The sequence below is a fragment of the Priestia sp. FSL W8-0524 genome, assembly GCF_038005965.1.
GTDB classification, from domain to species: domain Bacteria; phylum Bacillota; class Bacilli; order Bacillales; family Bacillaceae_H; genus Priestia; species Priestia zanthoxyli.
The window spans coordinates 3,786,895-3,844,565 of record NZ_JBBOUG010000001.1; the positions used below are offsets into that span (position 1 = coordinate 3,786,895).

Sequence of the window (57,671 nt, forward strand, 5' to 3'; positions counted from 1 at the left end):
TTCAATATACACACAAAGGCTTTTAAACGCTAAAATGTTTTAAAAAGGGAAAATATACATCTTAATTGTAAATCTGTGCATTTTTATTGTCAAGCCTGCCTCTACAGTATATATTGAAATTTCGTATGTTACTTTTCTAGCATTAACAATTTTTACAAAAAAAAGACCCCTTCTTTGAAATAGAGGAGTCTTTTTTTATCTCGCAGCAAATTAAATATTTAAATCGCCTTGATCGTCATCCTCAGGAGCTGGCTCTCCATCTTGGTCTAAACCATGATGTTCACGCACTTGTCCCGCAATTTCCTGACGAATATCAGTATTTTCTTTTAAGAATTGCTTTGCATTTTCACGGCCTTGACCTAGACGCTCGTCATTATATGAATACCAAGATCCACTTTTTTGGACAATATCTAGTTCAGAAGCGATATCCAAAATTTCACCCTCTTTTGAAATACCTTCTCCGTACATAATATCTACTTCGGCAGCACGGAAAGGCGGAGCTACTTTATTTTTCACAACTTTAATTCTTGTTTTGTTACCTACGATATCATTTCCTTGCTTTAACTGCTCTGCACGACGCACTTCTAGACGCACTGAAGAGTAGAATTTAAGCGCACGTCCACCAGGAGTTGTTTCAGGGTTACCAAACATTACGCCGACTTTTTCACGAATTTGGTTAATAAAGATAGCGATTGTTTTAGACTTGTTAATAGCTCCAGATAGTTTACGCAATGCTTGAGACATTAAACGAGCTTGTAGACCCACGTGAGAGTCTCCCATTTCTCCTTCAATTTCCGCTTTTGGCACTAACGCTGCTACTGAGTCAACAACAATAATATCTACTGCGCCGCTTCGAACTAAAGCTTCTGCGATTTCTAAAGCTTGTTCTCCTGTATCAGGCTGAGATAATAACAGCTCATCAATATTAACACCTAATTTTTGAGCATATACAGGATCTAACGCGTGCTCCGCATCGATAAATGCAGCCTGTCCGCCCTGCTGTTGAACTTCTGCAATCGCGTGAAGAGCAACTGTTGTTTTACCTGAGCTTTCTGGGCCATATACTTCCACCACACGTCCACGTGGATATCCACCTACGCCTAAAGCTATATCTAATGCTAATGAACCACTTGGAATTGTAGAAATTCTTTTTTCCGTTTGTTCACCTAATTTCATAATTGAACCTTTACCAAATTGCTTTTCAATTTGCTTTAAAGCCATATCAAGGGCTGCTTGACGATCGTTCACTCAATTTCCTCCTCTATCTCTTTGAAATCATCTATAAACTGCAAACTTACTACGATGTAGTAGCAATGTCGAATTAACAACTTTCTATAACTTACTATACTAGTTTTTGGGTCGTTTGACAAGCAAAAAGCGAATAAATGTTCGTTTTTTATAAAATTAAAAAAAGGCTGCTTTGGTAAAACTAAGCAGCCTTTTTTCTTTATTTTTTTATCGTCTTCAATACGTAATGACAGCCGTAATTAACCGTTCGTGAACGAATTCCTTGGCGGCTTCCAGATAGCTGCAAGCTGTAAACTTGAGGAGTTTGATCCTTATAAGCGACCCCTATATGCACTGTTCCTACAGGGTGTCCTTCTTGTTTAGAGGGTCCAGCTACACCCGTAAAACCGATACCAATATCCGTTTTGTATAACTGTTGAATACGCTGAGCCATTTCAGCCGCGCACTGCTCGCTAACGGCTCCGTACTGATTCAGCGTGTGTTCGCTCACTCCGAGAATATTTTGCTTGATTTCATAATGATAGGCTACCAGGCTGCCTTTAACAACTTCTCCAGCACCTGAAACAGTTGTTAAACGTTCGCTGAATAACCCGCCGGTTAAACTTTCGGCTGAAGCAATCGTCAAGCCTTGTGCCGTTAATTCTTTTACCAATTCATTATGTAAAGAAGTTGCTTCGTATCCATATAAATACTCGCCTACGCGCTCTGAAATGGTTTTTTCCACTTCGTCTAACATGCGCTGTGCTTCAGCAGCATCAGCGTGCTTAGCAGTTAAGCGAAGCGTCACTTCTCCATCTCCTGCAAGCGGTGCAATCGTCGGGTTTGTTTGCGCATCAAGCAAATCTTCAATTTCCGTCTCAAGCTGTGATTCTCCTATTCCGAAAAAACGAAGAACGCGTGATTCAATACTTTCTTTTAATTCAAGCTTTTGAGCTAAAAATTCTTGACCATATGCTTCATACATTGGATAGAGCTCTTTTGGCGGCCCTGGGAATAGCATATAGTGTTTTCCCTCTACTGTAAGCCCCATACCTGGAGCCATTCCGTAATCATTAGGCAGCACTGTCGAACCTTCAAGTACAATTGCCTGTTTTTTATTGTTAGGTGTCATGATACGATTTGACTGTTTGAAATAGGCTTCAATGCTTTCAAGTGCTTCCGCATTTGTTGTCAACTCTACTCCTAGCACACTCGCAATTGTTTCTTTTGTTAAATCATCTTTTGTAGGACCAAGCCCGCCTGTGAAAATAATTAACTCTGCACGTGTTTGAGCTGTAGCAATCACTTCTTTCAAGCGCTGTGCATTATCTCCTACTACTGTATGATAGTAAACATTAATTCCAAGTTCGGCTAATTTTTTCGATAAATACTGAGCGTTTGTATTGGCAATTTGCCCAAGCAGCAGCTCAGAGCCGACTCCAATAATTTCAGCGTTCATCATATCATCTCCATCTTACTTATTTTGAATTAACAAAAGCCTGTTTGTTTTTAGCAAAGTAGTCCCAGCCTGAAATAACCGTAAAAATCACTGAGATCCAAAGCATTACGCTAGCAAACGGAATGGAAATCCATTCAAAAGGCAAGTTGTACAACAGAATAGCTGAAATAGCTAAAATTTGAGTCCATGTTTTAATTTTACCTAACATATTGGCTGCTACAACTTCTCCTTCCCCTGCTAGTACAAGTCTTAAACCTGTGATAGCAAATTCACGGCTAATAATGATGATAGCAGCCCATCCTGCACCTGCAATTAAATCTAAGTCAACAATAGCTACAAGCGCAGCTGAAACCAACAGCTTGTCTGCTAGTGGATCTAAAAACTTGCCCAAGTTCGTGACTAAATCGTACTTTCTTGCATAGTATCCGTCGATCCAGTCTGTTGTAGATGCAATAATAAATAATGCCGCCCCTAATAGATGAGCGATCGGAATCTCTTTTCCTGCTGCCTCTACTGTGCCAAATGGTAGCGGCACCATCATAAAAATGAGGAATACGGGAATTAGAAAAATTCGCGAAATGGTAATCTTGTTTGGTAAATTCACTTCTTCTGCCTCCAATTACTGTTACAAACTGAAAGCGTGCAAACGAAGTTGTTTGCACGGCTTTGGTTTTATTATAGCGTGAATGAGTGTTTAATTCACATATTATCTTTATTTACACCCTGACCACTTTTTAAAACAGGCTGTTTACTGTGCTTCTGCCGGCTGATATTGAATCGTTACAACTTGTCGAACTTGCTTGGATGAATCAAACGGCAAGTCAACCGCTTTTCCATTTACTTTTAACTCTACTCCAGGTGAATAACCGATGTTGACACGAGCTTCCGTTTCTTTCGTCAAATCAAATTCTTTTGTTTCACCTTTTTTTAGAATGGAGCTAAAGAAAGCATTTCCTTTTCCATTTTTCACATCTAACCAAGTATCTGCTTGAGTGGATGTTACTTCTAGGTTAAATGCATCTGTACCGGAAAGAGCATACGTAGCACTTCTGCCTGTTTTTTGAACTTCCTTGTATTCTTGTTTACCGCTGTCTTTCTTTTCTTTTTCAGCTTTTTCTTTCTCAGCTTTTTCTTTTGCGGCTTTTTCTTTTTCAGCTTTTTCTTTTTCTTGTTCTTTCTTATCAGCAGCACTTTGTTCATCTTCTGACTTGCTATTGTCATTTTTTGCAGTAGTTTCATTCGTTTCTTCCTGCGTGTTAGACTGCTGAACTTCGCTGTTTGGAGCTTCTTGGTTAGCCTGCTCCTTGTTTTTATCCGAGACGATATTTTGAGCGATTACCCAAATAATAATCCCAACAACTACAACTCCCGCCACCACTAGAACAGTTGGAAGGTAGTCATATGCTTTTGAAACTCCTTTTGTATGCTGAGGAATTTCTTTGCGGCTGCGAACGCGCGAAAGCTGCTGCGGCATGTCTTCTGTTTGAGTTGAAGGAATGTCTGATTTGTATTCTTCAAAAATAGCATCTGTGTCCAACCCAATTGCTTCGCAGTATTGCTTAATAAACGCTCGTACGTAAAATTTCCCTGGCATAACCTCATAATTGCCTTCTTCAATGCCAAGTAAATAGCGTTTTTGAATTTTCGTTAGTTTTTGTAAATCCTCTAACGACAATCCTTTGCTTTCTCGTTCTTGTCTTAACCTTTGTCCTAACTCTGTCAATGCTAACACCTACCAATTATGCTAAAAATCAAACATCGATAATCCACCGTCTTGAAACATTTGAGGACCTTCCATTATTTCATATGTAATCTTCTCATTGGGGTCATTTCTTATTTCAATAATGTAGGCAAAATCATCTAACGAATACTCGGTATTTTGTACAAATACATCCGGATGCTCCACGATTTTTGTCGCGGGTACATTCATTACTTCTCGAACAAGCTGCCAGTGCTTTTCATTCGCTCGTTTTGTCGATACAATCCCGTCAATGATAAAAATATTATCAGCGTTGTATTCGTCAGCAATAAGCTGACTGCGAATCGTTTGTTTTAAGAGTGTAGAAGACACAAAAAGCCACCTTTTGTTCGCACATACGCTAGCTGCTACAATCGATTCGGTTTTGCCTACTCGCGGCATACCTCGAATACCGATAAGCTTATGACCGTCTTGTTTAAACAGTTCCGCCATAAAATCTACGAGCAAACCTAATTCATCTCTTACGAAACGGAATGTCTTTTTATCATCTGCGTCACGCTGAATATAGCGACCGTGACGCACTGCTAACTTATCACGCAATTTAGGCGGTCTCATTTTTGTCACAATGATATTATCCATTGTTTTCAAAATAGATTCAAGCCTGTCTATTTGCTCATGTGAATCACAGCGCAGCAATAATCCACGGCGAATATCATCCACTCCATTAATTGTGACAATATTAATTGACAACATTCCAAGAAGCGATGAAATATCACCTAAAAGACCCGGACGATTTTTTTGTATTTGATATTCTAAATACCACTCAATTTTCTCCATCAAACCCCTCCCATTTCTTGGCTGGCCTTCGAGAGGTGCCCCCTTTTTTTCACCTAGTTTAACTATAAATGATTTCCATTATATTATAAACCCTAAAGGCAAGTAGTTCTACATTTGTTATGTATGTAAGCGCTTATTTATTTGTACTATTTAATTCTAAGAAAAAAGGAGCTTTCACACGCGGTGAATTAGCTCCTTTTTAGAAACGATAACTTATTTTACTGATCCGTTATTTTGAACTAATTTCACCATGCTGCTCGCAATCGCATGCTGCTCTTCTTTAGAAGCAACGCTCCAAAGGTCTGCTAAAATTCGCTCTTGATCATTTTTTGCATCAACTTGGTTTGCTAAATATCCACCAATTTGATAAGCAAGATCATGAATAACTTCTTCTTGCATTCCTTCGTTTTGTGCATGATGTAAACGGTCGCCTAAAAAATCTTTCCAGCTATCCCAGTTTTCTAATACTGACATGAGTAGCCCTCCTTAAGGTTTATTCATATCATAGTTTGTACCTTGTTTTTAATTTTATGCACACTTTATATGTACCAACCGCCATTAACCGATAATATTTGTCCAGTTATATACGAAGCACGTGAAGATATTAAATATGAAACCGCATCTGCCACTTCTTTTGGATATCCTATTCTTCCTAAAGGGATCTCTTCAGCCAGCTCTTTAACCTCTTCTTTTGAATAGCTGGCCATCATATCCGTTTCAATCGCTCCGGGCGCAACTCCATTGACGCGAATTCCACTTAATGCAACCTCTTTTGCCAAAGCTTTTACAAACGTATTTTGGGCGCCTTTTACCATTGAATAAAGAACTTCAAACGAAGCTCCTGTAAGTCCCCAAATGGAAGAAATCATGATAATTTGTCCGCTTTTAGCACTGATCATTTTAGGCAGCAAAGCTTTTGTAATAACAAAGGGAGCCGTGATGTGAAGATAGATCATTTCTTCGGTTTCATTTGCCGAAGCATCTGTCATTAACCCGCTAACGCTTCGTCCGCTGTTATGAATAATAACTTCTACCGGAACAATAATCTCCTTTAAAAACTTCTCCACTCCCTCTTTACATGATAAATCCGCTTGTACTGTAAACACGGTTTTCACCTTTTCAGCTAGCTCATGTGCAAGCGCCTCTATTTTGTCTTTTCGTTGATGATAGTGCAAAATAAGCGAGTATCCATCTTCAGCCAATTGCTTAGCAATCGCTGTGCCAATTCCTCCGCTTGCACCTGTCACAAGGGCAAATTTCTCCATAGCCTTCTCTCCTTTACATGCAAAAAAGCTGATGAACATCAGCTTTTTTGGCAACAATCATCTTTATTTAGGTACTACTTCACAAACCGTAAAGTTCTTTTCATCAATAATCTCGTTTAGCACATCTTTTATTTCGTTTACCTTCAGTTTTTCTAGCGTTTCAACAATATCAAATAAATTCATATCATTAAACGCATAGCGTGTAAACTGATTAGCGATAAACTCAGGTGAGTTTAATGAACGTAAAAATCCGCCGATTTTCTTTTTACGAATACGTTCAAGTTCCTCTTCTGTTAGTGATTTTGTTTTCATTTCAAGTAAAATTTGTTTAACTCGATCATACAGCTGTTCCGGTTGATCCGTATCTCCTCCGATAAGAGCAAAACCAAATCCTCTTTCCTCCGTATAATCATACGCAAACGTTTCATCAATGAGTCCGTCTGCATACAACTCCTCATAGTACGAAGAGCTTTTTCCAAATGCATAATCTAAAATGATATTCATTGCTAACTCGTATTTAAGCATTTCTCCGCCTGAACGCTGCGGATTTTTCGCTTTTAGACCCACCATACATTTCGAAGACTGCACCGGCATTTTTAATACTTGTTTTTCTTGATCCACCGTTTCAGGCTCTTCGTCAAAATGACGCTGTATGTCAGAGATTTCTTTATAATCTTTTTTCTGCTGATTGTCTCGAACTTGCTTCATTACTTTTTCCGCATCAACAGGACCTACAATGAACAACAGCATGTTGCTCGGATGATAAAACGTTTCATAGCATGTGTACAGTAAATCTTTATTAATATGTGAAATTGATTCGATCGTGCCAGCAATATCAATTTTAACAGGATGGTTTTTGTACATATTTTGAATGGTACCAAAATACAAGCGCCAGTCCGGATTGTCGTCATACATTGTAATTTCTTGACCGATAATGCCCTTTTCTTTTTCTACCGTTTTTTCTGAGAAGTACGGCTCTTGTACAAAGTCCACTAATGTTTCAAGATTTTCTTCAAAGTTAGATGTACAGCTGAATAAGTAAGCTGTGCGGGTAAAAGAAGTAAATGCATTGGCCGAAGCACCTTGTTTACTAAACTGCTGAAAGACATCTCCGTCTTCTTTTTCAAATAATTTATGCTCTAAAAAGTGGGCAATTCCATCCGGAACTTTTGTCATTTCATTTTCATTTAGCGGTACAAATTGATTGTCAATCGATCCGTAGTTTGTTGTAAAAGTGGCAAACGTTTTGTTAAACTCCGGTTTTGGCAAAATGTATACCTGCAGCCCGTTATCCATTTTTTCATGATACAGCTGTTCTTGAAGCTGCGAAAATTCAATTTTCTCCATTTTCTTCACCGCCCGTTCCTGTTAAGAAATAAATTGTATCCATTTCAATTTTCTCAGCCACTTTAATAATTTCCTGCTTAGATACCGCATCAATATGCTTTAAGTATTCATCAATTGAAATATCTTTACCCGTTAATTCATTATGATACATAACCTCTACTAGTCCTCGTGGAGTATCCACCGTTTCAAGCAGTTGGTTGTGAATAACGGCTTTCGTTTGAGCGATTTCGCCGTCTGTAAACGATCCTTGTTTCATCTCCTGCATTTGTTCTTTAATAATCGTAACAGCTTGGTCGTAATTTTTAGCATCAATACCCGACATGACCATTAGTAATCCTTTATGACTCTCTACTCTCGAAGCAGCATAGTAAGCTAAGCTCGCTTTTTCACGCACGTTAATAAATAGCTTGGAATGTGAGAACCCTCCGAATATCCCATTGAATACTTGAAGAGCAAAATACTGTCTATCTCCGTATACAACGTTTGTACGATAGCCAATATTTAATTTCCCTTGTTTGACTTCTTGTTTTTCCACCACTTCATTTACGTTTGAGATCTCTTTAGACGTGATAGAATCTTCAATGTCTTTTTGCTCGCGCTTTGGTAAAGTAAATGTTTCTTTTACTGTTTGTAAAACCTCTTCGACTTGCAAATCTCCAATAGCATAAAGGTGAATGGCATCTTCTTTTAACACCTGCTGATAATAAGCGTACAAACTTTCACCTGTAATTTCTTCCACATCGTCAATTTGACCGTTTACATGTAAAGAGTAAGGTTCTTCCTTACACATTTCTTCAACTAGTCTTAAATTAGCATAGCGCATTTTATCATCAAATACGGCTTGAATTCGCTGACGAAGCGAACGCTTTTCTTTTGTCATAATATCCGTTAAAAAAGAGTCCCCTTCAACTGCTGGCTTTAATAAAATATCGCCAAGAAGCGCTAACGCTTTTTGTAAAAGCGGAGTTGAATCTTTCAAATATTTTTCATTCGCTATATCAATGCGAATCGTAATATCGTGGTTATCACCTTTTTTTGTTAAGTCTACTTGTAAAGTAGCACCATAAAGCTCATCTAAATATGTACGAAGCTTTGTCGTAGACGGCAGCGACTCGGTAGCGCTTTGAAGCACATAAGGTAAAAGGGCACGCATTGTCACCGTTTTCTTATCTAAAGGGGCATTTAGTTTTAAAATGAACGTGTTTGTTTTGTACTTAGCTGTTTGAATGGTATGAACAGTCAATCCTTCTAGTTCATGTTTTTGTTCAGTCAATAATTTCATATATAAACCTCCTTTTAAATTTTGATGTATTAACTAGACAATACTTCTATTTTGAATCTTTAACGCTAATTTTAGTCTTATAACCACTATATCGAATTCAAGGAAACATTTTCAAGTAACTTGCCGCGCGCTTCCTCATTTCTTTTCATATTCTTTCTCTCAATGAAAAAAAGGCGGAGAAAAGAATATGATTTCTTTTTCTCCACCTTCTATATTTATCCAACTTTAGTCATTGTTAGACCTCGTATAGAGGATTTATTAGCGGCGGCCTTTTTCATAAGGAACGCCCAGCGCTTTAGGAGCCTCAGCACGTCCTACAAAACCAGTAAGCGCTAAGATTGTTAATACGTACGGTGCAATGGTTAAAAGGACGGATGGGATATCTTGAATAACCGGAATCTGAGCTCCAGTGATACTCAAAGACTGTGCTAATCCGAAAAACATGGCTGCACCTAAAGCACCAATAGGATGCCACTTCCCGAAAATCATGGCCGCAATAGCAAGGAACCCTTGTCCAGCAATCGTACCCGCTGCAAAGTTTGTAGCGATAGACGTGGCATACACCGCTCCGCCGATTCCAGCGAACATGCCGGAAATCATAACGCCAACGTAACGCATTCTCACAACTTTGATCCCCATCGTGTCTGCTGCCATTGGGTGTTCACCAACTGAACGAAGACGGAGACCAAACGGCGTTTTATAAATGATGTACCATACAGCAAAAGCTAGCGCAATCGCAATATAAGACGTAATAGGAACGTTCGAAAACAGAATTTTACCGATTACTGGAATGTCTGATAAACCTGGAATACTTACTTTATCGATACGGAATTGAATAAAATCTGTTTGTCCTTTCCCAAAAATCTTTTTGATTAAAAAGATTGAAAGACCCGCAGCTAGAAAATTCAGGGCTACACCACTTACAGTTTGATCTGCTTTTAATGTAATGCTTGCAACAGCATGAATCAGTGAGAACACAGCGCAAACAACAGCCGCAATTACTATTGCTACCCACGGGGCCCAAGCACCTAATGAATCCTGAAGTAAAAGGGTTGAAACAATACCTGTGAACGCGCCAAACATCATCAGCCCTTCTAATCCAATGTTCACGACCCCGGAACGTTCACTAAATATCCCTCCGAGCGCGGTAAAGATAAGCGGTGCAGCTGAATAAAGCGCCGCTGGAATAATAATGGCTAACACCTCTAAGAAGTTCATTTTGCTCCCCCCTTGCCTGCACGGCCAAGCACCCAGCGAATTAAATAACTAGATGCAACAAAAAAGATAATAAGCGCAATGACAATTTGAATTAATTCAGACGGTACGCCTGTCATAAAGTTCATTTGAGGAGCCGCAGTTTGCAGTCCTCCGAAAAAGAATGAAGCTAATAAAATTCCAATTGCGCTGTTAGCTCCTAAAAGGGCTACGGCGATACCGTCAAATCCCGTACCCGTAAACGCAGTGAATGTGCCCATATATTGAAATGTTCCAAGCCCTTCCATAGCTCCGGCAAGCCCGGCAAAAGCGCCTGAAATAGCCATGGATAACACAATGTTTCGGCCTACATTCATTCCTGCATACTGTGAAGCATGCTGATTAAAACCAACGGCTCTTAGCTCGAATCCCTTAGCTGTTTTATTCAAAATAAACCACATTACGACGGCTGCAGCGATGGTAATAAGAATGCCGTAATGAAGGCGGGAGTTATTGGTTAACTGTGCTAAAAAGCTTGATGCTAAAGATGCCGATTCTTTAATATCATACGATTTTTCATTACCCGCGTATAAATACGTACGGATTAAACTGCTCGTGGTGTAAAGAGCAATATAGTTCATCATGATGGAAACAATTACTTCATGAACATGAAATTTTGCTTTTAAAAATCCTGGAATAAACGCCCAAACTGCTCCAGCTGCAGCTGCTGCTAATACAGCTAAAGGAATATGAATGACTGCTGGTAAATCAAACGCATACCCAACCCATACTGAAGCCAACCAGCCAACTAAAAGCTGTCCTTCTACTCCAATGTTAAAGAGACCGGTTTTATAAGCAAACGCAACCGCAATACCGGCCAGAGCAAGAGGAGTCATGGCACGAATCGTTTCTCCAATGGCTTTTGGCGTTCCAAACATCCCGTCAAAAAGAGATTGATAGCCAAGCATTGGATCATAGCCGCCTAGTAACATAATAACCGCTCCGGCAATGAGTCCTAATATGGCCGATACAACAGGGATCAAAATCATCATTACACGTTCATTTTTCACAAGTTTATTCATGCTGTTCCACCCGCTTTCTCACGCGTACCGCCTGCCATTAATAGACCTAACTCTTGTTCATTCGTTTCTTTTGGATCTACAATGTCAACTATTTTCCCTTCATAAATAACCGCAATGCGATCGCTTAGATTCATTACTTCATCTAGTTCTAGCGAAACGAGCAGCACTGCCCGTCCTTTATCTCGTTCTTCAATCAGCTTTTTATGAATAAATTCAATGGCTCCTACATCCAGCCCCCTCGTTGGCTGAGCTGCAATTAATAGTTCCGGACTGCGGTCTACTTCACGGGCAATAATGGCTTTTTGCTGATTTCCGCCCGATAGCGATCGCGCTTGCGTATATTCACTAGGGGTTCGCACATCATATTCTGCAATTAACTCTTTTGCTTTTTTATACAGCTCTTTATAATTCAAAATACCTGATTTAGACATCGGCTTTTGATAATACGTTTGAAGACCGATATTTTCACCAATTGTATAATCTAATACAAGCCCGTGCTTATGGCGATCCTGCGGAATATGTCCTACTCCTGACTCCGTAATTTTACGCGTGGATAACGTAGACAACTCTTGATTTTTTAACGTGACCGAGCCCGACTTTATTTTTCTTAGACCCGTAATTGCCTCAATCAGCTCTGTTTGGCCATTTCCATCCACACCCGCGATGCCTACAATTTCGCCTGCTCGAACGCTTAGATCAAGTGAACTTACAGCCTCTACTCCTCGGCTGTCTTCTACTACTAATTCTTTTATTGTTAACACAGCTTCTTTTGGAGTCGCTGTTTTCTTTTCAGTTTTAAAATGTACTTCTCTTCCTACCATTAAAGCAGCAAGTTCATCAGGGTTGGTCTCTTGCACATTTACCGTACCAACCCCAACACCTTTTCGAATAATTGTACAGCGGTCACACACTGACATAATTTCTTTTAATTTATGCGTAATTAAAATAATCGACTTTCCTTCTTGAATTAATTTTTTCATAATTTGAATTAATTCCGTAATTTCCTGAGGTGTTAAGGCGGCAGTAGGTTCATCAAAAATAAGAATGTCGGCTCCTCTGTAAAGCGTCTTTAAAATTTCCACTCGCTGCTGCATGCCAACTGAGATATCTTGAATCTTCGCATATGGATCTACCGATAATCCATATTGATTTGAAAGCTCTTGAATATCTTGAGCTGCTTTTTTAATATTGATTTTCCCCGTTCGCGTCGGTTCGTTCCCAAGAATAATATTTTCTGTGACTGTAAAGTTTTGAACAAGCATAAAATGCTGATGAACCATTCCAATTCCTAAGTCATTCGCTACGTTAGGGTCCGTGATTTTGACTTCTTGGCCGTTTACACGAATCTGCCCTTTTTCAGGCTGATAAAGCCCAAATAAAACGTTCATCAGCGTTGACTTACCTGCACCATTTTCTCCTAACAAAGCATGAATTTCTCCCTTTTTCACTTGGAGTGTAATATTGTCATTAGCGACAATACCGGGAAACTCTTTGTGAATATCTAGCATTTCAATAACATATTCCACTACTTTCACTCCCTATTCCTGCCTGCTACAGGATTCTGTCTTCCGTTTTTTGGCTATGAAAAAGGCTAGTTTTCACTAGCCTTTTATACTTATATAATCATTGCTTAACAGATATCAGCTTATTTTTTAAGCGTTTTTTCAAACTCTTTAAATTCTTTATCCGTTTGAGGCACTGTAATGTCACCGTCTAGAATTTTTTGCTTATACTCATCAACTGCTTTTAACGCATCTTTGCTTACATTATCTTGTGATGGAGCAATTCCCACTCCGTCTTCTTTTAAGCCAAACACAACCTCTTTACCGCCTGGGAATTTGTCGTCCATTGCTTGTTTTGCAACATCTTCTACAGCCAGGTCAACGCGTTTTACCATCGAAGTTAACGTTACGTTTTCAGGCATACCTTCTTCATGCTGATCGCGATCAACTCCAATTACCCAAACCTTTTTGTCTTTACCGCCTTTTGAACGGTTTTTAGCTTCTGTAAATACGCCGTTTCCAGTACCGCCAGCCGCTTGATAAATAATATCAGCGCCTTTGCTGTAAATGGTAGAAGCGATAGCTGAGCCTTTTTCTGGAGAGTTAAAACTTTCCGCGTATTGAGAAATAACTTCAGCGTCTGGGTTTACAGATTTAACACCTGCTTTAAATCCGTTTTCAAACTTCTTGATTAATGGAGATTCAACGCCTCCGATAAAGCCGATTTTGTTCGTTTTCGTTTGTTTCGCTGCCACTACACCTACTAAGAAAGAGCCCTGCTCTTCTTTAAATAGAATGCTCGCCACGTTATCTAAGTTTTCTGATTTTAACGTATCGTCTACTAATGCAAAGTTAGCATCTGGATACTGCTTTGCTGCTTTTTTAATGTCTTCTTTTAACAAAAAGCCAATTCCATACGTCAAGTTGTAGCCACTCTCAGCAAATTTAGAAAGGTTGCTCTCGTATTCAGATGCTTTTGTAGACTGCAAATATTTGTATCCAGTCCCTTCATCAAGTCCGTTGTCTTTCCCAAACTTTGTTAGACCTTCCCAAGCAGATTGGTTAAACGATTTATCATCTACCCCGCCCGTATCTGTTACCATTCCCACTTTAAAATCCGCTGCTTTTTTATCTCCGCTGCTCTTATCTGCGTCGTTTGAGCCACACGCGCTTAAAAGTGTTCCTGCCGCTAATACTAGTGATAATGCAAGTCCCGTTTTACGTTTTAACATGTTTTAACCCCCTGAATAGTTTTAAAAGTATAAAGCCAATTTTCTATTTCGTCCCTGTGACCTACATTTGACACCTCCTTAAAAGGACAATGTTAAATAGTTGTAAATTTTCTGACATTTAACCATAAAAAAACTAGACGCGTTTACGCAGTACTTGGAAACTAAATTGATCTGCTTTAAAATAATTGATGGAATATAAAATGGGTTCATCATACTGGTCATAATGCATTTGTTTCAGCACAAGCAAAGCGGTTTCTGGCTCGCATTGTAAAATAGGAGAAACTTTTTCATGATAGCCTAGAGGCTCAATATTTGCCACGGCGTATGAAATGTGCTTTCCTGCTTGTTTTTCAAGAATTTCTAGCAAAGATTCCTGTTTATATTCGAAATTTTCAGGCAATATTTTTTGAGGAACCTTGTCCATGCAATATACAACAGGCTCTCCGTTTGCCGTTCTCACCCGTTCAACAAATAAAATCTGTTCGTCTTCCCCGCAAGCAAAACGTGTTAAATCATTTTCAGACAACTCTTGTATTTGAGAAGATAAGAAGATTGTTCCGGCCTTCATACCAGCTTGTTCAATCATATGTGTTATACTATTTAATTGCTCAATCCCTGACAAAAAAGTAGGCTTCGTGTTGACAAATGTTCCCACGCCGTGTCTGCGAACAATAATATTCTCTTCTTCTAATATGCGAAGTGCCTCACGTAGCGTTGCGCGGCTAACCCCTAGCTGCTTTGATAAATCAAACTCTGAAGGGAGTCTTTCCTTTTCTTTAAAAATTCCTTTTTCTATATTTTGTTTAATTTTATCAATCACTTGTAAATACAAGTGCCGATTATCCGCACGTATAGACATCACTCTTCCTCCATATTAAAAAGTCATCAGACCTCTGATGTTCGACTACTTAATCGAAAATAATATATCATTTTTCGACAGATAAATAAATAGGTTATATTAATTTTTTGTTAAAATTTTTAATATTTTTTTAAAAAAATGAATTTTTGTTATTTTTTAATGTCAGCATACCTAACAACCTACTTTTCTTCTAATATTAGATAAAACCCAAACATTTTAGTCATTAAATTTTTTAATATTCGTTTTTATTTTATTTATTTAGCATGACATATTTTTGTATAATACTATTCTTACCGTCCCTTCTTCCATAAAAAAATGAGGTTGAGACATAACGAAATGAATCCAATCTAAAGACAAACAAATAAGATACATGAGCTGAAACGCTTGCGACACCGCAGTTGATTTCCGTGCAAGACTTCGGTTTCCACGGGCGGGCAATGGGCCTCCTCGTCGCTTACGCTTTTCCCGCAGGAGTCTTCACCTTGTCTTTCAGTCAACTGCTAGAAGGAACGAAACGGATGAAACCTATATTCACCCTAACAAAAAAAACGAACCGCTAATCAGACATGTTGATTAGTGATTCGTTTTTCACTTAGGCTAAAATACTTTTGTCCCAGCTCCATCTTTTCTAATAACCTTATTAAGATCCAACATCTTCATTTTGCTGAGAAATCAGCACCGAACGCGGCTTACTTCCTTCGTAAGGCCCAACCACTCCACGATCTTCCATCGCATCGATTAAACGTGCAGCCCGGTTATAGCCAATTCGAAAGCGTCGCTGCAGCATAGAAACAGAAGCTGTTTGCATTTCTGCCACAAGCTGAACCGCTTCGTCATATAGCTCATCTGCAAAATCATCGACTTGTTCAGGGGCATCTGTTGGAATCATTTCTTCTTGATACTGTGCTTTTTGCTGTGCAATTACAAAATCAACAATCTCTTCTACTTCTTCATCTGATAAAAAGGCACCTTGCACACGCACAGGTTTTGAAGCTCCAACAGGCATAAACAGCATATCTCCTCTTCCTAGAAGCTTCTCAGCTCCTCCCATATCTAGGATCGTACGAGAGTCAGTTTGTGAAGATACACTAAAAGCGATTCGGGAAGGAATGTTTGCTTTAATAACTCCAGTAATAACATCTACTGATGGTCGCTGTGTAGCAATAATCAAATGAATGCCGGCAGCACGAGCCATTTGAGCAAGACGTGTGATCGAATCTTCGACGTCAGATGAAGCAACCATCATCAAGTCAGCCAACTCATCAACAATCACCACAATATAAGGAAGAGTCGGCTGTTTTGCATCGGCGTCTCCATCATCATTCATACGTTTTACTAAATCGTTATATCCTTCAATGTTTCTCGTTCCGCTGTGTGAGAACAACTCATAACGTCGCTCCATCTCACTTACAACTTTCTTTAATGCTTGAGAAGCTTTTTTCGGATCTGTTACGACAGGAGCCAATAAATGCGGAATACCATTGTACATATTCAACTCAACCATTTTAGGGTCAATCATCATTAATTTTACTTCATGAGGCTTTGTTCTCATTAAAATACTAATAATAATACCGTTGATACACACACTTTTTCCGCTTCCTGTTGCCCCTGCTACAAGCATATGAGGCATTTTATTAAGCTCTGCTAGCACAGCTTCGCCTGAAATATCTCTTCCTAAACCAACTAATAGCTTTTTATCAGGTCGGTTATTTTCAGTCGCTTCAAGTACTTCTCTAAGTGAAACCATCGCTACTTCTTCGTTCGGCACTTCAATTCCTACCGCTGATTTCCCGGGAATTGGAGCTTCAATCCGAATATCTTTGGCAGCTAATGCAAGTGCTAAATCATCACTTAAATTGACAATCTTACTTACTTTTACTCCTACATCAGGATATACTTCATATTTTGTAACAGCTGGTCCAAGGTGAACTTTTGCCACTTTTGCTTTTACGCCGAAACTTTGAAACGTTTTTTCAAGCTTTTCGGCATTTTTATAAATGTTTTTATGCTCTTTTGCCTGGTTACTTTTCTTTGGCATCGTCAATAGCTTGATAGGAGGAAGCTCATACTCTTTATTTTCCGTTTCAGTAAAGGTAATCATAGGAGCTTTTTCTTCTTCCTGTTCCTTTTGCGGCCTTGGCTGTTGCGGTGCAGCAGCTACAGGCTTCGATTCCATAACCGGAGGCGCCGGAGCTATAGGAGCAGCAGGAGATTGACTAGACTCTTCCTCTCCATAATCAAAGTGTTCAATAATTGGAGGCGAAGGTGCTTCCACTTCTATTTCCACGCTTTCTTCAGGTTCTTGAACAGCTTTTTCTTGGCGTCTCTTTTTTGTTGTTTTAGGGGCTTTTTTCTTCTTATGTTTCCACGTCTGAATATCTTGCCAGCCTTCTTTTAACTCCGTTGTTAAAAAATTAACTAGAGGTGACAGAAGTTTTAATACCGTTTCGTGAAGCGAACGTCCGGTAATGAGCAGTACCCCAATCACAATAAGCAAGGCAGCGATAAGTTCTGTTCCTAAGCTATCAAACAGATAGTAGAACATGGCAAACATAATAGCTCCTATCATCCCTCCCCCTAAATCACTGTGATTCGATTGTCCCGTTGCTTCGAGCATATACAAATCCCACGTATTCATAATGACAGATGGATCTGTAAACGTTCCGTTTTTCGATAAATTTTCAAATAACGTCACGTGACTAAACAGTAAAATAGATAAAATAATGAGGTATGTACCGATAAGCTGCCGCGTCACTAAAGGAGGCATTTCTCTTTTCCAAATAATATAAACAGATAGAATAACCATTCCGATTAAACACAGCATATACCATTCGCCAATAAATAAGCGGACCACGAGTACAAGAGCCTGTCCTACAGCACCGAGTCCTGCCATGGCAATTAACGTTAACGCTAATAAAAATAAGCCAATAAGCTCAAAGCGCAATATGCGTTTCCATTCATCCTTTTTTATTTGACCTCTTCGTTTTTTCTTTGCCATTTTTCCACTCCAATCAACGTCCAACACCCTATGTTGATTTTGTTTCTTTTATCAGTTGAATAAAAAAGCAGCCAATACAGCGGCTGCCTTCTTCGTCATATTCATTATACCATATTCACCATAATTATACTGAAATCCTTACGACAAAATTTGACCAGGATAATAATTTTCATTCAAATAATCTTGAGGATTCGTGCTTAAAACCCTCACAATTTGCTGTTGTTTTTGTTCATTTTCTTCAACGATAACCGGGATTCCATTATGATTAATAAGCTTTGGCTGAGATTGTTCTTGATGATAAGACTGCTGAAAAATCAGTTCTTGTGGCATCATTGTATATAAAATCATTGCAGCAGCTGCTCCTCATTCTGACGTCCTTGCTCAATCAGTTCATTCAATTTTTTGATTGCTTGAGCAACTCCGCCTACTTCGTTAATTAACCCGTATGAAACAGCATCTCCGCCAACTACATTTGTCCCGATATCACGCGTTAAGTTCCCTTTTGAAAACATAAGTTCTTTAAACTTTTCTTCTGAAATATGAGAGTGTTCTCTCACAAAGTTAATCACGCGCTCTTGCATTTTATCTAAGTATTCGAATGTTTGCGGTACACCAATAACAAGACCCGTTAAGCGAATGGGATGAATGGTCATGGTCGCTGTACCGGCAATATACGAATAATCAGTTGAAACCGCAATTGGAACACCGATTGAATGTCCGCCTCCTAGCACAATGGACACAGAAGGCTTGGATAACGAAGCAATCATTTCCGCAATGGCAAGACCTGCTTCTACATCTCCACCTACTGTATTCAAAATAATAAGCAATCCTTCAATTTTTGGATTTTGTTCAATCGCCACAATTTGCGGGATGACATGCTCATATTTTGTCGTTTTATTTTGAGGAGGCAGCTGCATGTGCCCTTCGATTTGTCCTACAATCGTTAAACAGTGAATATTAGAATCCTGAGGAAGCTGAGCCACGTTGGTCTGTCCCAATTGTTGAATTTTATCTAATATTCCGCCCTTGCTTTCTTCATTTTTATTAGGCTGCTGAGGCGCTTCATCAGAATGTAATCTTTCGTTATTTTCAAACATATTCTAGCTCCTTTCACTTATTGATAGTAGTAGTATGAACTTCTCATAGTTATTACATCCGCATCAGCTGCAAATAAAAAGCCTTCCCAGCGGGAAGGCTTCACATTAGATTTCCATGATAATCGGTAAAATCATCGGTTTACGACGGGTTTTTTCATATAAAAATTGATTTAAACTTTCTCTCATTTTTAATTTTAATGAAGACCACTCGATCACTTTGTCTTCCATACACTTTTCTAAAATTTGCTGAACAATCTTCGTTGCTTCTTCTAAAAGCTTTTCTGATTCTCTTACATAGACGAAGCCTCGGGAGATGATTTCTGGCCCCGCTACTACTGTTTTTTGACGTTTATTAATCGTAACTACTACCGTTAAGATTCCGTCCTGTGACAGCAGCCTGCGATCCCTCAGAACGATATTCCCAATATCGCCGACTCCTAGTCCATCAATGAGCGTATTTCCCGCTTGAATAGAACCGCTAGGGTACATGCGAGCATCTTTAAACTCAACTCGCTCACCTTTTTCAAGCAAACAAATATGATCTTCTGATATTCCTAATTGACCGGCTAGCTTTGCATAAGCTTTTTGTTTTCGGTACTCTCCATTCACAGGCATGACATATTTCGGCTTTGTTAAGTTAATCATAAATTTTAGTTCTTCTTGACTGCCGTGTCCGGAAGCCTGCACTTTCTTCTGAGCAAACACTACGCTTGCTCCTAAACGAAAGATGACGTCAATTGTTTTTGAAAAGGTCGTTTCGTGCCCCGCCACGGGTGTAGCAGCCAGCAGGACCGTGTCATCTTGTTTGATTTGAATCAATTTATGGGACTGTCTAGCCATTCGAGTAAGACCTGAAATCGGCTCTCCGTGATGACCTGTTGTTAAAATAACCGTTTCATGTTCTGAAAGATCCTTTAGCTTTTGCACAGGAACAATTAAATCCTCAGGCAGCTGCAAATGTCCAAGTTTTGCTGCAATATCAATAATTTTCAGCATACTCTTTTCCATAACGATCAGGTTACGGCCATGCTGATATGCGGCATGAATAATTTGCTGAATACGGTGCAGATTGGAACTGTATGCAGCAACAATGATTCGACCTTTGCTTTTATAAAAAGCGTCGGTAATATTTTGTCCGATGACGGCCTCGGAAACTGTATAGCCTGGCTTATCCGCATTTGTACTGTCTGAAAGCAAACACAGGACGCCTTTTTCCCCAATGGCAGCCATTTTTCCAATATCAGCGCTTTGAATGCTGACTGAGTTTTGATCAAATTTAAAATCACCTGTATATACAATCGCACCTTGATTGGTTTGTAAACAAATGCCGACTGAATCTTGTATACTGTGCTGCGTTCTAAAAAATGAAATATCCACTCCTTCAAACGATAAAACCGTTGACGAAGTGATAGGATGTAAAGCTTCATATTTTTTAATTCCATACTCTTTTAACTTTTCTTTGATAAGCGCTAGCGTTAATTCTGTACCATATACCGGCACGTCCAATTTTTGAAGTATAAAGGGAATCGCCCCAATTTGCTCTTCGTGTCCATGAGTAACAAAAATGCCTTTTACGTTCTGCTGATTTTCTACTAAATATGTAATGTCAGGAATGACAATATCAATTCCTAACATTTCCCCTCCCGGAAACTTTGACCCTGCATCTAACACATATATGTTTTCATTGATTTCCACCACATACATGTTTTTTCCAAGTTCTCCGACTCCACCCAAGGCTGAAATTTTAATATTTTCTGTCTTTTCTAGTACCATAAGTTCCTCCTACTTACTTTCACCCGTACAATTTCATTTGCTTACATTATAACTGAAGTAAGAATTGGAATACAAGAAATTTCATTCGTCTATTTCCGTCATCTGCTCTTCTGTTATCTTATAAGAAAAAAACGTCTCTTCATCAACTCGTATATACGGTCAATGAAGAGACGTTTAAAAACATACTTATAGCTTATAGCGTATTTAATGTGCTGACTAACGTTTGGCGTTCTTCTTCCGTTAACGGAACTAAAGGTAATCGTACCGATCCTACGTCTAACCCTTTTAGCTGTAAAGCTGTTTTAACAGGCGTTGGACTTGGAGCCGCAAAAAGAGATTTCATCACAGGTACAATACGCTGATGAATTTTTGCTGCTTCTTTCGGATTTCCTGACTCATACAGCTTAACCATCTCTTGCATTTCATTTCCAATAACGTGAGAGGCAACAGAAATAATCCCAGTTCCTCCAATTGCTAATACCGGCAGTGTTAAGCCATCATCACCGCTGTATAAAGCAAAATCATCGCTTGTTTGTGCGATAATAGCTGTCATTGCGTCAAGGTCGCCGCTTGCATCTTTTAACGCTACAACATTTGGCAGTTCAGCTAGGCGTACAATTGTATCCACAGACATATTGATCACGGATCGCCCTGGAATATTGTATAACATGACAGGCAGCTCTGTACTTTCAGCAATTGTTTTAAAGTGCTGATATAAGCCTTCCTGATTCGGCTTGTTATAATAAGGTGCTACAATCATAATCGCATCTACGCCGATTTCTTCTGCCTTTTTCGTTAATTCAATTGATGCATACGTATTATTGCTTCCTGTACCTGCAACAACAGGTACACGGCCATCTACTACCTTTACTGAGTGGCGGAACAGCGCCAGCTTTTCTTCTGTTGAAAGCGTAGGAGATTCACCCGTTGTTCCTGCAATAACCAACGCATCTGAACCGTTGCTGATTAAATAGTTAATAAGCTGCGTTGTTTTTTCAAAATCAATATTTCCTTTATGATCAAAAGGCGTTACCATCGCTGTTGCGACTTTCCCAAAATCAATCATGTTTTCACTCCTTGAAATTGCATTATCCCTATTCATGTAATGAACCGTTAGCTTATAGCTAACGGAACATGTAGTTTATCTCTTTTGCGGTGCTTTTGACAAGTCAAAGGCACCATGAAGAGCATTAACGGCTTTCTTTAAATCCTCTTCTTTTACAAGCACCCAAATCGTCGTATGGCTGTCAGCAGATTGTAAAATCTGAATACCTTCGCTAGAAAGAGCTGTAACAATTTTAGATGTAACACCAGGCACCCCTGCAATTCCTGCTCCAACCGTTGATACTTTGGCACAGTTGCGAATAACAGCCGGCTCATACCCTAGCGCATGAAGCACATCAATTGCTTTGTCAGTTGCTTCATCTGTTACCGTATATACAACACCCTTCGGTGAAATATTGATAAAATCTACGCTGATTTTTTCTTGTGCCATTGCTTTGAATACCTCTGCTTGCGTATCATAATGGCCTTCTTTACTAAAAACTTTAATTTGAGTCACGTTGGATACGTGGGCGATGCCTGTTACAAGGCGTTCTTGCACATCGCTTCCACGCTGCTGTGCTTCACCTTGAGATGTAACGAGCGTACCTTCTGAATCAGCATACGTGGAACGGACGCGCATCGGTACTTTTGCTTGCATGGCGATCTCTACGGCACGTGGGTGAACTACTTTTGCACCTTGATAAGCCATGTTGCATATTTCGTTATATGTGACAACGGATAGCGGTCTTGCATCTTCTACAATACGCGGGTCCGCTGTCATCACACCTTCTACATCCGTGAAAATGTCAATGTAATCAGCCATAAGGGCTGCACCTAACGCTGAAGCAGATGTATCGCTACCTCCGCGTCCAAGCGTTGTTGTATCACCTTCAGCAGTTGCCCCTTGAAAGCCTGTTACGACAACGACATCATATTCTTCTAATTCTTTTAACAAACGGTCGCATTTCATTTCTAGTATCTTGGCATTGGTAAAATCATCATTCGTCACAAACCCTGCCTGTGCACCGTTTAATGCTGTAGCTTTAATCCCATTTTCGTTTAATAAATTTGTAAATACAACCGATGAAATTAATTCTCCGCATGCCATAAGCATATCAAGCTCACGTTTGTTAAGAGACGCTTTATTTCCATCAACAAGTGAAAGCAATGTATCCGTTGCATACGGTTCACCTTTTCGTCCCATTGCCGATACAACAACGACTACTTTGTAACCCTCACTTAATGCATTATTTAAATGATAGATTGCTCTTGCTCTTCCTTCTTCGTTACGAACGGAAGTTCCTCCAAATTTTTGGACGATTATTTTCATACTTACACCTCATCATGTTCCGAGACACTCTGGTTGCGCTTATTTTACTAAGCTAAGCTTAATAAGTGATTCTGCAATTTGTACAGAATTCCAAGCTGCACCTTTTAACAAGTTATCAGAAACGATCCACATATGGAAACCGTTATCGCGATCTAAATCTTTACGAATACGGCCGACAAACACATCTCGTTTACCTACACAGTCTGCTGGCATTGGATATACTTGATTTTCTGGATCATCTTGCAATACGATACCAGGTGCATCAGCCAATAAATTTTTCACATCAGCTACCGTTACACCGTCTTTTTCAATTTCAATGTACACTGACTCTGAATGACCTGTTACAACCGGTAGACGAACACAAGTAGCAGCTACTGGCAATTCAGGCATGCTCATAATTTTTTTCGTTTCATTAATCATTTTCATTTCTTCAAATGTAAAACCGTTATCTTGAAATTTATCAATTTGCGGAATGGCATTAAAAGCAATTTGATAATGTTTTTTATCTCCACCAACCGGTAAAATTTCCGGTGTAAACTCTTTTTCTTCTAAAATAGCTTTAGCTTGTTCTTTTAATTCATTAATTGCAGCAGCACCTGCTCCAGAAACGGCTTGATACGTTGATACTAGCACTTTAGATAAGCCGTATGTTTCGCGTAATGGCTGTAATGCTGCTACCATTTGAATTGTAGAGCAGTTTGGATTAGCAATGATTCCGTTATGTGCGTGTAATGCATCTTCGTTCACTTCCGGCACAACTAACGGGACATTTTCATCCATTCGATAAGCGCTTGTGTTGTCTACAACGATTGCTCCGCGTTTTACTGCCTCTGGTGCAAGTGCTTTTGAAATGCTGCCGCCTGCACTGAATAAAGCAATGTCTACGCCTTCAAAGCTATCAGGAGTTGCTTCTTGCACAACAACTTCTTCTCCGTTAAACAACACTTTTTTACCAGCTGAACGAGCTGAAGATAATAACGTTAATTTACCAACTGGAAAATTACGCTCCTGTAGGGTTTTAATCATTTGTTGTCCTACTGCACCTGTTGCTCCTACTACTGCTACATGTAATTCTCTTGTCATTTTAATACCGCCTCCAACAATTTTCAACTACTCAACATTTATCTGCATATACTGACTATTTTAACATATTATTATGCTTCATTGCGTCAAAGAAGAGAAGATTTTTAAAATCTTCTCTTCTTTGAGATTGAGAGTTCTCTTACAGCCGCAGTATTGAACAGATTCATACAACAGCAAGAGGCATATATGTCCTATGACTCTTGACCGTCGCGGAACCTTTCGACAATAACAGGCTGAATCTGTTTATCTTCAAGCGCTGCGTACACCGTGTCTGATAACATCGTCATACGCGCTACCATTGAATTTGGTTTAAGCACCGGGTCATCTTGACCAAATGGAATAAAATAAATATTTTTAGTCGCCATTAGCCTCATTAAGTTTACACCATTTAGCCCTAGTGCGTCATTAGTCGAAATTCCCAGTACCACTGGCTTATTATTACGAAGCGTTGCTTTAGCTGCCATGAGTACCGGAGATTCAGTCATTGCATTCGCAAACTTACTCATCGTATTCCCAGTGATTGGGGCAACTACCATACAATCAAGCGGAATCTTTGGTCCTAGAGGCTCTGCTTTTACAATTGTATTGATGACGGCGTGACCTGTTAATTCCTCAATTTTCTTCACCCAGTCTTCTCCATCTCCAAAACGAGTATTTGTGGATTGTACAGTGTAAGAAACAACCGGTAACACTTCTGCTCCCAAATTAACAAGCTTTTCAATTTCTGGCATAACCGCATCATACGTACAGTGAGATCCGGTCAAGCCGAATCCTATTCTTTTACCTTTTAATGACATTATTTTTTCTCCTCTCTCGCATCCGCAGCGTCTTTTAATAAATTCACTAATACATTAGCGACAATCTGACCTGCTGTTTTTGGAGCCACAATCCCTGGAAGACCAGGTGCTAAAATAGCTTTAATTCCTCGTTTTTCTGCATAGCGGAAATCGGTTCCTCCAGGCTTTGAAGCTAAATCAATAATGAGCGCGTGGGTCGGGACATTAGATAATGTCTTAGCCGTTAAGATGGGGTATGGAATGGTGTTAATACATATATCACTATCAGCAATTTCTTTATCGAGTTCAGAAAGATAGAAAGGCTGCAAACCCATTTCAGCAATACGTGCTAAATGTTCAGATTTTCTAGCTCCTACTTTTACATTGGCACCAAGTGCAGCAAAGGACCTCGCCACGCTCATTCCTACTCTTCCTAAACCTAGGACAGAAATATTTGAACCGTGAATGGTAAAATCCGTATGTTGAATAACAAGCATGATGGTACCTTCAACAGTAGGAATAGAGTTATAAATTGCTACATCATCACGCTCAAATAGCTGAACGAGTTTACGGTTTGTCGTTTTGACTAATTCGTTTAAATACCCATTGCTAATACCAGAATAAATAATGCAGTGCTCAGGCGTTTTTTTAAGTATTTCTTCAGTCAATACTACTTTTTCATTTGAAAAAATAGTATCTACTTGCCCTTCGTGATTTGTTCCAGGCACTGGAAGGATGATGGCGTCAACATCTGAAAAATCCAGCTCCTCTATCTGATATTTCGTCGCACCTGTAAAACCATGATCTAGCTGATCAAAACCAATAAGAGAGGTTTTTGCATCTAATTGAATTAATTTTCGAATGACTTCAAGCTGCCTAGCATCACCGCCAATTACAGCTATGTGCAAATCCGTTAACATGTTTCATTTTCACCTTCTTTAACATTAAATAGATGTATCCTTCGCTTAAACCATCGAGATGTAAAGTGCTATCATTACGCCCTAGAATGCCTATTGCTTTTCTTCAACATACTATGTAAACACACAGGAATCGGTGAATCTTTATCCCTGAAAATAAAAGAAACGAGATGCAGGAAGCATCTCGTTTGTTATTTTGTTGACTCATTATTTATGTCTTCTAGCTGATGAACATTTACAATCACCATATCCGTACCAATTTTTTCGATATTCCCCCACGGCACTCGCACTTCATCTCCTTGTTTTCGAAATCCAAACCACTTCACAGATGGAATAATAAGCGCATTAATTTGTCCCGTATGTTCATTAATTTCAAGATCTGTTTGCCCTAAAATACCCAAACGCTCTGCTCGCTTAACATCTACAATTTCTTTTCCACTCAGCTCACTTAATCTCATGAAATCCCTCCTTTCATCTAATTTATTGAACAACCATACAAAAAATGACATAAAAATAAGGCTGGCTCAATTATTTTAGCCAACCTTACTTTTATGGTTTAATTTCCTTTAAAACCCTTAGGTAAATCTCCACTCGGGCTTATTAATGAAAGCGCAAATTCGTCTTTGAAAATATCTCGTGCAAGACCATTTACACTATCTTTAGTCACGGCATTAACAAGGTCTAAAATCTCATCTAATGAACGGTGATAGCCCAGCATTAACTCATTTTTTCCGTTTCTGCTCATACGGCTATTTGTACTTTCAAGACTCAGCATTAAGTTTCCTTTCAGCTGCTCTTTGCTGTTAGCAAGTTCTTTATCTGTAATACCTTTGTCTTTCAAATCATAAAGCGTTTCTTGAACCGTATCATATAATACGTCGAGCTGATGGCTTCCAGTTCCCCCATAAATCGTTACAAGACCACTGTCTCGATAAGAAGAATGATAAGAGAAAACAGAGTAAGCCAAGCCGCGCTGTTCACGGACTTCTTGGAACAAACGACTGCTCATGCTTCCGCCAAGCACGTTGTTTAATACAATTAAGCTATATACATCTTCTCCGCCGATTGGCAAACCTTTAAAGCCAAGGCAAAGATGAGCTTGTTCTGTCTCTTTTTTGCGCGCAATATGATTTGTATGGAACTCAGGCTGAACATATTGATGAGCGGAATGACTTGACGTATATGTACCAAAATAGTTTTCCACCTGTTGTATAAAACTCTCATCAATGTTTCCAGCTACTGAAATAACGATGTTTTCAGGAATATACATTTGCTCCATATATTGACGAAGCGAATCACCGTTAAATGTTTTTAACGTATCTTCCGTTCCTAAAATTGGATACCCTAATGGATGATTGCCATATACGGCTTTTCCTAATAGATCGTGTACAATATCGTCAGGTGTATCTTCATACATTTTAATTTCTTCATATACAACATTTTTTTCACGAGCTAATTCCTCTTCATCAAATGAAGAATTAAAGAACATATCCGCCAGCACATCTAGCGCTTGATCTGCGTGTTCGTCTAATACTTTTGCATAGTAGCACGTGTATTCTTTAGAAGTGAATGCATTTACTTGTCCCCCAATGCGGTCGAAGCTTTCTGCAATTTCACGAGCAGATCTTGTTTTTGTTCCTTTAAAAAACATATGTTCAAGAAAATGTGATACACCATTAATTTCAGGGTGTTCACTTCGAGAACCCGTTCCGATCCATACCCCAATGGCCACAGATCGAACAGTTGGGATATTTTCCAATACAATTCTTACACCATTTTTGCACGTATATCGTTTTATCAAGCTAGTGCCTCCCTTTTGCTTATCTCACTTACTTCTTAGTAGAAGAAGGTAGTTTCATCATTCGTTCTTCATCTAGCATCGTTGACACATCGCTAACTTTCAGGCCTTTGCGTTCAATATCGGTTAACAATTGGTCAAGCGATTCAGCCGTTGATTCAGTCGGGTGCATCAGTACAATAGCCCCTGGATGAATCTTTTTCATTACTCGATTAATTAACACTTCTGAACTCGGCTTTTGCCAATCGATTGTATCAACTGTCCACATGATGGTACTCATTTTTAACTGAGAAGCAAGCGTTACTACTTCGGGGCGAAAACTGCCGCTCGGCGGAGCAAACCATTTTACTTTTTGTCCCGTAGTAGATGTAATAATATCATTCGTTTTTTTAAGCTGCTGATTGATTTGACTAGCCGATAAAGTGGCCATATCAGGATGAGAATAAGAGTGGTTTCCCACTTCATGCCCTGCGTCTACAATCATTTTTGCCATATCTGGATTATTTTTAACCCATTTTCCTTCTAAAAAGAAGGTTGCTTTAGCATGGTGCTTTTTCAGCACTTCTAACATTTTAGGCAAATACTCGTTCCCCCATGCTACGTTCACTGTAAACGATACCATAGGCTTTTCATCGTGTCCACGGTAGATAGGTTCCTGTGGTAAATCCTTCAAGTGAACCTTTGGTCTAACCTGTTTGTACACTAATTTTTTTTCATCAAATTTACCCGCAGGTTTCATATTTTTATAAGAAGCAGCAAGATCAACTTTTATGCCGTTATAGCCAGGAACCCGTTTCCAAACGGGATCGATTCGTGCATTCGCCGCTGGCTTTTCATAATCTTTTGCTTTTTCTTCAATCTTTTGATATAACGCATCATGCTGAGCTGATACAAGTTGTACATCGGATTTAAGTGCTTCTATATATGCTTCAGCAAAAGGATTATAAATAGATTTATATGTAATTGCCAGTAAAAATAGAAATGCTGTAAATTGCACAATGGTTCTCTTCACTTATCCTTCCCCCTTTACCATTTAAAATATGTATAAAGAGGACAAGGTAGAACAAACATCTACAAACGATAAAATCGCCCTACACATGGATTTTCTTCATGTATGGACGATTTCACAATATCTATATAGTAGTAAAAGAAGATTATTTTGTTTCTTTTGCTTTTTCTTCTTTTTCTTTTTGTTCTTTTAAAATTGCTTTACGAGATAAGTTAACGCGACCTTGTTTATCAATTTCCATGACTTTAACTAAAAGCTCGTCACCAATCGCTACAACGTCTTCTACTTTTCCAATACGCTCTTCTGCAAGCTCTGAAATATGAACAAGCCCATCTTTTCCGCTGAAGATTTCTACAAATGCACCGAATTTTTCAATTCGTTTTACTTTTCCTAAGTACATTTGGCCGACTTCAACTTCGCGTACAAGATCTTCAATAATTTTCTTCGCTTTTTCATTCATCGGCTGATCAATAGAAGAAATGAAGATTGTACCATCTTGTTCGATATCAATTTTAACGCCTGTTTCTTCGATGATTTTATTGATTTGCTTGCCGCTTGGTCCAATAACATCACGAATTTTATCAGGGTTAATCGCCATTGTAAGGATCTTAGGCGCATATTGAGAAAGCTCTTGACGAGGCGTAGCAATCGTTGACATCATATGATTTAAGATTTGCATACGGCCTTTTTTTGCTTGTTGAAGGGCTTCGTCTAAAATTTCACGAGATAACCCGTCAATTTTAATATCCATTTGAAGCGCAGTTACGCCATTTTCGGTACCTGCTACTTTAAAGTCCATGTCTCCTAGGTGATCTTCCATTCCTTGAATGTCCGTTAGAATCGAGTAGTGTTCACCTGATTTGATCAGACCCATTGCAATCCCTGCTACAGGTGCTTTAATTGGAACCCCAGCATCCATCATTGCAAGCGTGCTTGCACAAATACTTGCTTGTGAAGTAGAACCGTTTGACTCTAATACTTCAGATACAAGACGAATTGTATAAGGGAAATCTTTTTCATTTGGAATAACCGGTTCAAGTGCACGTTCACCTAGCGCACCATGTCCAATTTCACGACGACCCGGTCCGCGCATCGGTCTAGTTTCACCAACACTAAATGAAGGGAAGTTATAGTGATGCATGAAGCGTTTAGATTCTTCTACACTTAAACCATCTAAAATTTGCACATCGCCAAGTGCACCTAATGTACAGATGCTAAGCGCTTGAGTTTGTCCACGCGTAAATAATCCAGATCCGTGTGTACGTGGAAGCAAGTTTGTTTCAGAAGAAAGTGGACGAATTTCGTCAATACTACGGCCATCAGGACGTACTTTTTCTTCTGTGATCAAGCGACGCACTTCACTTTTAACAAGCTTCGACAAAATTTCATTCACTTGATTTAGTACTTCTTCTTCTACATCTTGCTCTTCAAATTTTGCAGCTACAGCGCTTTTCACTTCTTTAATCGCATTTTCGCGCGCATGCTTTTCTTGAACTTGAACAGCACGGTTCATGTCACCTTCTGCAATTTCACGAACTTGACGCTCAAGGTCAGCATCAACAGTATAAAGCTCAACTTCAACTTTTTCTTTGCCTACTGCTGCTACAATTTCTTCTTGGAACGCAATTAATTTTTTAATTTGCTCGTGTCCAAACATAATTGCTTCTAACATTACTTCTTCCGGTACTTCATCAGCGCCTGCTTCAACCATGTTGATCGCGTCTTTTGTACCAGCAACCGTCAGATGAATATCGCTTTTTTCAAGCTCATCTACCGTTGGGTTTACAACAAATTCATTGTCTACACGGCCTACGATTACGCCTGCAATAGGACCTTCAAATGGAATATCAGATACTGATAATGCTAATGAAGAACCAAACATTGCTGCGATTTCTGAAGAACAGTTTTGGTCTACGCTCATTACAACGCTGACAACTTGAACTTCGTTTCGGAAACCATCTGCGAATAAAGGACGAATCGGACGGTCGATTAAACGGCTAGCCAAGATTGCTTTTTCACTTGGTCTGCCTTCACGTTTAATGAATCCACCTGGGATTTTACCGACTGCATATAAACGCTCTTCATAGTTTACTGTTAACGGGAAGAAATCTACATTTTTAGGCTCTTTTGAAGCCGTTGCTGTACTTAATACAACTGTGTCTCCATAGCGGATTAATGCTGCGCCATTTGCTTGTTTTGCCAACTGGCCAACTTCAACTTCTAGCTTTCGTCCAGCTAGATCTACAGAGAACACTCGTTTTTCTTGTTCCATATCGACGAGTACCCCTCTCTACATATAAAATATGTATGTAATCAAATGTGATAGTTTTATTATAAACGAAATATCCAAAAACAATAGCTTTTTTCACATTATGTAGCATCTTTAATGTTTCTTAAATGTACATACTAAAAAAGCGGGAATGCTCCCGCTTTCTTCTTATTATCGACGTAAACCAAGTTTGTTGATTAACTCACGATAACGAGTAACGTCTTTGTTACGTAGGTAGTTAAGTAAGTTACGACGTCGACCTACCATTTTTAAAAGACCACGACGTGAATGGTGATCCTTTTTATGAGTACGTAAGTGACCGTTTAGATTGTTAATTTGCTCTGTTAGGACAGCGATTTGAACTTCTGGAGAACCAGTGTCGTTCGCATGAGTTTTGTACTCACTAATGATTTCATTTTTACGCTCTTGTGTGATAGCCATCCTATTCACCTCCTTATTATTAAACCCCAGTTACCGAGCAAAACGTTGGTGAATCGTAATGCCAAGCAATGGTTGTTTTACATACAAGTGCTATGTTACTACTTATTAGAACAAAAAGCAAGTCGTAGGAGCTATTTATATATATTTTTTTATTTCTTGTTTTTTTGAATTCCTTCAAAATAAGCAAGGGCTTCTTCCTTGTCCTTTGAGATCTGACCGACAAGCTCTTCGATGCCGCTGAACTTTTTTTCTGAGCGAATCATTCGGTGCCATTTCACCGTTACGTGCTGATCGTAGATTTGCTCGTCAAATGATAATAAGTGGACTTCGATTGTTGGCTTTTCTAAATTATCGTGAAAAGTCGGCTTGTAGCCCACGTTGCACACTCCTGCATACCACTTACCGTGAAGCTGAAGCTCAACAGCATACACGCCGATGCGTGGAAGTAAATACTCATCGTCTAAAGCGATGTTAGCAGTAGGAAAACCTATTTGCCTGCCTCGCTTTTCTCCATGAGTCACTGTACCTGACACTTCATAATAGCGGCCAAGCAGCTCTTTTACTCGATGCATATCTCCATTTGCTAAACTTTCGCGAATAAGCGTTGAACTAATTTTTTCTTCGCCATTTGTCAACTTATCAATTGTTGTTTGCGTGAATTTTGATCGAGAATGAAATGGTAGTATCTCCATTGTTCCTTTACCTAACTTTCCATACGTATAGTCAAATCCAGCTACCACATGCTGTACATTCAGTCCAATAATATACTGATCAACAAACTCTTGAGGCAATAGTGCTGCAAACTGTTTATCAAAATGAACGATATATAAAAAGTCAATTCCCATTTCCTCAATGAGTTTCTTTTTTTCTTGAAGCGGTGTGATCATATCAATGTGCTGCACATTGCGCCCGAGCACCACAGAAGGGTGAGGAGTAAACGTCATCACAGCACTAGCTATGCCTTTTTCATCGGCTAACTGTTTTGCTGAATTTATCACTTGCTGATGCCCTAAATGCACACCATCAAAATAACCAAGCGCTAACACTGATTGTTGAACAGCTTCTCGTTGAAAGTGGTGTGGATGTCGAATTTCAATCGTTTCCAAAACACAGTTCACCTTTTCCCTAACCGGTCTAGTCGATTGCCAACACTTTAACCGGCTTCATTAAATGTTTTTTTGTTGGGTGCTGAGCATAAATTGCTAAGCACTTGCCTGCAGAATTTATCATTAAAAAGAAGGGTTCTTTTTTTAACTCTTCATCTTCCGTACACGGCAATACCGCCCCATTTTTCACTTTCTCTGCTAATGTATCACTAATTTGAAGTTTCGGCAAATGATTAAGAGCTTCTTCGATCGAATGTAGTTTCTCATTGATCGTTTCTTCTTCTACCGCCCGTTCAATATCTTCAAATGTCACACAATCTTTGAGTGAAAACTGCCCGGAACCTGTTCGCTGCAAATACGACATATGAGATGGATAGCCAAGAGCTTCTCCAATCATCACAGCAAGCGTTCGCACATATGTACCTTTGCTGCACGTTACGCGGAATTTGAAGGAAATTTGTTCTCCCTCAAATGTAGCGCGATCATCCAGCAGTTCAAAGTTATAGATATGAATGGTTCTAACTGGGCGCTCTACTTCGATTCCTTGCCTTGCATATTCATATAGTTTTTTACCTTTGACCTTTACCGCTGAATACATTGGAGGGACTTGCTGAAGTTCTCCTGTCATCGAAGACAGCACTTCTTCGATTTGAGCACGTGAAAAAGAATCCGCTACTTTCTTTTCTTCTACAACCTCTCCGGAAGAATCTTCTGTTGTTGTAGAAAACCCGAGTGTAACTTCCCCTTCATAGGTTTTAGTAGCTCCTGTTAGATATTCTACAATCTTGGTAGCTCTACCGATACAAATAGGCAATACCCCTGTAACGTCTGGGTCTAATGTGCCTGTATGCCCTACTTTTTTAGTGCGAAGCAGCTTTCGGACTTTAAACACACAGTCGTGCGAAGTCAGGCCAGCTGGTTTATGTAAAACTAAAACACCGTCCACTCATTCTTCATCTCCTTTTCATTTAAAAAAGGGTGTCTCAGAAGCAAAAACCACTTTTGAGACACCCTTTTTTGTTTCTACATTCACTGATCTTATTCGTTCTCTTGATGGTCATCGCTTTCTTTTTTTATTTCATGAAGCAATGATTCAATTCGATTACCATAATCAATTGATTCATCAAATTCAAACGTAATTTCAGGTGTTTTACGTAAGCGAATGCGCTGACCGATTTCTGAGCGGATAAATCCCTTTGCTTTCGCAAGGCCTTTTAACGTATTCTCACGCTGTTCAGCATCTCCTAAAACAGAGATATAAACTTTCGCTTGCTGTAAATCGCCTGATACTTGAACATCTGTTACAGTCACAAAACCGATGCGCGGATCCTTGATTTTACGATTTAAAATCTCGCCCATCTCTTTTTTCATTTGTTCTCCGACTCTAGTTGCTCTTATGTTCATCTGTGTCACCCCTTTTATAACCAATCAAAAGTTGTAATGGTACGTTCAATCTCTGGAAAAGAATCAATCAAGCTTAGCGCTTTTTGCAGTTCTTGTTCCGTTGTGACACGGCTAGATGAGACTGCGACAATGCTAATTTTTGTTCGTTGCCACACATCTTGAAAATCAGTTTCTGAAACCGATACGTTAAACCGCTGCTTCAAGCGCATCAAGATGCGCTGAAGCACGGCACGTTTTTCTTTAAGAGAAGCAGCATCGTAAATTAAGCATTCACACTCCACTAGTCCAATCATTTAGGATCAATTTGCTCCATTACATATGCTTCAATAATATCTCCTTCTTTAATATCATTGAAGTTTTTAATTGTAATACCACACTCATATCCTTGAGCGACTTCTTTTGCATCGTCTTTAAAGCGTTTTAGCACATCTACTTCACCTTCAAAGATAACAATTCCGTCACGGATTAAACGAATTCCACTGTTACGCGTAATTTTACCGTCTGTTACGTAACTTCCTGCGATTGTACCAACTTTTGATACTTTGAATGTTTGACGTACTTCCACTTGACCGATGATTTTTTCAGCAAACTCAGGGTCAAGCATTCCTTTCATCGCAGATTCAATTTCTTCAATTACTTTATAAATAATGCGGTGAAGACGAATATCTACGTTTTCTACGTCAGCTGTACGTTTTGCTCCAGCATCTGGACGCACGTTAAAGCCGATAACGATTGCGTTAGAAGCAGTTGCAAGAATGATATCAGATTCTGTAATTGCGCCTACACCCGTATGGATAATACGAACATTTACACCCTCTACATCAATCTTTTGAAGAGCAGCAGCCAATGCTTCTACAGAACCTTGTACGTCTGCTTTTACGATAAGGTTTAAGTCTTTCATTTCACCTTGTTTAATTTTTTCAAATAAATCATCTAAGCTTACACGAGATTTTTCACCGCGCTGTTGTTCAAGCTGCTTTTGAGCACGAGCTTCTCCGATTTGACGAGCTGTTTTCTCATCTTCAAATACTAAGAAACGATCTCCAGCTAATGGAACTTCGTTTAAGCCAGTAATCTCAACCGGAGTAGATGGTCCTACTTCCTTCACACGGCGGCCGATATCATTTACCATTGCGCGAACGCGGCCAAACGTATTTCCGACTACGATTGGATCACCTACGCGTAGTGTACCAGTTTGAACAAGAAGCGTTGCTACAGACCCACGGCCTTTATCTAGCTGTGCTTCTACAACTGTACCTGCTGCACGACGGTTAGGATTTGCTTTTAACTCTTCTACTTCACTTACAAGTAAAATCATTTCAAGTAATTGATCGATCCCTTCACCTGAAATGGCTGAAAGCTTACAGAAGATTGTTTCTCCGCCCCACTCTTCAGCTACAAGGCCGTGCTCCATTAGTTCTTGCATAACGCGATCTGGATTTGCTGCTTCTTTATCCATTTTGTTAACCGCAACAATAATTGGCACTTCTGCCGCTTTTGCATGGTTAATCGCTTCAATTGTTTGAGGCATTACACCATCGTCTGCTGCAACAACAAGGATTGTAATATCCGTTACTTGCGCACCGCGAGCACGCATTGTTGTAAATGCAGCATGCCCTGGTGTATCAAGGAATGTAATTTTCTTTTCATCAACCACAACTTGATAAGCACCGATATGCTGCGTGATACCGCCTGCTTCTGCAGCCGTTACTTTTGTGTTACGGATAGAGTCAAGAAGCGTCGTTTTACCGTGGTCAACGTGACCCATGATTGTAACAACTGGAGGACGCACTTGAAGGTCTTTTTCGTCGTCAATAATTTCTAATGATTCAAAAGCAGTGTCATCTACTACTACTTCTTCTTCAACTTCTACACCGTATTCTCCGGCAATTAGTTCGATAGAATCTTTATCTAACTCTTGGTTAATTGTTGCCATTACACCAAGCATAAATAATTTTTTAATAATTTCAGAAGGCTCTTTGCCTAATTCTTTTGCTAACTCAGAAACCGTTAAGCTTCCGACAAACGTTACTTTTTCCGGTAACTCTTTTGCAGCTGCTGGAGCTGGTCTACCTTTTGGTGCCTGTGACTTTTGTGCCTGTGGCTTTTTGTTACCTTTATTGTTTCCTTTGTTAGCTGTTGATTTTGTATTTTTATTCAATACTTTCACCCCCATAAAATTAACCGAGCATCGTTGCTAGCTTTTTAGCAAATCCCTCGTCCATAACGGCTACCACAACTCGAGCATCTTTACCAATCGCTTGACCTAGCGTGTAGCGATCGGGAACCATTCTAACCGAAACGTTGTAGTAAGAACATTTATCCGTTACTTTTTTCTTTGTGTTTTCAGACGCATCGCTTGCTAAAAGTACTAACTTTGCTTTTTGTTTCCGAACTTCTCTAACCACAAGTTCTTCTCCAGAAATCAATTTGCGTGCACGGTTTGCAAGCCCTAAAAAAGAGATCCACTGTTCATTCATTAGCGTGACTGTTTCTCCTTTTCTACAAGCGCTAGCAACTCTTCATAAACCGCTTCATCTATTGACGCGCCTAAATGTGTCGAAAGCACATTTTTCTTTTTTGCCAATAAAATTGCTTCTTTATCCTTGCTTACATAAGCTCCGCGCCCGGACTTTTTACCCGTTACATCAACTGAAACGTCGCCTTCTTTTGAACGTACAACGCGTACTAGCTCTTTTTTAGGCTTCATTTCTCCAGTGGCCACACATTTTCGCATCGGGACTTTTTTACGATTGTTCACCTTGGCTCACCTCTTATTCCATATCTTCATCTGAATCAAATGCATGTTGACTTACTAGCATATCATCGCTACTTTTTACAACCATACCTTCTTGCTCAGCTTCTGATTGACTTTTAATATCAATTTTCCAGCCTGTCAGCTTAGCGGCTAGACGTGCATTTTGTCCACGCTTACCAATTGCAAGTGACAGCTGATAGTCAGGAACGATAACAGTTGTTGCTTTTTCATTTTCATCTACAATCACATCTACTACCTTAGATGGACTTAGGGCATTGGCAACAAATTCAACTGGGTCATTTGACCAGCGAACGATGTCAATTTTTTCACCTTTTAGTTCATTCACAACAGCCTGTACGCGCTGACCTTTTGGCCCAACACAAGAGCCGACCGGATCTACTTCAGCATACTCAGAATGAACAGAGATTTTTGAACGGTCTCCAGCTTCGCGAGCTACTGATTTTAATTCAACTGTACCGTCATAGATTTCCGGAACTTCTTTTTCGAAAAGACGTTTTAAAAGACCTGGATGCGTACGTGAAACATAGATTTGTGGTCCTTTTGTTGTTTTTTCTACTTTCGTAATATACACTTTAATACGATCATGAGGTTTATACTGCTCATTTGGCATTTGCTCGCTTTGAGGAAGCAATGCTTCAATTTTGCCAAGGCTCACGTAAATGAAGCGAGAATCTTGACGCTGAACAATACCTGTCATAATATCTTCTTCACGATCGCTGAACTCTGAGTAGATAACGCCGCGCTCCGCCTCACGAACACGCTGTGTAACAACTTGTTTTGCTGTTTGAGCCGCGATGCGTCCAAAGTCTTTTGGCGTTACTTCGATTTCAACCACATCGTCTAGCTGGAAGTTAGGGTTGATTGTTTGTGCTTCTTCAACCGAAATTTCTAGACGTGGATCATATACTTCATCAACCACATCTTTGCGAGCAAACACGCGCATTGAACCTCTTTCTAAATTTAAATCAACGCGTACGTTTTGCGCTTGGTTAAAGTTGCGTTTGTAAGCAGAAATTAGCGCTGCTTCAATTGCTTCAATAATTACATCTTTGCTAATGCCTTTCTCTTTTTCAAGAATGACTAAGGCATCAAATAACTCACTGCTCATCGTTGGATAATCCCCCTTTAATATTGGCCCCTACACATTAAAATACAATCGCTAATCGAGCAAAAGCGACTTTGTCATATGGTAAAATCACCGTTTTTGTGCGTGTTTTGATACGAATAGATAATGTGACAGTTTCTCCGTCAAATGATTGTAATTCGCCTTCAAATTCTTTTGCACCTTCAATTGGTTCATATGTTTTTATGTATACATGCTTACCAATTGCACGTTCAAAATCTTTATCTTTTTTTAATGGGCGTTCCGCACCAGGCGATGATACTTCTAAAAAATAGTTATGAGGGATTGGATCTACTGCATCCATTTTCTCACTCAATTTTTCACTTACTGCTCCGCAGTCTTCGATATCCACGCCGGTATCAGAGTCGATAAACACACGTAAAAACCAATCTTTTCCTTCTTTTACGTATTCAATTTCAACAAGCTCTAAATTCATTTCCTCTAAGATAGGGGAAACCATTTCTTCCACTGTTTGTTTTACATTTTTACTCATTCTAATCCTCCCTTCGAGACATTGCATGGTATGTTTAGGTTACGCGTTTTTTATGTCTCTTATATCAAAAAAGAGTGGTTTATTTGCTATTTTTATTTTGCACTCTATAAGAGGTCTAACCTACTAGAGTGGAAATGTTGTCATTTGTGTTGCAGGATTTTAAACGTCACATAATAAATCAATCATGGTGATTGAAAATCTACAGAAAAAACGAATCATGCTAGAAGCCGATTCGTTCTCCATACTACTTACTATGACAGTAAGTTCATATCAATAAGAAAGAGCGGGTTTCCCCACTCTTTCTCGTCCGTATCCTTAGCATTTCCACAATTACTATATCATAACCGCTTATTTTATGCAAATGTTAGAAAAGAGAAAGCTGGTTCTGATCAGGTAATGATTCAAGGCATCCATGGTTGTCTAGATACTCTAAAATCGTCTTCGATACTTTGCCTCGCTGCTGCAAGTCTTCTTTCGATAAAAACTCTCCCGTTTCACGAGCTTTTACAATGTTCAGCGCTGCATTTGTACCAAGACCAGGAATGGCATTAAACGGTGGAATTAAAGATGTGCCGTCAATTAAAAATTCGTCTGCGCTCGATTCATATAAATCTACTTTTTTAAATGAATAGCCTCGTTCGCACATTTCCAAAGAAAGCTCAAGCACCGTTAATAAGTTTTTCTCTTTAGGAGATGCATCTAAACCTTTGGCATTGATTTCTTCCATCTTCGCTCGAATGGCAGTTGATCCTTTAATCATTGTATCAATATCAAAGTCATCTGCACGAACCGTAAAGTATGCTGCGTAATAAAGAAGCGCGTGGTGCACTTTGAAATAAGCAATACGCACGGCCATCAATACATAAGCAGCCGCATGGGCTTTAGGGAACATATACTTAATCTTTTTACAAGAATCAATATACCAGTCCGGAACACCATTTTTGATCATTTCTTCTTCAAATTCAGGTGTTAGCCCTTTCCCTTTACGCACAGACTCCATAATTTTAAAAGCAAGTGAAGGTTCAAGACCTTGATAAATTAGATAAACCATGATGTCATCACGACAGCCGATTACTTCACTTAAGTTGCAAATATCATTGCGAATTAGCTCCTGCGCATTACCAAGCCATACGTCCGTCCCGTGCGACAGTCCCGAGATTTGAACAAGTTCTGAAAACGTCGTTGGCTTCGTATCTTCTAACATTTGACGCACAAAGCGCGTTCCAAATTCAGGTATGCCAAGCGTTCCTGTTTTACACATAATTTGTTCTTCTGTTACGCCAAGTGATTCCGTTCCACTAAAAATTTTCATCACTTCAGGATCATCCGTCGGAATTGTTTTTGGATCAATTCCACTTAAATCTTGAAGCATGCGAATCACGGTCGGATCATCGTGTCCGAGTATATCAAGTTTTAATAAATTATCATGAATCGAATGGAAGTCAAAATGAGTTGTTCTCCATTCGGAATTACGGTCGTCAGCTGGAAACTGGATGGGTGAAAAATCGAAAATATCCATATAGTCCGGTACAACAATAATTCCTCCTGGATGCTGACCAGTTGTACGTTTTACGCCCGTACATCCTGCTACTAAACGATCCACTTCTGCGTTTCGTAAATGTAAATCACGGTCACCAGCATAGCCTTTTACATAGCCATAAGCTGTTTTTTCGGCAACTGTACCGATTGTTCCCGCACGGTATACATTATCTTCTCCAAACAGTACTTTTGTATAGTTATGAGCTCGCGGCTGATACTCTCCGGAGAAGTTCAAATCGATATCGGGAACCTTGTCTCCCTTGAATCCTAAGAACGTTTCAAACGGAATATCGTGTCCATCTTTAATAAACGGTACGCCACAATCGTCGCAGCTTTTGTCCGGCAGATCGAATCCAGAACCTACGGAACCGTCATTAAAAAACTCGGATTTCTTACATTTTGGACACACATAATGCGGCGGCAGTGGGTTTACTTCTGTAATTTCCGTCATCGTCGCAACAAATGAAGACCCTACGGAACCACGTGAACCAACTAAGTAACCATCATTTAATGATTTTTTAACGAGTTTATGCGAGATCAAGTAAATAACGGCAAACCCGTGGCCGATAATACTTTTCAACTCTTTCTCTAGACGAGCTTCTACTACTTCAGGCAGCTCTTCACCGTAGATGCTGCGTGCCATCGCATAACTCATTTCACGCATTTCTTCGTCCGCACCTTCAATTTTCGGCGTATATAAATCATCTTTAATTGGTTTAATATCATCGATCATATCGGCTATTTTTTGCGTATTATGAACAACAATTTCTTTCGCTTTGTCCCCATCTAAAAATGAAAAACAATTCAGCATCTCATCCGTTGATCTAAAGTGAACATCCGGCAGCTGATGACGGTTTAAAGGATTAGCCCCGCCTTGTGAACCAATTAAAATTTTTCGGTAAATTTTGTCTTCCGGATTGAGATAGTGAACATTTCCTGTTGCTACAACCGGCTTTCCAATCTTTTCACCAAGCTTCACAATATTGCTAATAATATCTTTTAAGGCTTTCTCATCTCGCACTAAATCTAGTTCAATTAAGTGCTTGTAGTTTTCAGGAGGCTGTACTTCGATGTAATCATAAAATTCAGCTACTCCTTCTACTTCATCAATTCCTTTTTGCATCATGCCTTCGAATACTTCGCCTCGGTCACATGCGGTTCCAATCAAGATGCCTTCTCGATATTTGTCGAGCTGAGATCTTGGAATTCGCGGAACTCGATAAAAGTAATTTAAATGAGAAATCGAAACAAGTTTAAATAGATTTTTTAATCCTACGTCGGTTTGTGCTAAAAGAGTCGCATGATAAGGACGGGCCCGCTGATAGGCATTCCCTTCTCCCATATAATCATTTAAGCGATCATGCATTGTAATTTCCCGTTCAAATGCATCTTTCAGCATTTTATTTAACAAATAGCCAGTTGTTTCCGCATCATAAATCGCGCGGTGATGCTGCACAAGTTCAATATCAAACTTTTTAGCAAGAGTATTCAAACGATGGTTTTTCATATGCGGGTACAAAAATCTTCCGAGTTCAAGCGTATCAATAACGCCGTTAGCTGCTTTTTCTACACCGATTTTTTGCAGTCCCATATTTAAAAATCCCATATCAAAGCTTGCATTATGAGCGACTAAAATACTGTCACCCATCCACTCGTGAAAATCACGAAGTACTTCTGAGATTTCAGGCGCATTTTGGACCATATCATCTGTAATACCCGTCAGCTCAATTGTTGTTGCAGACAGAGGATGATGAGGATTTGCAAACCGTTCAAATCGATCGATGATTTCTCCTTCTTTCATCTTCACGGCAGCAAGTTCAATAATGGTATCGTATACGGCTGACAAACCGGTTGTTTCGACGTCAAATACTACGTAAGTTGCTTCTGTTAAATCCACATGCTTCGGATTATAGGCAATCGGCACGCCGTCGTCTACTAAATTAACTTCCACTCCGTACAGTATTTTAATGCCGTTCTTTTTCCCGGCTCCATATGCTTCAGGAAACGACTGTGCAACCGCATGATCAGTTATCGCTACAGCCGGATGTCCCCATTTTTTAGCTTGTCCGACTAAAGCTCCAACAGATGAAACGGCATCCATTTGACTCATTGGCGTATGCAAGTGAAGCTCCACACGCTTTTCATCTTCAGGCGCTGTATCTTGTCTAGCAGGACCGGTAATCTCGTTGACATCATTTCCAATCATAACTAAATCACGGACAAATGTATCATTTTGTACACTTCCGCGAACCTTTACCCACATTCCTTTTTTAATCGCTTGAAGTAAAGGAATATCTTCTTTGTCACGTGAAAACATTTTAACCATAATAGAGTTTGTATAATCTGTCACTTTAAAAATAAGAAGCGTACGTCCGCTTCGTAATTCTCTAGTTTCTGCATCAAATACGTATCCTTCAACGGCAATTCGCTTTTCTTCATCCACAATGGAGTCTAGGCGAACCGTCTCGTCTTTAATCGTATATCCAATTGTAAGCGGACCTTTTGGTAGGTCTGGTCCATCACTTTTTTCATTTTCTTTATTTTGCATTTCTGTGATGGCTTGTAATACTTTTTCTGTATCTTCTTGTTTTCGTTGCTCTACAAATTGCTGAAATGCTTCTTCTGAATGTACAACTTCCGTCATTAGCTGAAGGTTCGGAAAGCCATAGGACGCATACTGATCAGCAATTAACTGACTGTACTTTTTACGTAAAGCCGTTCCTTCTGCATCATGTCGTGCGTTCACAATCAATTTGGCACCGTTCAATCTCGGCATTTGATCTTGTAAAAGCGACTGTAAAAGCGGGGATATTCCCTGCATTTCTCCAATACAATGCTTCCAATATGACTGTACATGCTCTTCCGTACATTCTTTATTAACGGTTTGAACAGAAAAAGAAACACTCGCAATATGAGAAAAAGCTGAAGACATGCGAGCATGGAATAACTCATAGATCTCAAAAGGTAATAACCCTTCTAAAGAAAAATGAAAATGCCATTTTTTTTGTTCTTTCTGAATGATGAGCTTTTCAATCGCTGCGTTTTCAAAATAAGGAACAATTTGATCACTCGTCAGCTCTAACTGCTGCAGCAGCAACTTAAAACGCTCTTTTTTTCCTAGCGTTTGTGCTTCCAAGTTTTCTGCCTCCTTTTATAAATGAGTGCAATCTATTTTAACATAAATGACTTCTATTCTGTCATATGTTCTGTTTATAAACATAAAAACAGCAGGGATACAAATCCCCGCTGCTTCATTACTTCGCTAGCAGTTCTTTCACTGTTGAAACAAGATTGTCAACTGACACTTCTAGTGACTCCCCAGTTTTCCGTACTTTTACTTCTACAATTCCTTCAGATGCACGTTTACCAACTGTTACTCGAACAGGAAGACCAATTAAATCTGAATCTGCAAATTTTACTCCTGCACGCTCTTGGCGGTCATCTAACAGCACTTCAAAGCGATTATCTAATAACTCATTATATAATTTCTCACCTAGTTCACGCTGTTCATCATTTTTCACGTTAACTGGAATAACGTGCACTTGATAAGGCGTAACAGCCTCTGGCCATAGAAGACCGTTTTCATCATTGAATTGTTCTGCAATCGCAGCTACTGTACGAGAAACACCGATACCATAGCAACCCATAATCATTGGCTGGCTGCGTCCGTTCTCATCTAGATACGTTGCTCCCATCGCTTCACTGTAGCGAGTTCCTAGCTTAAAGACATGTCCGACTTCAATACCTTTAGCGAACTTAATAACACCTTGTCCATCCGGTGACTGATCTCCTTCTTGGATGAAGCGGAAATCTTCGTAAGTTGCATTAAAGTTACGTTCATTCACATTTGTATAGTGATAACCTTCTTCATTTGCTCCGCATACACCGTTAACGATTGCTTTTACCGCATGATCAGCTACCACTTCTACTGAATCACTTACACCAATCGGTCCTACCGAACCAACTGCGCATTTTAATGCTTCTTTTGTTTCTTCTGGAGTTGCCAGTTCAACGACGGAAGCTTCAAAATAGTTTTTCACTTTAATATCGTTTACTTCGTGATCCCCGCGAACAAGTACAAGCACAAAACGATCATCTACTTTAAATAAAAGGGACTTGATACAAGAAGTCGCTTCAACATTTAAGAAAGCAGCTACGTCTTCAATGCTATGCTGATTTGGTGTTTCCACTTTTGTTAATTCTTTTTCAGCTTCATCTGATTTTTCATACGTATTTACAACCGGTGCCATTTCAACATTTGCTGCATAAGAAGATGTATCTGAATAAGCAATTGTATCTTCCCCGATTTCAGAAAGAACCATAAATTCATGCGTATCTTTTCCGCCCATTGCACCTGAATCAGCGATAACCGCACGGAAATTTAATCCGCAGCGCTCAAAGATGCGGCTGTAGGCAGCAAACATTTTATCATACACTTCATCTAAACTTTCTTGAGAAGCATGAAACGAATATGCATCTTTCATAATAAATTCACGACCGCGTAATAAGCCAAAGCGTGGACGTTTTTCATCGCGGAACTTCGTTTGAATTTGATATAAATTTAGCGGTAAACGTTTGTATGACTTCACTTCGTCACGAAGCAAGCTTGTGATAACTTCTTCGTGTGTTGCTCCCAAAGCAAATTCACGGCCGTGACGATCTTTCATACGCATTAACTCAGGCCCATATGAATACCAGCGGCCAGACTCTTGCCACAATTCAGCTTGTTGTAAAGCAGGCATCAATAATTCGACAGAACCTGCACGGTCCATCTCTTCACGAACAATTTGTTCAACTTTTTGCAATACACGCTTACCAAGCGGTAAAAAGCTGTACACGCCGCTTGCATTTTGGCGCATATAACCTGCGCGCAGTAGAAGCTGATGGCTTTTTATATCCGCATCAGCTGGCACTTCTCTTAATGTAGGAATCAATGTAGAACTTTGTCTCATAACCTCGCACCTCTTTGCTTACTTCTCTATCTTATTTTTTAAGGCGGACCATGCCGCAATTTTCATATAATCAGCGAGGGAATATCCCTCGCTGAGCGTATGTCTTATAAAAAGAACTTTTGAATATCGTTCCACGTTACAACGAGCATCAGCAGCATTAATAAAGCAAAACCGATAAAATGAACAATCCCTTCTTTTTGACGATCAATTGGCTTACCGCGAATTCCTTCTACAGCGAAGAATAATAGTCGTCCTCCATCTAAAGCAGGAAGTGGAAGCAAATTGACAATCCCTAAGTTAATACTTAAAACGGCTGCCCATTTCATTAGGTAATAAATGCCTGACTGTGCTACTTGATCGGTTGCTGCGTAAATACCTACAGGACCAGAAAGCATATCCAGTTTGAACTGTCCTGTCACAAGCTTCCCAAGGCCCGTTAAAATTTCTTTCATCCACGTATATGTTTCAGTAGCTCCGTGCGTGATCGAACCAATGAATGACTTTTCAACCGGTGCATATACGCCAATTAATCCAATTGTCTGTTCCCCAACCTTGCGGCTTTCAGGTGTAATTGGAATATCTAGGGTTTTGCCGCCGCGCTGAACCGTGAATGTAATTTGCTGTTCAGGATGTTTTTGAATGACTTTTACGACATCATCCCACGTTGAAACACTTTGTCCATCAATTGCTTGAACTTTATCTCCTTGTTTAAGTCCCGCATCAACGGCTACTCCATCTGATGTTAATTTGCCCATCACAGGTTTGTCAACAACATATCCTTGAGAAATCCCAAGAACGATAAAAATAACAAAGGCTAATATAAAGTTCATTAGCGGACCAGCGAAAATGGCTAGCGCACGCTGACCAAGAGTTTTGGAAGCAAACTGACGGCTGTAAGGTGCAATTTGAATGTCTTCTCCGTCCATAACAAAGTAAGATTCTTCTGCTACCTCGAATTTTTGCAGATGTTCATCTTCACCTTCTTCATAACCTGAAATAAATAGATTATGCTCTAAGTCTGCTTGCTCTACCTCAATAACTTTTGCATTTGGATGCTGTTCCTTGTTATTAATAATGACTTTATTTACTTTGCCTTCCTTATCAAACATGAGGCCCACCATTTGACCAGGCTTAACTTCAATCATTTCCGGGTCTTCTCCAGCCATTCGAACAAATCCACCTAGAGGCAGTAAGCGAATGGTATAAACTGTTTCATCTCGTTTAAATGAAAAGATTTTGGGACCAAACCCAATGGCAAACTCACGGCATAAGATGCCTGCACGCTTTGCAAAAACTAAATGACCAAGCTCATGAAAGAATACAAGAGCTCCAAAAATGACGACAAACGCAATGACTGTGTTCAATGGGTATTACCCCCTTCATGTAATAGAGTCAAACCTCCACCCACCAAAAATAAGGGAGTGGCTTCTCTCGCACGCACATTATCGAGAGATGGCGGATCTAACAAACTCTCTTGCTTCTGAATCTACTTCTTTAATAGTAGATAAACAAGGTTTCTGTATTACAGTATGTTCATTCATTGCTTTTTCAATCACATCTTCAATTTGTAAAAATGTAATGTGACCATCTAGAAAGGCTTGAACAGCTTCTTCATTAGCTGCATTTAAAACAGTCGGAAGTGTTCCACCCGCTTTGCCAGCCTCAAATGCAAAAGCTAAACAGCGAAAACGCTCTTCATCCATTTTAGCGAAGTGAAGCTGACCAATATCCGCCAAACTTAAACGCTTGGTGTCAGGCAAAGACATGCGTCTTGGATACGTTAACGCGTATTGAATTGGCACGCGCATATCGGGCGTTCCAAGCTGAGCAATAACGCTTGTATCAGAATACTCTACCATAGAATGAATGATGCTTTCCTTATGTAACAATACATCAATTTTCTCATAGGGAAGATCAAAAAGCCAATGTGCTTCAATCACTTCTAGTCCCTTATTCATCATCGTTGCCGAATCAATTGTAATTTTAGCTCCCATTGACCAGTTTGGATGATTTAACGCATCTTCAACCGTTACTCCCTGTAGTTCTGCTCTCGTCTTATCTCGAAAGCTCCCTCCAGAAGCCGTTAAAATTAAACGGTCTATTGCTTTTTGATCTTGCCCTTGCAAACTTTGAAAAATAGCTGAATGCTCACTGTCTACCGGTAAAATATCAGCGCCATATTCCTTGGCTGCTTCCATGACAAGGTGACCAGCGGTAACAAGTGTCTCCTTATTTGCAATAGCAATTGTTTTTCTCATTTTGATTGCTTCTAGCGTAGGAGTCAACCCTACACTTCCAAGAACAGCGTTTACCAACACTTCTGTAGAAGGATGAGTTGCTACTTCCACAAGTCCTTCTTCTCCATAAACAAATCGAATAGAAGGGAATTCTGCTTGCAGTGACAGACAATCTTCTTTCTTCATTACAGAAACAAGGGCTGGCTTACACTGCTGAATAATCTTTCTTGCTTCGTTAATATTTCGACCTACAGAGATTGCTGAGAGCTCAAAATGCTCAGGATGCGCTCGAACAATATCAACGGTTTGAGTACCGATTGAACCTGTAGCTCCTAACAAGGAAATTTTCTTCAAGTATATTCACTCCTATTAAAACAAAGACATCTTTTTTATAGAGATAATAAAAAAGCTAAAATTGGCATGATGAACATTAAACTGTCAAAACGGTCTAAAATCCCACCATGACCCGGTAAAATTTTCCCTGAATCTTTTACGCCATAGTGACGTTTGAACGCTGATTGTACAAGATCACCCATCTGTCCAAATAACGATACGATAATACCAATTACAAGTAGCTCGATCATAGTTTGATCAATATTTGCTAACAGCTTAAATACAATGGCTACTATAATAGCGCATACGACGCCACCAACAAAACCTTCAATTGTTTTATTGGGACTGATTTCCGGCCATAGCTTTCGTTTCCCCATTGCTCGTCCAATAAAATAAGCTCCGGAATCCGTCGCCCAAATAATAAGGAAAGCAAAGAACAAATAAGCTAACCCGAACTCTTGACGAACCTCGATAAAATAATGAAAGCCAAAGCCAACATATACTGTTGTTAATAAAATAAACCCAACGTCATCGAAGGTAAATTTATTTTTAACTACAACCGTGTACATTAATAAAAGAAGGACAGCAGCAAGCGCTACTTCTATCTTATGTTCACTTAAGAATTGAAATGCAACATCTCTTCCGTTTGGTAGTAAAAACACCCAAGTTAGTAATAAACTAATGATACTTGGAAAAGACATTGCTTTCAAATGTTTCATTTTTAAAAGCTCAATTACACCAACTGTTCCGATCACATACATGATAAGGGTAAAAGGTAACCCTCCAATTAAAACAATCGGCACAAATACCGCAAGTGCTACAATCGCGGTGATAATGCGCTGTTTCATCTTGTTTTCCACACCTTCTTATACACCACCAAAGCGGCGACCGCGCTTTTGAAACGCCTCGACTGCTTCGATTAAATGATTTTCTTTAAAATCTGGCCATAATACTTTTGTAAACCAAAACTCTGTGTACGCTAGCTGCCAAAGCATAAAGTTACTTAAGCGAAGCTCGCCACTTGTGCGAATAAGCAAATCCGGATCTGGAAGGCTTTTGCTCATTAAATAGGAAGAAAATAAATTTTCTGAAATAGAAGAGGAAGCCACTTTTCCCTGTTCTACATCTTCTGCCAATGACCGAATAGCGCCCACAATTTCGTGACGGCTACCGTAATTAAGCGCGAAGTTTAAAATCATCCCCGTGTTATGCTTTGTTTTTTCAATTGCCTTATCCACGGCTCGAATCGTATGGGCAGGGAGCTCACTTTTATCTCCCATAATACGAACTTGCACATTTTTTTCAATTAGCTCAGGCAAAAAGGTTGTTAAAAATTCCTCTGGCAGTTTCATTAAAAACTCAACTTCAGTTTTGGGGCGCTTCCAATTTTCAGTGGAAAATGCATATAAAGTTAATACTTTAACACCTAATTCATTGGCCAGTCTGGTCACATGACGTACTACTTTCATTCCTTCATGATGGCCCATCATGCGAGGAAGAGCTCGTTTTTGCGCCCAACGACCGTTCCCATCCATAATAATTGCAATATGTTCAGGAACAGGGTGCTGTTTCACTTGATCTTTTCGTTCTGACAAAGACAGTGTATTTAAATCTTGACTTTTCTTCCATGCTTGAAATTTTCTTAACATGCAAAGGTCCCCCGTTGTACGCTCTCACATAAACGTGTAGCTTATGTGAGTTTTTTCTTACTACACATTATTAACAAAAAAACCCCCTGTAAACAATAGAGGGTCTTTTACAATATATTTTACCTTGAAATGACTTAAACTGCCATAATTTCTTCTTCTTTATCTTTTGCCACTTTATCCACTTTTACGATATGGTCATCTGTTAGTTTTTGAATGTCATCACTGTAGCCGCGTAGATCGTCTTCAGTAATTTCACCTTTTTTCTCTAACTTTTTGAAATCATCGTTTGCATCACGGCGTACGTTACGAACCGCAACTTTTGCTTCTTCAGCATATTTTTTAACCATTTTCACTAACTCACGACGACGCTCTTCCGTTAAAGCAGGAATCGATAAACGGATAATAGTTCCATCGCTTGTAGGTGTTAATCCTAAATCAGATTTTAAAATAGCTTTTTCAACTTCACCAATTTGTGATTTGTCATAAGGCTGAATAACAAGCATACGAGCTTCCGGTACGCTTACTTGCGCCAATTGGTTAATCGGTGTTGGTGCACCGTAGTATTCTACCGTTACGCGGTCAAGAAGTGACGCGCTTGCACGTCCAGCGCGAATTGATGCTAGTTCGCGGCTAAATGATTGAATTGCTTTTTCCATTCTTTCTTTTGCGTTTTGCAACACTTGTTTTGGCATGTTTATTTCCCCTTTACAATTGTTCCAATGTTTTCGCCTGTAACGGCACGTTTAATATTGCCTTCTTCCGTAATGGAGAAAACAATTAGCGGAATATCGTTGTCCATACATAATGAAGAAGCTGTAGAATCCATAACAGCTAGTCCATCTTTTAAAACATCAATATATGTTAATGTTTCATATTTTACAGCATCAGGTACAAGCTTAGGATCTGCATTATAAACGCCATCTACGTTGTTTTTAGCCATTAAGATAACGTCAGCTTCGATTTCAGCTGCACGCAAAGCTGCTGTTGTATCTGTAGAGAAATAAGGGTTTCCTGTACCCGCAGCGAAAATAACAACGCGTTTTTTCTCAAGATGTCGAACAGCTTTTCTTCTAATATAAGGCTCTGCTACTTGTCTCATCTCGATAGAAGTCTGAACTCGTGTTTGCACACCAATGTTCTCTAAGCTATCTTGAAGAGCCAGCGAGTTCATCACTGTTGCTAGCATTCCCATATAATCAGCAGCTGCACGATCCATACCCATTTCACTACCAATTTTACCACGCCAAATGTTTCCACCACCAACGACTACAGCAATTTCCACACCTAATTCATAAACGGCTTTTACTTGTTCAGCAACAGATTTGATGATGGATGGGTTAATACCAAAACCATCTTCACCAGCTAATGCTTCTCCACTTAACTTTAATACGATACGATTATATTTTGCTTGACTCATGCTTACCTCCATCGTTAACGGTGAGATCTCTTTTGTAAAAAAGGGAACACACAGTGTTCCCTATACGGTCAAACCCTTACTTTTTAACTTGGTTCATTACTTCTTCAGCGAAGTTGTCTTGACGTTTCTCAATACCTTCTCCTACTTCAAAACGAACGAAGCTTTCAACAGTAGCGCCTTTGCTCTCAACGAACTGACGTACTTTTTGATCAGGATTTTTAACAAATGTTTGATCTAGTAAGCAAATATCTTCGAAGAATTTGCCAAGGCGACCTTCAACCATTTTTGCAACGATTTTTTCTGGTTTGCCTTCGTTTAATGCTTGTTGAGTCAATACTTCGCGCTCACGCTCAGTTTCTTCAGCAGAAACTTGGTCACGAGAGATGTATTTAGGGTTGATTGCAGCGATGTGCATAGCAACGTCTTTTGCAACAGCTTCTTCAGTTGTACCAGATAATACTGTTAACACACCGATACGTCCGCCAGCATGTAGGTAAGCACCGAATGCATCAGCATCAGTTTTTGTTGCTACAGCGAAACGACGTAGAGATAATTTTTCTCCGATTGTAGCGATTGCAGAGTTGATGTGTTCTTCAACAGTTGCACCGTTTTCCATTTTTTGAGTAGCAGCTTCAGCAGCGTCAGCTGGTTTGTTAGCTAAGATGTGAGCAGCTAATTCTTTTGTTAATTTTTGGAAACCTTCGTTTTTCGCAACGAAATCAGTTTCAGAGTTAACTTCTAAGATAACAGCTTCGTTACCTTGAGTTTCGATGTAAGTTAGACCTTCAGCAGCAATACGGTCTGATTTTTTAGCAGCTTTTGCAATACCTTTTTCACGTAAGAAATCGATTGCTTGCTCCATATCACCGTTAGTTTCAGTTAACGCTTTTTTACAATCCATCATACCAGCGCCTGTTTTTTCACGTAGTTCTTTTACCATTTGAGCAGTAATTGCCATAATGTGTAGCCTCCTTGTTTGGGTATGTAATTAATGTATATAAATGGGTTAAATCTTTTCAAAAAAAGGTGATAAAAGGCTATTCCCTCTTATCACCTTTCACGGAATTAAGCAGTAGTTGTTTCAGTTTCAACTGCTGTTTCTTCACCTTGTTTAGCTTCTAGAATAGCATCAGCAACTTTAGAAGTTAAAAGTTTAACAGCACGAATTGCATCATCGTTTGCAGGGATTACATAATCAATTTCGTCTGGATCACAGTTAGTGTCTACGATACCAACGATTGGAATGTGTAATTTTTTAGCTTCCGCTACTGCAATACGCTCTTTACGAGGGTCAATGATGAATAATGCATCTGGAAGTTGTTTCATATCTTTAATGCCGCCTAAGAATTTTTCAAGACGCTCTAACTCTTTTTTAAGTTGAACTACTTCTTTCTTAGGTAGTACTTCGAAAGTACCGTCTTCTTGCATTTTTTCGATATCTTTTAAACGTTTGATACGTTTTTGGATAGTTGAGAAGTTAGTTAATGTACCACCTAACCAACGTTGGTTAACAAAGTACATACCAGCGCGAGCTGCTTCTTCTTTAACAGAATCTTGAGCTTGTTTTTTCGTACCTACGAATAAAACAGTACCGCCGTCTGCAGCTAATTCTTTAACGAATTTGTACGCTTCTTCTACTTTCTTAACTGTTTTTTGAAGATCGATAATGTAGATGCCGTTACGCTCAGTGAAGATATATTTCTTCATTTTTGGGTTCCAACGGCGAGTTTGGTGACCGAAATGTACACCAGCTTCTAGTAATTGTTTCATTGAAATTACTGACATGTGTTTTTCCTCCTAATGGTTTTAAGTCTCCTCCGCTTATATCATCTTCAGCCGAAACTACAAAAAGTAGCACCATCAACCGAATCAACAAGCGTGTGTAATAACACCAAAAACTAATATAGCATACTCCTTTTTCACAAGCAAGCGTTTCATTAAGTTTATTGATGAAATTTCAATAATAATTCAATTTCAGTTTTCCCTCTGTGTAAATGTTTTGCAATTTCTTCAATTGTTAAACCTTTTCCCTTTAAATAAACGGAAAATTCTTTTATCTCTTCACCTGACAAATCTTGAATTTGGTCTGTAGTTAATTCATCAAAAGATGTGCTTATATGTTTCTGATTTTCTTCTATAGAGAGAAGTTCATGCAGCGACTGGGAAGGCTCACTTTTTAGATCCACCCTTTGAACAGGCACGTCTTCTTCATCTACCAAAGGTGATTTGGCGCTGCTTTCTTCCATTTCGGAAGAAAGCGAAGTTGAACGCTCACGAAGCTGCCGTAAAAACTGCTCGTTTTGTTCCTGAAATTCAGCGAGATATGAACTCATTGCAGCTTCCATTTTATTTATATTTTGCTGGTGCAAGCGTTCAATCCTTTTCACTTTGGTCACTTGCATATATAAAAGAATAATGCAAAACAGTGATAGACCATGAATTAAAAAACTAACTGTGAGTAAAAACCCCATCACTTTACCTCTTTGTTAAATTATTTTGCTTAAACTCGTACGCATTTTAAACAGCGCTTTCGAATGAATTTGAGAAATGCGTGAAGTGGATAGCCCTAACAGCTGCGCGATCTCTGTGAAAGTCAACTCCTCTTTATAAAATAATGAAACAACAAGCTGCTCTTTTTCATTTAGCTGCTCGATAACTTCAGCGAGCTCTTGATATCGTTCGTCGTTAATTAGCTCCTCTTCAGGAGAGAGCGTTTTTTCATCTTTAATCGTGTATTTTTGCTCTCCATCTTCATACTCTTTTGGCTGTTCTTCCATTGACAAAACGTTAGCTAAGAAGCCTTCATTCATTGTATGAACAACATCTGCTTCTGTCATGCCTACTTCTTTTGCAACCTCACTTGGTGCAACTCTGCGCAAGTATCTTTGTTCAAGTGCTTCTGTTGCTTGCTCAATTCTTTTCGTCTTTTCCCTTGCGCTTCTTGATAACCAATCTTCTTTACGAAGCCCGTCTATTATCGCCCCTCGAATTCGAAAAGACGCATATGTATCAAACTTTAAGTCTCTACCGTAATCAAACTTTTCCAAAGCATCGTAAAGGCCGATTAATCCTAAACTACGAAGCTCTTCTTTATGAATATTCTTCGGCAGCCCTACACTAATCCGCTGAACGTGATAGTTAACAAGCGGCATATACTTTTTAACAAGCATGTTTCCCGCATGGGAGTCTCTCGTCTCTATCCATTCCTGCCAAATTTTATGTTCTTCAACTTCTTGTATACTTTTCAAGGGTCTTTCAACTCCTTTTTATAGCGCTATTAAACGGTCAACGGTCAGAGCGCGCTTTATATCGTTTTTACCCCTTCATTAATCGTACGAACCTTTAAAATAGCCGTTTGAGGATCAAATTCAATTGTGCGTCCGTTGTGTCCTCCTGTAGCTTTTGCTGCAATTTCTACACTGTTTCTATGCAGTTCTCTCTCCACTGCTTGAACATTTCGAAGGCCAATTCGCATCACATCATTTCTTGGTTCAAATTGAAACATCTGTGCGCCCCCTGCTATTTTTGCTTTTAATAATCTTCTATGTGCACCTTGTTTAATCAACATATTTATCAAATCAAAAATGGCTGTATCTGCATATTTAGCTCTATTAAAAGGACATTTAGCCCCGCTTGAATCGGGAAGCATTACATGAGCGAGCCCAGCTACTGAGTGAACAGAGTCGTAAACGACAACTCCTACACATGACCCTAATCCCGTTGTTCGAAGCACTGCGGGTGCATGTGTAACATTCATCTCGGCAATTCCTACCTTAATCACTTGTTTATCATCTCTCACGATTCTTCAACTCCTACAAACTTCAGCGTGATATCCATTATTCGCTTGGCTCACTGGAGGTGGTCTTCTAAAGAGAGCACTTTAGGTAAATTTAGAAGAACAATTAAACGGCTATCTACTTTAACAACTCCGTTCAAGTATTCTACAGCTGTTCCTTCAACTGTTTCAGGCACTGAAGCAATCGTTTTTTCATCAATGTCTACTACATCATTTGCCGCATCCACAATCAAACCTGCTTCTACATCATTAAGACGAACCATAATAATACGTGTCAGCTCATGGTTAAGCTGTTCTTGTAAGTTAAAACGAGTGCGCAAATCAATAATCGGTGTAATAACACCGCGAAGATTAATAACACCTTTTACATATTCTTTTACTCCAGGAACGCGTGTTATGTGCTGAATCTTTTCAATCGATTGCACTTCTTCTACTGAAATTCCGTACTCCTCGTCCCCCAATTGAAACACAATAATTTTCATGCCTTTCTCCCTTTCTTTTTACAGCATTTGTTATTTGATCAAAGCGTTGCAATCAATGATAAGTGCTACTTGTCCATCGCCTAAAATCGTGGCTCCTGAAATAGCAAATACACCCGGCAGATAATGACCTAAAGATTTTAAAACGATTTCCTGCTGACCGATAAAAGAATCAACAATTAGCCCGGCGGTCTTTTCTCCTTTTTTCACAATAACGACGGAATAATGATCTCTTTGTACCGAGTTAGGCACAGTAAATAGTTCTTTTAAATCAATAAGAGGAATAATGGCTCCTCGAAAGTCAATAACCTTTTGACCATGTACATGCATGACCTCTTTCGGCTGAACAATAGCTGTTTCAATAATCGAAGAAAGCGGTAAGGCATAGCGCTCTTCACTCATTTGCACGAGTAAAGCAGAAATGATAGACAGAGTGAGCGGCAGTTGAATAGAAAAACGCGAACCGTATCCTTCGTTAGAATCGATCGTTACAGAACCCCCTAGCGATTCAATCGTGTTTTTCACGACATCTAGACCTACTCCTCGTCCGGAAACATCTGAAATTTGTTCAGCCGTCGAAAAGCCCGAAGCGAAAATGAGCTCGTATACTTGTTTATCCGTCAGCGTTTCAGCAGTTTTCCCATCGATAATTCCTCGATCTAACGCTTTTTGCAGTATCTTTTCACGATTGATGCCCGCCCCGTCATCTTCTAAATCAATAAAGACATGATTTCCGCTATGATAAGCTTTAAGGCGAATCGTTCCCTTTTCATTCTTTCCGTTCTTTAAGCGTGCTTGAGGCATTTCAATTCCGTGGTCAACGGCATTTCTTAATAAGTGAACAAGCGGATCTCCAATTTCATCAATGACGGTCCGGTCCAACTCTGTATCAGCTCCGACAATTTGAAGTTCAATTTGTTTCCCTAAATCTTTTGAAAGCTGTCTCACCATACGGGGAAACCGATTAAAAACGGTTTCTACAGGCACCATACGCATATTTAAAATAATCGTTTGCAAATCTCCAGAAATACGGGACATCCGCTCTACCGTTTCGTCTAATTCGCTATTATTCAATTCTTTTGATATTTGTTCTAACCTGCCTCTATCAATAACTAGTTCTTCAAACAAGTTCATGAGACTGTCCAAACGGTCAATATTGACTCGAATCGTCTTGTTATTTGAGAGATGTCTTTTCTCTTCAACAGGTGATTTAGAAGGTGCTGACACAGTAACTTCCTGTATAGCTGCTGCTTCTTCTTGTGAAACAAGCTCCTGCATTTCTGTCTCCTTTTTTATGGGGACCGCAGCAATTTTCACGCTTTCTACTTCAGAGACCTCCATAATGCTCGCCTTCAGCTTTTCTTGCGATTCGCTTGTTACTAATATAACGATAAAAGATGATTCAAATTTTTCTTGTTCGATATCTTGAACAGTTGGCGCTGACTTAATGACGTCTCCCGCTTGCTCTAACACATCAAATACCATATATGCACGCGCAGCTTTTAACAGACAGGTGCGTTCGAGCTGTACGGTTATTTCAAACGCATTAAATCCTTGCCCTGCTGTTTGACTGAGCAGCGTTTGTACGAACTCATCATACTCAATAGAAGAAGCCGCATGCTCTGCTGCGGGTTCCTCTGCTACAATACGCTGCAGCTTTTGAACAAGCAATTTGACATCAAGCTGACCATCGCCGCCTTCAGAAATAGATTGAACCATTATTTCTAGCGCATCGACTGATTCAAACAAAGCATCAAGAACTTCCGTGTGAGCGTCGATTTGATGATTTCGAACGGCATCTAGCACGTTTTCCATTTTGTGAGTTAATTGTGCTAAATCATCAAATCCCATTGTTGCAGACATACCTTTTAACGTATGAGCAGACCGAAAAATTTCATTTACATAACCAAGATCATCGGTATTTTTTTCAAAACGCATTAGCTGGTCGTTAACGTTTTGAAGATGTTCCTTGCTTTCTTCAATAAACACTTCTAGATATTGATTCATATCCATCGTAACTTTCCCTCCTATTTCTGTGCGTAGCGAGAAATAAAGCTTCCAACGTTTCGCAGCGGTTCAATATAATCAACAAGCTTTGTAGAAACAGCTGATTTGGGCATCCCATAAATGACAGCTGTTTCTTTAGATTCAGCCAATATAAGCGCGTCTTTATTTTTCTTTAAATCAATAATGCCTTCCGTTCCATCCGCCCCCATTCCCGTCAACACAATAGCAAGTTTTTGATAACCTGAAATTTTACTAATCGACTGAAACAAACGATCCACTGAGGGGCGATGTCCCTTTACAGGTGAAGAAGTGTCTAAACAAATGCTGAGCTGTCCTTCTTTCTCTACAACCGTCATATGAAAACCTCCAGGCGCAATGTACGCACATCCTGAGCGCGCGATTTCATTGTCTTGTGCTTCTTTCACTTCAATATCAGCTAGCTGATCTAGTCTAACCGCTAATGATTTTGTGAAATTTGGAGGCATATGTTGCACAATAAAAATAGGTGCGTGTATGTCTTTTGAAACAGTTGATAATACTTCTTGCAGCGCACGCGGTCCTCCAGTAGAAGTGCCAATACAAATCATTTTGTTCACTTTCGTCCCCATCGGGAGGTTATATACACTTCTGTTTTGCACGTGCTGATGACTGCTTGAAGATATGTTGGCTTTACTAGCAAGCAATAGTTTAGAGATAAGCTCATCTTTCACTTTATGTAAGTCCAGCGAAATAGCTCCCGAAGGTTTAGCAACAAAATCAACTGCGCCGTACTGCATAGCGGTCAGCGTATTTTCAGCACCTTCTATTGTTGTACTCGATAACATGACAACAGGAAGG

52 protein-coding genes and 1 pseudogene (1 of these 53 running past the window's edge) are annotated in these 57,671 nt (G+C 39.5%); all 53 read right to left on the reverse strand.

Going from position 1 to position 57,671, the window contains the following annotated elements; genetic code table 11:
* Positions 1–210 precede the first annotated feature (210 nt).
* Entirely contained in the window at positions 211–1,248 is a 1,038-nt protein-coding gene (recA, locus tag NST66_RS19845) for a recombinase RecA (protein ID WP_013058804.1), read from the reverse strand.
* A 199-nt stretch (positions 1,249–1,447) separates the two neighbouring features.
* Complete coding sequence (locus tag NST66_RS19850) at positions 1,448–2,689, reverse strand: competence/damage-inducible protein A (RefSeq protein WP_028411381.1); 1,242 nt, start codon at positions 2,687–2,689, stop codon at positions 1,448–1,450.
* A 16-nt stretch (positions 2,690–2,705) separates the two neighbouring features.
* On the reverse strand, positions 2,706–3,290 hold the full coding sequence (pgsA, locus tag NST66_RS19855; RefSeq protein WP_028411382.1) for a CDP-diacylglycerol--glycerol-3-phosphate 3-phosphatidyltransferase: 585 nt from the start codon (positions 3,288–3,290) through the stop codon (positions 2,706–2,708).
* Between the two features lie 144 nt (positions 3,291–3,434).
* Positions 3,435–4,418 carry a helix-turn-helix domain-containing protein gene (locus NST66_RS19860; protein WP_223546233.1) on the reverse strand — a complete coding sequence of 328 codons (984 nt, stop codon included), beginning with the start codon at positions 4,416–4,418 and terminating at the stop codon, positions 3,435–3,437.
* A gap of 12 nt (positions 4,419–4,430) precedes the next feature.
* Complete coding sequence (locus NST66_RS19865; RefSeq protein WP_013058808.1) at positions 4,431–5,222, reverse strand: DUF3388 domain-containing protein; 792 nt, start codon at positions 5,220–5,222, stop codon at positions 4,431–4,433.
* Between the two features lie 213 nt (positions 5,223–5,435).
* Positions 5,436–5,696, reverse strand: a complete 261-nt coding sequence (locus NST66_RS19870; RefSeq protein ID WP_013058809.1) for a DUF3243 domain-containing protein — start codon at positions 5,694–5,696, stop codon at positions 5,436–5,438.
* Between the two features lie 65 nt (positions 5,697–5,761).
* The gene (ymfI, locus tag NST66_RS19875; RefSeq protein ID WP_034265198.1) at positions 5,762–6,487 is read right to left on the reverse strand and encodes an elongation factor P 5-aminopentanone reductase; all 726 of its coding nucleotides are present in this window, start codon (positions 6,485–6,487) and stop codon (positions 5,762–5,764) included.
* A 63-nt stretch (positions 6,488–6,550) separates the two neighbouring features.
* Positions 6,551–7,834 (reverse strand): EF-P 5-aminopentanol modification-associated protein YfmH, encoded by a 1,284-nt coding sequence (yfmH, locus tag NST66_RS19880; protein ID WP_025750276.1) that lies wholly within the window; start codon positions 7,832–7,834, stop codon positions 6,551–6,553.
* A complete protein-coding gene (gene yfmF, locus NST66_RS19885) occupies positions 7,821–9,116 on the reverse strand; it encodes an EF-P 5-aminopentanol modification-associated protein YfmF (protein WP_028411385.1) in 1,296 nt (431 codons plus the stop codon). Before yfmF ends, yfmH begins: the two co-directional genes overlap by 14 nt.
* A 258-nt stretch (positions 9,117–9,374) precedes the next feature.
* Positions 9,375–10,334 (reverse strand): ABC transporter permease, encoded by a 960-nt coding sequence (locus NST66_RS19890; protein WP_013084750.1) that lies wholly within the window; start codon positions 10,332–10,334, stop codon positions 9,375–9,377.
* Complete coding sequence (locus NST66_RS19895; RefSeq protein ID WP_014458483.1) at positions 10,331–11,392, reverse strand: ABC transporter permease; 1,062 nt, start codon at positions 11,390–11,392, stop codon at positions 10,331–10,333. The genes NST66_RS19890 and NST66_RS19895 overlap by 4 nt, the downstream gene beginning before the upstream one ends.
* A complete protein-coding gene (locus tag NST66_RS19900; RefSeq protein WP_340843662.1) occupies positions 11,389–12,918 on the reverse strand; it encodes an ABC transporter ATP-binding protein in 1,530 nt (509 codons plus the stop codon). Before NST66_RS19900 ends, NST66_RS19895 begins: the two co-directional genes overlap by 4 nt.
* Positions 12,919–13,037: 119 nt before the next feature.
* Positions 13,038–14,126 (reverse strand): BMP family lipoprotein, encoded by a 1,089-nt coding sequence (locus NST66_RS19905; RefSeq protein ID WP_028411388.1) that lies wholly within the window; start codon positions 14,124–14,126, stop codon positions 13,038–13,040.
* 133 nt (positions 14,127–14,259) lie between these two features.
* On the reverse strand, positions 14,260–14,985 hold the full coding sequence (locus tag NST66_RS19910) for a GntR family transcriptional regulator (protein WP_028411389.1): 726 nt from the start codon (positions 14,983–14,985) through the stop codon (positions 14,260–14,262).
* A 640-nt stretch (positions 14,986–15,625) separates the two neighbouring features.
* On the reverse strand, positions 15,626–17,983 hold the full coding sequence (locus tag NST66_RS19920) for an FtsK/SpoIIIE family DNA translocase (RefSeq protein ID WP_182029300.1): 2,358 nt from the start codon (positions 17,981–17,983) through the stop codon (positions 15,626–15,628).
* 138 nt (positions 17,984–18,121) lie between these two features.
* Positions 18,122–18,331, reverse strand: a complete 210-nt coding sequence (locus tag NST66_RS19925; RefSeq protein WP_028411391.1) for a YlzJ-like family protein — start codon at positions 18,329–18,331, stop codon at positions 18,122–18,124.
* The gene (locus tag NST66_RS19930) at positions 18,328–19,080 is read right to left on the reverse strand and encodes a ClpP family protease (protein WP_013058820.1); all 753 of its coding nucleotides are present in this window, start codon (positions 19,078–19,080) and stop codon (positions 18,328–18,330) included. The genes NST66_RS19925 and NST66_RS19930 overlap by 4 nt, the downstream gene beginning before the upstream one ends.
* Before the next feature lie 105 nt (positions 19,081–19,185).
* Entirely contained in the window at positions 19,186–20,853 is a 1,668-nt protein-coding gene (locus NST66_RS19935) for a ribonuclease J (RefSeq protein ID WP_034265208.1), read from the reverse strand.
* A gap of 193 nt (positions 20,854–21,046) precedes the next feature.
* Positions 21,047–21,919, reverse strand: a complete 873-nt coding sequence (gene dapA / locus NST66_RS19940) for a 4-hydroxy-tetrahydrodipicolinate synthase (protein WP_013058822.1) — start codon at positions 21,917–21,919, stop codon at positions 21,047–21,049.
* A 75-nt stretch (positions 21,920–21,994) separates the two neighbouring features.
* On the reverse strand, positions 21,995–23,227 hold the full coding sequence (dapG, locus tag NST66_RS19945; protein WP_028411393.1) for an aspartate kinase: 1,233 nt from the start codon (positions 23,225–23,227) through the stop codon (positions 21,995–21,997).
* Positions 23,228–23,266: 39 nt separating this feature from the next.
* A complete protein-coding gene (asd, locus tag NST66_RS19950) occupies positions 23,267–24,310 on the reverse strand; it encodes an aspartate-semialdehyde dehydrogenase (RefSeq protein ID WP_013058824.1) in 1,044 nt (347 codons plus the stop codon).
* 191 nt (positions 24,311–24,501) lie between these two features.
* Complete coding sequence (locus NST66_RS19955; protein ID WP_013058825.1) at positions 24,502–25,107, reverse strand: dipicolinate synthase subunit B; 606 nt, start codon at positions 25,105–25,107, stop codon at positions 24,502–24,504.
* Positions 25,107–26,006 carry a dipicolinic acid synthetase subunit A gene (gene dpaA / locus NST66_RS19960; protein ID WP_013058826.1) on the reverse strand — a complete coding sequence of 300 codons (900 nt, stop codon included), beginning with the start codon at positions 26,004–26,006 and terminating at the stop codon, positions 25,107–25,109. The genes NST66_RS19955 and dpaA overlap by 1 nt, the downstream gene beginning before the upstream one ends.
* A gap of 188 nt (positions 26,007–26,194) precedes the next feature.
* Positions 26,195–26,461 carry a YlmC/YmxH family sporulation protein gene (locus NST66_RS19965; protein WP_013058827.1) on the reverse strand — a complete coding sequence of 89 codons (267 nt, stop codon included), beginning with the start codon at positions 26,459–26,461 and terminating at the stop codon, positions 26,195–26,197.
* Positions 26,462–26,559: 98 nt separating this feature from the next.
* Positions 26,560–27,804, reverse strand: a complete 1,245-nt coding sequence (locus NST66_RS19970; RefSeq protein WP_028411394.1) for a M16 family metallopeptidase — start codon at positions 27,802–27,804, stop codon at positions 26,560–26,562.
* A gap of 28 nt (positions 27,805–27,832) precedes the next feature.
* Positions 27,833–28,813, reverse strand: coding sequence for a polysaccharide deacetylase family protein (locus NST66_RS19975; RefSeq protein WP_033579798.1), 981 nt, complete (start codon positions 28,811–28,813; stop codon positions 27,833–27,835).
* Between the two features lie 142 nt (positions 28,814–28,955).
* Positions 28,956–31,082 carry a polyribonucleotide nucleotidyltransferase gene (pnp, locus tag NST66_RS19980; protein ID WP_014458473.1) on the reverse strand — a complete coding sequence of 709 codons (2,127 nt, stop codon included), beginning with the start codon at positions 31,080–31,082 and terminating at the stop codon, positions 28,956–28,958.
* 168 nt (positions 31,083–31,250) lie between these two features.
* On the reverse strand, positions 31,251–31,520 hold the full coding sequence (gene rpsO, locus NST66_RS19985; protein WP_013058831.1) for a 30S ribosomal protein S15: 270 nt from the start codon (positions 31,518–31,520) through the stop codon (positions 31,251–31,253).
* Between the two features lie 149 nt (positions 31,521–31,669).
* Positions 31,670–32,626 carry a bifunctional riboflavin kinase/FAD synthetase gene (gene ribF / locus NST66_RS19990; RefSeq protein WP_028411397.1) on the reverse strand — a complete coding sequence of 319 codons (957 nt, stop codon included), beginning with the start codon at positions 32,624–32,626 and terminating at the stop codon, positions 31,670–31,672.
* Positions 32,627–32,654: 28 nt separating this feature from the next.
* Entirely contained in the window at positions 32,655–33,572 is a 918-nt protein-coding gene (gene truB / locus NST66_RS19995) for a tRNA pseudouridine(55) synthase TruB (protein WP_028411398.1), read from the reverse strand.
* Positions 33,573–33,664: 92 nt separating this feature from the next.
* Entirely contained in the window at positions 33,665–34,030 is a 366-nt protein-coding gene (rbfA, locus tag NST66_RS20000; protein WP_013058834.1) for a 30S ribosome-binding factor RbfA, read from the reverse strand.
* A gap of 14 nt (positions 34,031–34,044) precedes the next feature.
* Entirely contained in the window at positions 34,045–34,323 is a 279-nt protein-coding gene (locus tag NST66_RS20005) for a DUF503 domain-containing protein (protein ID WP_013058835.1), read from the reverse strand.
* Positions 34,320–36,188: pseudogene (infB, locus tag NST66_RS20010) on the reverse strand (translation initiation factor IF-2); the annotation flags it as partial. The pseudogene infB and the gene NST66_RS20005, both read right to left, overlap by 4 nt.
* A 22-nt stretch (positions 36,189–36,210) precedes the next feature.
* Positions 36,211–36,510 (reverse strand): YlxQ family RNA-binding protein, encoded by a 300-nt coding sequence (locus NST66_RS20015; protein ID WP_028411400.1) that lies wholly within the window; start codon positions 36,508–36,510, stop codon positions 36,211–36,213.
* Positions 36,510–36,791 (reverse strand): RNase P modulator RnpM, encoded by a 282-nt coding sequence (rnpM, locus tag NST66_RS20020; RefSeq protein WP_013058838.1) that lies wholly within the window; start codon positions 36,789–36,791, stop codon positions 36,510–36,512. Before rnpM ends, NST66_RS20015 begins: the two co-directional genes overlap by 1 nt.
* A gap of 13 nt (positions 36,792–36,804) precedes the next feature.
* Positions 36,805–37,917 (reverse strand): transcription termination factor NusA, encoded by a 1,113-nt coding sequence (nusA, locus tag NST66_RS20025; RefSeq protein WP_028411401.1) that lies wholly within the window; start codon positions 37,915–37,917, stop codon positions 36,805–36,807.
* Between the two features lie 37 nt (positions 37,918–37,954).
* Complete coding sequence (gene rimP / locus NST66_RS20030) at positions 37,955–38,425, reverse strand: ribosome maturation factor RimP (RefSeq protein ID WP_028411402.1); 471 nt, start codon at positions 38,423–38,425, stop codon at positions 37,955–37,957.
* A gap of 364 nt (positions 38,426–38,789) precedes the next feature.
* Positions 38,790–43,100, reverse strand: coding sequence for a PolC-type DNA polymerase III (locus NST66_RS20035; RefSeq protein WP_340843663.1), 4,311 nt, complete (start codon positions 43,098–43,100; stop codon positions 38,790–38,792).
* Positions 43,101–43,218: 118 nt separating this feature from the next.
* Entirely contained in the window at positions 43,219–44,916 is a 1,698-nt protein-coding gene (locus NST66_RS20040; protein WP_028411404.1) for a proline--tRNA ligase, read from the reverse strand.
* 104 nt (positions 44,917–45,020) lie between these two features.
* Positions 45,021–46,280, reverse strand: coding sequence for an RIP metalloprotease RseP (rseP, locus tag NST66_RS20045; protein WP_028411405.1), 1,260 nt, complete (start codon positions 46,278–46,280; stop codon positions 45,021–45,023).
* A 78-nt stretch (positions 46,281–46,358) separates the two neighbouring features.
* Positions 46,359–47,507: a 1-deoxy-D-xylulose-5-phosphate reductoisomerase gene (dxr, locus tag NST66_RS20050; protein ID WP_340843664.1), complete on the reverse strand. Its 1,149-nt coding sequence runs from the start codon at positions 47,505–47,507 to the stop codon at positions 46,359–46,361.
* Positions 47,508–47,542: 35 nt separating this feature from the next.
* A complete protein-coding gene (locus NST66_RS20055) occupies positions 47,543–48,334 on the reverse strand; it encodes a phosphatidate cytidylyltransferase (protein WP_033579794.1) in 792 nt (263 codons plus the stop codon).
* An 18-nt stretch (positions 48,335–48,352) separates the two neighbouring features.
* Positions 48,353–49,135, reverse strand: a complete 783-nt coding sequence (locus NST66_RS20060) for an isoprenyl transferase (protein WP_028411408.1) — start codon at positions 49,133–49,135, stop codon at positions 48,353–48,355.
* A 134-nt stretch (positions 49,136–49,269) separates the two neighbouring features.
* Positions 49,270–49,827 carry a ribosome recycling factor gene (gene frr / locus NST66_RS20065; RefSeq protein WP_013058847.1) on the reverse strand — a complete coding sequence of 186 codons (558 nt, stop codon included), beginning with the start codon at positions 49,825–49,827 and terminating at the stop codon, positions 49,270–49,272.
* A gap of 2 nt (positions 49,828–49,829) precedes the next feature.
* Complete coding sequence (gene pyrH / locus NST66_RS20070; RefSeq protein WP_028411409.1) at positions 49,830–50,552, reverse strand: UMP kinase; 723 nt, start codon at positions 50,550–50,552, stop codon at positions 49,830–49,832.
* Positions 50,553–50,628: 76 nt separating this feature from the next.
* Positions 50,629–51,510 (reverse strand): translation elongation factor Ts, encoded by an 882-nt coding sequence (gene tsf / locus NST66_RS20075; RefSeq protein ID WP_013058849.1) that lies wholly within the window; start codon positions 51,508–51,510, stop codon positions 50,629–50,631.
* Between the two features lie 107 nt (positions 51,511–51,617).
* Positions 51,618–52,337, reverse strand: coding sequence for a 30S ribosomal protein S2 (gene rpsB, locus NST66_RS20080; RefSeq protein WP_013058850.1), 720 nt, complete (start codon positions 52,335–52,337; stop codon positions 51,618–51,620).
* Between the two features lie 158 nt (positions 52,338–52,495).
* A complete protein-coding gene (locus tag NST66_RS20085; protein ID WP_033579793.1) occupies positions 52,496–53,023 on the reverse strand; it encodes a hypothetical protein in 528 nt (175 codons plus the stop codon).
* A 15-nt stretch (positions 53,024–53,038) separates the two neighbouring features.
* On the reverse strand, positions 53,039–53,800 hold the full coding sequence (locus NST66_RS20090; RefSeq protein ID WP_025750299.1) for a FliA/WhiG family RNA polymerase sigma factor: 762 nt from the start codon (positions 53,798–53,800) through the stop codon (positions 53,039–53,041).
* Between the two features lie 56 nt (positions 53,801–53,856).
* The gene (locus NST66_RS20095) at positions 53,857–54,351 is read right to left on the reverse strand and encodes a chemotaxis protein CheD (protein WP_098626920.1); all 495 of its coding nucleotides are present in this window, start codon (positions 54,349–54,351) and stop codon (positions 53,857–53,859) included.
* Between the two features lie 50 nt (positions 54,352–54,401).
* Positions 54,402–54,830, reverse strand: a complete 429-nt coding sequence (locus NST66_RS20100; protein ID WP_014458457.1) for a chemotaxis protein CheW — start codon at positions 54,828–54,830, stop codon at positions 54,402–54,404.
* Positions 54,831–54,860: 30 nt separating this feature from the next.
* On the reverse strand, positions 54,861–56,840 hold the full coding sequence (locus tag NST66_RS20105) for a chemotaxis protein CheA (RefSeq protein ID WP_310877782.1): 1,980 nt from the start codon (positions 56,838–56,840) through the stop codon (positions 54,861–54,863).
* A 14-nt stretch (positions 56,841–56,854) separates the two neighbouring features.
* Positions 56,855–57,671 carry the 3' portion of a protein-glutamate methylesterase/protein-glutamine glutaminase gene (locus NST66_RS20110; RefSeq protein ID WP_033579791.1) on the reverse strand. Its footprint extends 227 nt past the window's final position, so only the last 817 of its 1,044 coding nucleotides appear in the window; its start codon lies off the right edge, out of view; the stop codon is at positions 56,855–56,857.

What these genes read in the sequence shown, in the direction of transcription:
- NST66_RS19850 (WP_028411381.1), bottom strand. Translation starts at nt 2,689, where the DNA reads ATGATGAACGCTGAAATTATTGGAGTCGGCTCTGAGCTGCTGCTTGGG.
- NST66_RS19865 (WP_013058808.1), bottom strand. Translation starts at nt 5,222, where the DNA reads ATGGAGAAAATTGAGTGGTATTTAGAATATCAAATACAAAAAAATCGT.
- NST66_RS19870 (WP_013058809.1), bottom strand. Translation starts at nt 5,696, where the DNA reads ATGTCAGTATTAGAAAACTGGGATAGCTGGAAAGATTTTTTAGGCGAC.
- ymfI (WP_034265198.1), bottom strand. Translation starts at nt 6,487, where the DNA reads ATGGAGAAATTTGCCCTTGTGACAGGTGCAAGCGGAGGAATTGGCACA.
- yfmH (WP_025750276.1), bottom strand. Translation starts at nt 7,834, where the DNA reads ATGGAGAAAATTGAATTTTCGCAGCTTCAAGAACAGCTGTATCATGAA.
- yfmF (WP_028411385.1), bottom strand. Translation starts at nt 9,116, where the DNA reads ATGAAATTATTGACTGAACAAAAACATGAACTAGAAGGATTGACTGTT.
- NST66_RS19890 (WP_013084750.1), bottom strand. Translation starts at nt 10,334, where the DNA reads ATGAACTTCTTAGAGGTGTTAGCCATTATTATTCCAGCGGCGCTTTAT.
- NST66_RS19895 (WP_014458483.1), bottom strand. Translation starts at nt 11,392, where the DNA reads ATGAATAAACTTGTGAAAAATGAACGTGTAATGATGATTTTGATCCCT.
- NST66_RS19905 (WP_028411388.1), bottom strand. Translation starts at nt 14,126, where the DNA reads ATGTTAAAACGTAAAACGGGACTTGCATTATCACTAGTATTAGCGGCA.
- NST66_RS19910 (WP_028411389.1), bottom strand. Translation starts at nt 14,985, where the DNA reads ATGTCTATACGTGCGGATAATCGGCACTTGTATTTACAAGTGATTGAT.
- NST66_RS19920 (WP_182029300.1), bottom strand. Translation starts at nt 17,983, where the DNA reads ATGGCAAAGAAAAAACGAAGAGGTCAAATAAAAAAGGATGAATGGAAA.
- NST66_RS19925 (WP_028411391.1), bottom strand. Translation starts at nt 18,331, where the DNA reads ATGATTTTATATACAATGATGCCACAAGAACTGATTTTTCAGCAGTCT.
- NST66_RS19930 (WP_013058820.1), bottom strand. Translation starts at nt 19,080, where the DNA reads ATGTTTGAAAATAACGAAAGATTACATTCTGATGAAGCGCCTCAGCAG.
- NST66_RS19935 (WP_034265208.1), bottom strand. Translation starts at nt 20,853, where the DNA reads ATGGTACTAGAAAAGACAGAAAATATTAAAATTTCAGCCTTGGGTGGA.
- dapA (WP_013058822.1), bottom strand. Translation starts at nt 21,919, where the DNA reads ATGATTGATTTTGGGAAAGTCGCAACAGCGATGGTAACGCCTTTTGAT.
- dapG (WP_028411393.1), bottom strand. Translation starts at nt 23,227, where the DNA reads ATGAAAATAATCGTCCAAAAATTTGGAGGAACTTCCGTTCGTAACGAA.
- asd (WP_013058824.1), bottom strand. Translation starts at nt 24,310, where the DNA reads ATGACAAGAGAATTACATGTAGCAGTAGTAGGAGCAACAGGTGCAGTA.
- NST66_RS19955 (WP_013058825.1), bottom strand. Translation starts at nt 25,107, where the DNA reads ATGTCATTAAAAGGTAAAAGAATAGGATTCGGCTTGACCGGATCTCAC.
- dpaA (WP_013058826.1), bottom strand. Translation starts at nt 26,006, where the DNA reads ATGTTAACGGATTTGCACATAGCTGTAATTGGCGGTGATGCTAGGCAG.
- NST66_RS19965 (WP_013058827.1), bottom strand. Translation starts at nt 26,461, where the DNA reads ATGAGATTAAGTGAGCTGAGTGGAAAAGAAATTGTAGATGTTAAGCGA.
- pnp (WP_014458473.1), bottom strand. Translation starts at nt 31,082, where the DNA reads ATGGAACAAGAAAAACGAGTGTTCTCTGTAGATCTAGCTGGACGAAAG.
- rpsO (WP_013058831.1), bottom strand. Translation starts at nt 31,520, where the DNA reads ATGGCTATCACACAAGAGCGTAAAAATGAAATCATTAGTGAGTACAAA.
- rbfA (WP_013058834.1), bottom strand. Translation starts at nt 34,030, where the DNA reads ATGAACATAAGAGCAACTAGAGTCGGAGAACAAATGAAAAAAGAGATG.
- NST66_RS20005 (WP_013058835.1), bottom strand. Translation starts at nt 34,323, where the DNA reads ATGATTGGACTAGTGGAGTGTGAATGCTTAATTTACGATGCTGCTTCT.
- NST66_RS20015 (WP_028411400.1), bottom strand. Translation starts at nt 36,510, where the DNA reads ATGAATGAACAGTGGATCTCTTTTTTAGGGCTTGCAAACCGTGCACGC.
- nusA (WP_028411401.1), bottom strand. Translation starts at nt 37,917, where the DNA reads ATGAGCAGTGAGTTATTTGATGCCTTAGTCATTCTTGAAAAAGAGAAA.
- rimP (WP_028411402.1), bottom strand. Translation starts at nt 38,425, where the DNA reads ATGAGTAAAAATGTAAAACAAACAGTGGAAGAAATGGTTTCCCCTATC.
- NST66_RS20040 (WP_028411404.1), bottom strand. Translation starts at nt 44,916, where the DNA reads ATGAGACAAAGTTCTACATTGATTCCTACATTAAGAGAAGTGCCAGCT.
- NST66_RS20055 (WP_033579794.1), bottom strand. Translation starts at nt 48,334, where the DNA reads ATGAAACAGCGCATTATCACCGCGATTGTAGCACTTGCGGTATTTGTG.
- NST66_RS20060 (WP_028411408.1), bottom strand. Translation starts at nt 49,135, where the DNA reads ATGTTAAGAAAATTTCAAGCATGGAAGAAAAGTCAAGATTTAAATACA.
- frr (WP_013058847.1), bottom strand. Translation starts at nt 49,827, where the DNA reads ATGCCAAAACAAGTGTTGCAAAACGCAAAAGAAAGAATGGAAAAAGCA.
- pyrH (WP_028411409.1), bottom strand. Translation starts at nt 50,552, where the DNA reads ATGAGTCAAGCAAAATATAATCGTATCGTATTAAAGTTAAGTGGAGAA.
- tsf (WP_013058849.1), bottom strand. Translation starts at nt 51,510, where the DNA reads ATGGCAATTACTGCTCAAATGGTAAAAGAACTACGTGAAAAAACAGGC.
- rpsB (WP_013058850.1), bottom strand. Translation starts at nt 52,337, where the DNA reads ATGTCAGTAATTTCAATGAAACAATTACTAGAAGCTGGTGTACATTTC.
- NST66_RS20085 (WP_033579793.1), bottom strand. Translation starts at nt 53,023, where the DNA reads ATGGGGTTTTTACTCACAGTTAGTTTTTTAATTCATGGTCTATCACTG.
- NST66_RS20100 (WP_014458457.1), bottom strand. Translation starts at nt 54,830, where the DNA reads ATGAAAATTATTGTGTTTCAATTGGGGGACGAGGAGTACGGAATTTCA.
- NST66_RS20105 (WP_310877782.1), bottom strand. Translation starts at nt 56,840, where the DNA reads ATGGATATGAATCAATATCTAGAAGTGTTTATTGAAGAAAGCAAGGAA.